Origin of the sequence: Guyparkeria sp. SCN-R1 (genome assembly GCF_003932495.1) — a bacterium.
In the GTDB taxonomy this organism is placed as follows: Bacteria; Pseudomonadota; Gammaproteobacteria; order Halothiobacillales; family Halothiobacillaceae; genus Guyparkeria.
In genome coordinates, this window is sequence record NZ_QZMT01000014.1 from 1 (window position 1) to 56,928 (window position 56,928).

Consider the following 56,928-nt stretch of genomic DNA (forward strand, 5'->3'; position numbering starts at 1 on the left):
TGGTATCAGATTGATGGGGTGAAGGTGCCCCATCAACCATTAAATCCGTATACCCAGTTGATGAAGGATGGAGTGGCTCGGCCGAATTAGGCGCCTCGATGACCACCGGTAACACCGAATCGTCCATAGTCAACGGCAAGTTCGAGATGGGCTACGTGACCGGCCCCTGGACCCACGACCTCCGCCTCGAGGCCATGCAGGCAAGCGAAGACGGCGAGGACACGGCGAACCGGGCACTGGGCGAGTTCGAGAGCAATTACGCCCTGACCGAGCGCGACTACCTGTTCGGCGTGCTGCGCGGCACCCACGACGAGTTCTCGGGCTACAAATACCAGTCCAGTGTCGCCGCCGGTTACGGCCGTAAGCTCTGGGTCTCGGAACGCGGCTACTGGGACGCCGAGATCGGTCCGGGTCTCCGGGTCTCTGAAACCGAGGACGGCGTGCGCGAGACCAACCCCATCGCGCGTGTCGCCAGCAGTTTCGAGTACCGCCTTTCTGATTTCGCCGAATTCAACCAGGACGTGACCGTGCTTGCCGGAGAGGACAACACCGAGATCGAATCGGTTACTGGGTTGTCCACCTCCCTGACCGAGACGCTGGCAATGAAGCTCGCCTATACCGTCCAGCACAACACCGACGTGCCGGCCGGTACCGAAAACACGGACACCTATACCTCGGTCAATCTGGTCTACAACTTCGACTGATCGAGGCATTCGCCCGGATGGGCGAACCCGATTGGAGACGACGACAAGCAAAAGGCCCGGTGGCAGATGCCAACCGGGCCTTTTCTCGTCCGGGTTGCACAAACGGGCCGATCAGTCCGGCAGGACCATCACCCCGTCGATCTCCACCTCGGCGCCCTTGGGGAGGGCGCGCACACCGAGGGCCGCGCGGGCCGGGAACGGCTCGGCGAGATATTCCTTCATGATCGCGTTGACGGTCTCGAAGTGCGACAGATCCGGCAGGTAGATCTGCAGCTTGACCACGTCGGCCAGCTCGCCACCGGCGGCGCGGCAGACGGCGGTGAGGTTGTCGAACACGCGTCGGGTCTGCGCCTCGATGCCACCCTCGACCAGCGTCATGGTCGCCGGGTCGAGCGCGATCTGCCCGGACAGGTAAACGGTGTCGCCGGCGCGCACGGCCTGGGAATAAGGGCCGATGGCGGCCGGGGCGTCGTTGCTCTGAATGATTTCGCGTCGGCTCATGGTCTCTCCGTGAAAGGTCAGTGGCGCGAGACGCGCACCACGTCACGCAATTGCTTGATCGAGCGCATCACGCGGGCCAGGTGGATCCGGTCGGTGACGCGCACGGTGATGTCGATGATGGTGAGGTTCACGTCGCGATCGTCGAAGCGCACGTCGTCGATGTCGGAGCCGGCGTCAGACACCGCCGCGGCGATGCGCGCCAGGCCGCCACGTACGTTGTTGGCCTGGATGCTGATCTGCGACTGGTATTCGCCGGTGGGTTGGGTCTCCCATTCCACCGCCAGCCAGCGCTCGGGGTGTTCACCGGCATCGCTGGCATTGGGGCATCCCTGGCGATGGACGACGATCCCGCGACCGGTCGACAGAAAGCCGACCACCGAATCGCCGGGCACCGGGTGACAACAGCCGGCGAAGCTGACCACCAATCCCTCGGTGCCGCTGATGATCACCGGCGCCTGCTTGGCGCTACCGTCACGCAGGATCTCGTCGGGGTCTAGCTTGCCGGCTTCGGCCTTGAGCAGGCGCACGACCAGTGGGGCCATGCGATTGCCCAGACCGATTTCGCGCAAGAGGTCGTTGAAGCTCTCCTGGTGGTACTCGCGCAGGATCTTGTCGATGCGCGTCTCGTCGAGCTCCTCGATGTCGCAGCCCTCGGCCGTCATCGCCTTTGCCAGAAGACGGTGGCCCAGGCGGATGGCCTCGGCATCCTGCAGATGCTTGAGGTAGGCGCGGATGTTGGCCCGTGCCCGAGCGGTGACCACGAACGACAGCCAGCTGGGATTGGGCACCGCGCCCGGGGCGGTGATCACCTCGACGGTCTGACCGGACTCGAGCGGGGTCGACAGTGGCGCGAAACGCCGATCGATCTTGCAGGCCACGCAGGTATTGCCCACGTCGGTGTGGATCGCGTAGGCGAAATCCACCGCGGTGGCACGACGTGGCAGTTCGATGATCTCGCCCATCGGCGTGAAGACGTAGACCTCGTCGGGGAATAGGTCGACCTTGACCGACTCGAGGAATTCCTGCGGGTTGCCGGCCTTCTGCTGGATCTCCAACAGGTCGCGCAGCCATTCGCGCGCCCGGGTCTGGGTGACCGACCCGCGGTCGCCCTGGGTCTTGTAGAGCCAGTGGGCGGCGATACCGGACTCGGCGAACTGGTGCATCTCGTGGGTGCGGATCTGCACCTCGAGCGGAATGCCGTGCGGGCCGAACAGGATGGTGTGCAGCGACTGGTAGCCGTTCGCCTTGGGGATCGCGATGTAATCCTTGAAGCGCCCCGGCAGCGGCTTGTAGAGATTGTGGACGATGCCGAGCGCCCGGTAGCAGTCGTCAACCGAGTCCACCAGCACGCGCACCGCGAACACGTCGAACACCTCCTTGAAGGAGAGGTGCTTGGACTGCATCTTGCGGTAGATGGAATAGGGGCGCTTCTCGCGCGCCAGGCTATCGGCGGTCAGGCCCTCGTGGGAGAAGCGCTGCTCGAAACGCTCCTGGATGCCGGCGACGATCTCCTTGCGGTTGCCGCGCGCGCGGCGCACCGCCTCGCTGAGGATGCGGTGGCGCAACGGGTGGAGCGAGGCGAAGCCCAGGTCCTCGAGCTCGTGCCGGATGGCGTTGAGGCCCAGCCGGTTGGCGATCGGCGTGTAGATGTCGAGCGTCTCGCGCGCGATGCGCCGACGCTTGTCCGGGCGCATCACGCCGAGCGTGCGCATGTTGTGCAGGCGGTCGGCGAGCTTGATCAGGATGACGCGCACATCCTCGACCATCGCCATCATCATCTTACGGAAGTTCGCCGCCTGCGCCTCGGCCTTCGACTTGAAGCGGATCTGGGCGAGCTTGGAGACGCCATCGACCAGGTGGGCGACTTCCTCGCCGAACTCGGCGACGATCTCGTCGTGGACGATGTCGGTGTCCTCGACGACGTCATGCAGGATGGCCGCGACCAGGGTGGCCTCGTCCATGCGCAGGTCCGCGAGGATGTGCGCCACCGCGATCGGGTGACTGATGTAGGGTTCGCCGCTCTTGCGGGTCTGACCGGCGTGCGCCTGGGCACCGAATTCGAACGCGGTGCGAATCCGGGCAATGTCCGCCTGGTCGAGATACTCGGCGAGGTGCTGGGCCAGCGGGGCGAAGAAGACGTCGGTCAGGTGCGACTCGGCCGTCGCGGCGACGACCGGTGTCCCTGTCTGCCCGCTCTCCATCGGTGCCCCGACCCGGCCCTTGGGCTCAGGCCTCGTCGCTGGTGGCCGGCGTGGCCGGGCGGGCCGGTTCGGCGCTTTCGTCGGCAAACTGGGCCAGCTCGGCGCGGATCTCCTGCTCGGTGATCTCGGAGCGAGACAGGGTGATCTGCTTCTCGATCTCGTCGATGCGTGCGCGATCGATCTTGCCCTCACCCAGCTCGCGCAGGGCGATCACCACCGGCTTTTCCTTGCCCATCGGCACCAGCGGCTCGGCGCCGTGCTCGATCTGGCGGGCGCGCTTGGCCGCGGTCAGTACCAGCTCGAAGCGGTTGGGGATCTTTTCCAGGCAATCTTCTACGGTTACGCGTGCCATCGGTGTCTTAGCCTCGGTATACAGGTTGGACGGCCCGGCCGTCAGGGGACGACCGGGCCGTATCGCGGTTGGGTGTCTTCTCGACCGAAAAGACGTTTCTGAGCACTAGTTTACGGTCAGTCGGCCTCGCCCAGCAAATCGGCGATCAGCTCGGGCTGCCGTTCGCGCTGCCGATCGGTCTCAAGCCGGGCGGCGATGAACAGCGCGTCGAGCTCATCCAGCGCCTGCTCGAAGTTATCGTTGATCACGAGATAGTCGTACCAGTGGCACTCGCTCATCTCGCGGCGGGCTTCCGCCAAACGCCGCGCGATCACCTCGTCGTCGTCCGAGGCGCGATTGCGCAGGCGGCTTTCGAGTTCGGCGCTGCTGGGCGGGAGAATGAAAATGAAGATCGCCTCGGGAAACAGCTTCTTCACCTGCGCCGCGCCCTGCCAGTCGATCTCGAGGATCAGGTCGCGGCCACGCTCGAGCTCCTCACTGATCGCCGCCTTGCTGGTGCCGTAGTAGTTGTCGAACACCTTGGCATGCTCGACGAAGGCCTCCTGGGCCAACATCACCTCGAACTGCGAGATATCGACGAAGTGGTAGTGCTCGCCGTTGATCTCGCCGTCCCGCCGCGGGCGGGTGGTGTGCGAGACCGACAACGCCAGCTCCGGCCGACGTTCACGCAGCGCCTTGATCAGGCTGGTCTTGCCCGCCCCGGAGGGCGCCGAAATCACGAATAGCTGTCCACGCGGCGTTGCCGTCATCGTCTCTCCGTCTGTTTCTTGTCGGTCCCAGGGAACCTCTGTTCAGAGGTTCCCCAGCTCAGCGAGTCACGCGGGTGGTGCCGTCACGCGCCTCGATCACCCGTACGCGCTCGCCGGGCTGGAAGGATACATCGGTGGCCTGCACGATGCTGACGGTCCGACCGTTGTCGAGTCGGACGGTGATCTCGTAACCCGCCTGTCGGGTAATGCCTTCCTCGGCCGCCGAACCGGCCACGCCACCCAGCAGCGCGCCACCAACGGTCGCCAGCGCGCGACCCGTGCCGCCACCGACCTGGTTGCCCAGGATGCCGCCGGTAATCGCGCCCGCGCCAGTGCCGATCGGGGTCTTGGTGCCCTCGATCTGTACCGTGCGGATGTTCTGGACCGTGCCGTAGTAGACGGTCTGCATCTGGCGGGCCGAATCGCGCGAATAGGCGCCACTCGAAAGACTGCTGGCACAGCCGGAGAGAAAGGCCAGGCCGGCGACAGCCAGCACCAGGGTCATCCAGTGTTTCATGTGGAACCTCCGCACGAGTTAACGAACATTTGAAAGTATAAGTCAGATACCCGGCGTGCCGCAGGGTTCTCTTGGGAACCTCTGCACGATTCGATAGTGCCTCTGCGGGACCGCCAAGGGCCCAGTTGCAAGGCGCAGTCCGCCGTGAATGGCGGGGTCCTTCGCAAGGGCTGCAACACCGCTAATGGGTCCTTGGCGGCACGCCCGAAGGGGCTGGCGGGTTTGCCCGCACTCGGCGTTGCCGTCCCTCGCCGGGCAATGAGCCCGCCTTCGGCACGGCGCCTTGATTGCGAACAAACCCGCGAGCCGGAGACACCATCGAATCGTGCAGAGGTTCCGTTGGATCAGCGATAGTCGATGATCAGGGGCGCGTGGTCGGAGAACTTCTCCTCGCGGTAGACCTGCACGTCCGCCAGCCGCTCGCTCAGATCCGGAGTGACGATCTGGTAGTCGATCCGCCAGCCGACGTTGTTGTTCCAGGCATTCGCCCGATTCGACCACCAGGTGTACTCCGCGACGTCCGGCTTGAGGGTCCGGTGGGCGTCGACGAAACCCAGGTCATCGAACACCCGGTCGAGCCAGGCGCGCTCGTAGGGCAGGAATCCGGACTTGTTGCGATTGGCACGCCAGTTCTTCAGGTCGATCTCGCGGTGGGCAATATTCCAGTCACCGCAGAGGATCAGCGAACGTTCCTCGTCACGGACCCGCTGCAGCATGGGCAGGAAGGCCTCCAGGAAGCGATCCTTGGAGGCCTGGCGGTGATCCCCGGCCGACCCCGAGGGCAGGTAGAGCGAGGCGACGGTGAGATCGCCCACGTCGAAGGCACAGTAGCGGCCCTCAGCGTCGAACTCCCCCAGCCCCATTTGCGTGGTCACGGCCTCTGGCTGGATCCGGCTGTAGATGGCCACCCCGCTGTAGCCCTTGCGCTCGGCGTCGACGTAGCGGCAGTGGTAGCCCTCGGGCCAGAAGGTCGGGTCCTTCTCCAGCTGCCAGGCCTGGGCCTTGGTCTCCTGGATGCAAACGAGATCGGCATCCGCCGTGGCCAGCCAGTCGAAGAACCCCTTGCGCGCTGCGGCGCGGATGCCGTTGGCGTTAAAACTGATTACCCGCATGTGTTCGTCCAAATGGATGGATTCTAGCAAGGTAAATTCGAATCAAATCGGCCATCCGAGCAGCCGCCGAGAACAAAAGTGCAAAAAAAACCCCGACCATCGGGTCGGGGCAGCGGTTCTTCCATGAGGAGCCATTCAATGAGAGTGGTTAGTCGGTTAAAAGTTCCTCGAGCGGCGGTCTCGTTCGTCAGTCCAGATCGACCGCCAGGAACAACGGTTGACCGCGGCGCAACAGGCGAATGGCAACCGGGCGGTTTTCCGGTGCAGAGGACAGCGCCTCGATAAGATCCTGCTCGCTGCGCATCGGGCGACGATTGACCTCCAGCAACACGTCGCCCGGCTCGAACGCCCCGGCAAACGGCGAATCTCCGGCAACCGATTCGATCTCGATGCCGTAGCGCACGCCGAGGCTGCCACGATCGCCCTTTTCCAGCGGCGCGACGGACAGCCCGTACGACGACAGGGCGCCGCCACCAGCGGCCGCCGAGGCATCCAGCTCGGAAAGCACGACCTCGAACTGCATTTCTTCGCCATCACGGATCACGGTCACCTCGGCCGGCTCGCCCACCGGGGCGGCGCCCACCAGCCGCGGCAGCTGGCCGGAACGCCGGACCGGCTTGCCGTTGAACTCGGTGATGATGTCACCGGACTCGAGACCCGCCTCGGCCGCCGGGGTATCCGGTTGGACCTGGGCGACCAAGGCGCCCTGCGTGTCGTCCAGACCGAACGAGCGGGCCAGTTCGTCGGTCACCGGCTGGATGATCACGCCGAGATAGCCGCGGCGCACCTCGCCGGTGTCCTTGAGCTGCTCGGCGACGTTCATGGCCACGTTTACCGGGATCGCGAACGAGATGCCCATGTAGCCGCCGGAGTTGGTGTAGATCTGAGAATTGACGCCGATCACCTCGCCATCGGCGTTGATCAGCGGGCCGCCGGAGTTGCCCGGGTTGACCGGTGCATCCGTCTGGATGAAGGGCACGTAGGTCTCGTTGGGCAGGTCACGGCCGATGGCCGAGACGATGCCGTGGGTGGCCGAATGATCCAGCCCGAACGGCGCGCCGATGGCCAGCACCCATTCGCCCACGTCGACCTCGTCGGAGTCGCCGATGGTCACGGCGGGCAGGTCCTCGGCATCGATCTTCAGCAGGGCAATGTCGGTACGGCGATCCTCGCCTATCAGCTCGGCGGGGTACTCCTTCTGATTGTTCAGGCGAACACTGATTTCGTCCGCGCCACGGACCACGTGGGCGTTGGTGATGACGTAGCCATCGTCACTGATGATGAAACCCGACCCCAGCGACTGGGCCGGACGCGAGCGCGGCATCGGCTGCTGCGGCATCTGCTCGAAGAAATCGCGCAGCATGTCGCCCATCGGGCCCGGCGGGAGGTTCGGCATCTGCGGCAGTTGCCCCGATTGGCTCGACTGCTGCCCCTTGGTGACGGTGTTGATGTTGACCACCGCCGGGGCGTTGTCCTTCGCCAGCTTGGCGAAATCCGGGTACTGCGCCTGGGCAGGCGACCCCAACAGCAGCATCGTCGCGGCGAGTGCGACCGCAAGAAGCGCGGCGGCTCGGCGGGTTGTCACGAATGCCATCATCGACCAACTCCTATTCCGGTTCGGAATCATGCGAAAGGTAACAGCCAAGCCCCGGATCAAGGCTAAAGGGACCAAACGAGAAGGGGCCAGATCGATGAGATAGGGCTTCCCGCATGAAGTTCAAGTTCAATCCCCCCGGCGGGACGGATCCGCCTCACGCGGGGCGCTGCGAATGCACCGTGATCTCGCGTTCATGCAAGGCGGCGACCAGCGCGGTCATGGCCCGCTCGACCTCCGCACGTTCCCCCTTGAAGCCCAGTTCCAGCAGCCGTCGTTCGGTCGAGAGCACCGGCAGGCTGAACAGCCGCAAGGCCGGGTGGGCCGCACAGAACGCCTCCATCAGGTCGACCAGCTCGCTCTCCGGGGTGTCGATCAGCCAAAGCGATCGCTCCACGTAGCCCGCATCCCCGAGTCCGGCCAGCGGGCCGGCAAGGATGTTATCGAGCATCGCGTGCGCCATCTCGGGGAAGCCGGGCAGGAAGAAATGCCGTTCAAGGGCAAAGCCCGGCACGCGGTTGAACGGGTTGGGTACCAGTTCCGCGCCCTCCGGCAGGTCGGCCATCAGGATGCGCTTGGGGTGGGCGCCCTCGCCGAACTGCGACTCGATCAGTGCGGCGGCCTCGGGGTGGCGCACCAAAGGTCGCCCGAAGGCCTTGGCGGCACAGGCCCGAGTGAGATCGTCGGGCGTCGCGCCGATGCCGCCGAAGCAGAACACCGTCGCGCCGTCGGCTCGGCTGCGACGCAGCAGATCGATGATGGTGATCTCGCGATCAGGCAGGAACTGCGCCCAGTCGACCACCAGCCCGCGGTCCGCAAGGCGCTCGGTGACCGCCGCGAGATGCCGGTCCTGCCGGCGACCGGAAAGTATCTCGTCGCCGATCACCACCACGCCGATGCCGGCAAGCGCTCCGTTGCCAAGACCCTCGTTCATCCCGGACGCGCTCTACTGTTTCGCCCCGATCTTCAGGGCGTTCTCGCGCACCCGGTCGCGCTCGCGCTGGTCCTCGACGGCATCGAACTCGCTGTGCTCGACCCAGCCCTGGGTGTGCTGACGGACCAGACGGGCCAGCGCATCGAGGTGATCGCCCCGGTCGTTGAGCGCCGGGATGTAGTGGTAGGTCTCGCCGCCAGCCTCCTCGAAGTACTCGCGGTTCTCGTCTCCGATCTCCTCGATGGTCTCGAGGCAGTCGGCCGAAAAGCCCGGGCAGATCACGGCGATGTGCTTGACGCCCTGGCCGGGCAGGGCCTTCAAGGTCTCGTCGGTGTAGGGCTTGAGCCACTCCTCGGGGCCGAAGCGTGACTGGAAGGTGACCATGTAGTCGTCCTCGGACAGGCCCAGGCGTTCGGCGACCAGCCGCGAGGTGACGTAGCAGTGGCAGTGGTACGGGTCGCCGTTGAGCAGGTAGCGCTTGGGCTCGCCGTGGTAGCTCATGATCAGCTTGTCGGGCTTGCCGTGCTCGTCGAAATGCTCCTGGATGCTCGCCGCCAGGGCATCGAGGTAGCCCGGGTCACGGTGATACTGGTTGATGGTGCGCAGCTCGGGCACCCAGCGCCAGTGCATGAATTCGTCGAAGACCGCGTCCAGCGTCGAGGCGGTGGTCGCACCGGCGTACTGCGGGTAGAGCGGCAACACGACCACGCGCCGGCAGCCGGCCTCGCGCAGTTCGTGCAGGGCCGAGGGCACCGACGGGTTGCCGTAGCGCATGCCGAGTGCCACGGTCACCGGGCCGGCCATCTGCTCGCTCAACCGCTCCTGCAGGCCCTGCTGCTGCTGCCGCGCGATGGTCAGCAGCGGCGAGCCCTCGCCGTGGTGATCCCAGACCGAGCGGTAGGCCTCGGCGGATTTCGCCGGGCGGGTGCGCAGCACGATGCCGTGCAGGATCGGCCACCACTTCCACTTCGGCAGCTCGATCACGCGCGGATCGGAGAGGAACTGCGCGAGGTAACGGCGCAGCGCCGGCGCCTCCGGCGCGTCCGGCGTACCGAGATTCAGCAGCAGTACTCCCAGTCCTTCCGCACTGCCGTGCTTGTAGTCCGGTTCACCTTGGTAATTCATTCGATGGCCTCAACATTTTTCGACGAGTATCCTACAGTCTGGACGTGCTCGGCCGACGCACCAACACGCGTCGCCGAACCCGAGACCGGGTCAATCCCGGGTCATTCTAGGCAAACCAGTCACACGTTGCCGGACCGGATGATTTCACGCCGATCCGGCGGTCGCCGTCACGCCGGTGACCCTTACACCGAATAATCACAGGAGTGCTCCCACACCATGGCCGACAGCAACACCCGCCACAGCAAACTGCTCATCCTCGGCTCCGGCCCCGCCGGCTACAGCGCCGCGGTCTACGCCGCACGGGCCAATCTGGACCCGGTCCTGATCACTGGCATGGAAATGGGCGGTCAGCTGACCACCACCACCGAGGTGGAGAACTGGCCGGGTGACCCGGACGACCTGACCGGCCCGGCGCTGATGGACCGCATGAAGGCGCACGCCGAGAAATTCGACACCGAGATCATCTTCGATCATATCCACACCACCAAGCTCGACGAGCGCCCGTTCACGCTTACCGGCGACCAGGGCACCTACACCTGCGATGCCCTGATCATCGCCACCGGCGCCTCGGCCCGCTATCTCGGCATCGAGTCCGAGCAGGCCTTCCGCGGCAAGGGCGTGTCGGCCTGCGCGACCTGCGACGGCTTCTTCTACAAGAACCAGACGGTCGCCGTGGTCGGCGGGGGCAACACCGCGGTCGAGGAAGCGCTGTACCTTTCCAAAATCGCGGCCAAGGTGCACGTGGTGCACCGTCGCGACCGCTTCCGCGCCGAAGACATCCTGATCGATCGCCTGATGAAGAAGGCCGAGGACGGCAACGTCGAGATCCACTGGAACCACGAGGTCGACGAGGTGCTCGGCGACCAGATGGGCGTCAACGGCCTGCGCATCAAGGACAAGGAGGGCGAGACCTCCGATCTCGAGCTCTCCGGCGTGTTCATCGCCATCGGCCACTCGCCCAACACCGGCATCTTCGAGGGCCAACTCGACATGCCCGGCGGCTACATCAGCGTCAAGAGCGGCACCAACGGCAACGCCACCGCGACCTCGGTCGACGGCGTGTTCGCGGCCGGCGACGTCATGGACCACGTCTATCGCCAGGCGATCACCTCGGCGGGCACCGGCTGCATGGCCGCGCTGGATGCCAAGGCGTTCCTGGAAAAGCTGGACGACTGATCCCGACTGACCATCGCTTCATCCGGCCGATCGGACGATCGGCCATCACGACTGAAGGAACACCGACATGGATCCAACCATCGCCGCCTACGTGGTGCTACTGGCACTGGCGCTCGGCCTGACCGGCGCGCTGCGTGCCGAACGGGAACACTGCGGCCGGGGCCTGTTGATCGTCACCACCCTGGCCGGTTTCCTGGTGGTCGCGGCCGTCAGCGCGCTGCTGACCTCGCAGAGTGCGCTCGAGCTCGTGCTGTCGACCATCGCCGTGTTCTTCGGCGCGCAGTCGGCGGCGACGGCCTTCCTGCTGCTGCGCCAGGAGATACATGCCGAACCGGCGGACGAGCCCGACGAGCAGGACCTGCTCGACGAGGAGGACCGCGAACAGCAGTTCGCCCATGAACGTGCCAGCAAGGAGGTGTCGTGATGGGCATCGGATTGATGATCGACAATGCCGGCTGGTTCGCCCTGGGGCTGGTACTGATTACCCTCTCGGCGCTGACCCACCCGGGGCGCCGCCGGGTCTGGATGTGGGCGCTGCCGCTGGCGATCCTGATCGTGCTCGCCGGCGCGCTCTTCCCCGGGGCGGCCGGCGATCTGCCGGGCATGGGCTGGAAGGCGTGGCTGGCGATCGCCGCGCTGGCCTTCGGCGTGGCCGCCGCGCCGTGGTATCGGGCCAATCGCAACCAGGATACCCGCCTGATCGACCTGGTGCGGGGTGCAGCGATCGTCCTGATCGGCAGCGGCATCACCATCACCCTGCTGGGCGTGATCGGCTGGGAGCAGACCACGCTCTACCTCGGTGCCTGGGATCTGCGCCTGGCCGCGGTGCTGGGCATCTTCATCGGTGTCTGGACCGGCGTCACCGGGCTGATCCACTGGCTACGCCTCAAGGGCACGTTGCTTGCCTCGAACCGGGGCTCGCGCAATCAGCAGATCGCTCAATGGGTGGTACTGGCGATCATCGGGGTACTCGGCGTGATCGCCGTCGCCTACCCGAAGGTCGCCGTGGCGCCATTGGTCCTCCTGATCGTGCTGGCAATCGAATGGGCGGCCCTGGCGGCCCTGTCCCAGAAGCACGAGGACCTGTTGCATATCCAGGCACGGCACGTCGGCCTGGTGGGCGTGGCCATCGTCACGCTCGGCTACGTGCAGAGCAGCCTGTTGCTGCTGGTGATCGGTGGGTTGGTGGTTGCCGGCTCGATCCACTTCGTCAAGCGCCAGGGCGCCTTCTGCCAGATCTCGCGGCGGACCTTCTACGACGACGAGACGGAGGATGCCACCGCCGAGACGGAGCCGAACGAATCGACCAGCTCGGCGAAGTGATCGCGCCCGGGGTTGCCGGGGCTCAGTCGTGACTCAGGTCGTCGAGGGTCAGCTCGAAGGCATCGACGAACTGCTGACGGAAGAAGGCCACCGCCGGCAGGTCGGTCATCTCGTCAAGCTTGCCGTACAGGAACTCCTCGGCACGGCGGAATTCCTGGTTGCCGGCGGCCCGCTCCTCGATGCACTTGAGGTAGGCGGACAGCGAATCGGCGGCCTTGACCAGCCGCAGCACCTCGGGCTCGATGCGTGCGCTCTCGATCACCTCGGCAAACGATTCCTGCAATGACTCGGGCAGCAAGCCGATGATCTTGCGTTCGGCGTGCGCCTCGAGTGCCTTGTAGGAATCGCGGATATCCTCGCGGAAGTACTTCACCGGTGTGGGCAGGTCGCCGGTGATGATCTCCGAGGCATCGTGGTAGAGCGCCACGCTGACCACCCGACCGACGTCGTTGTTCTCGCCGAATTCCTGGTTGCCGATCACCGCCAGGGCGTGGGCGATCATCGCCACCTGCAGGCTATGTTCCTGGACGTTCTCGCTGCGCGTGTTGCGCATCAGCCCCCAGCGGTAGATGTACTTCATCCGCGAGAGGTAGGCGAAGAAGTGGCTTTTTTCGGGGCTCTGGTCGGATTCGCTCATCGGGCTCCTGGCAATTTTCTGGCAATCATCAAAGGCTAAGCGGGTAGTCGCCACGCTCAGGCCTGCGTGGACGGGCGGAAACCCACCTCGCGGAACTCCTCGAACAGGCTGACGGCGAAGCTGTCGGTCATCCCGGAGATCATGTCGGTCAGCAGTTGCGCCTCGCGGTAGCGGATCGGCATCGGGTTGCCTGGTGACTCGAACACCCGCCGGTAATTCTCCGAGATGCGCTGGTAGATGTAACCGGCCAGCGGCGTGGACCGCGGGCTGGCCGGGTCATCCCGATCCTCGCGGCGCGTGATCGCGTACCAGAAGGCATCCATCAGGCCGTGGATCACCCTCAGGCCGGTCAGCTCGACGCGCAGCACCGACTTATGCCGGTAGGCGTGCTGCCAGTTGCAGGCCTTCAGGGCGGCCAGCAGGCGCCCGCCGCGCGAGGCATCCACGAGCTCCTGCTCGAAACGGCCCTCGGCCATGGCCGGCAAGGAGTCGATGAACACCTCGCCGATCGCCTCCATCAGCGCCCCGATCGCGCGGATGCGGAAGGTCTGCATGGAGATGTCGTTGAGCTCGTCCGGCGAGAGGCGCTCGCGCCGATAGGCCTTGTGCTCGGCGGCCGCCGCGTCGCAGACCGCCGTGACCACCGGGTCGTCCGGCGCCTCGTGGCGCAGGAAGGCGATGGTATCGGAAAACGACAGCAGCCCCTTCTTGACCGCGTCCTCGGCGTCCAGCACCGAGTAGGCGATGTCGTCGCAGGCCTCCATGATCCAGGTCAACGGGTGGCGCTGGCCGGGAGCGAGTCCCGTCCCGGCCCAGACCTCGTCCATCAGCGCCCGCTCGGACTGGAAATAGCCGTGCTTCTTGTGGGTAACCCGACCGCGGTCGATCTCGTCGCTGGCCGCGGGGTACTTCACCAGCGCGGCGAGGCTCGCGAGCGTCAGGTTCAGGCCGTAGTCGTCGTTGATCAGCTGGAGCTTGGTCAGCAGGCGCAAGGTCTGGGCGTTGCCCTCGAAGCGCAGGAAGTCCTGCTTCATCGCCGCGCTCAGGGCCGGTTCGGCATCCAGCACCTCGGCACGGTTGATCTCGAACCAGCGCGCGATCGCATCCTCGCCCTGATGACCGAACGGCGGGTTGCCCAGATCGTGGGCCAGGCCGATGGTGGCCAGCAGGGCGGGGACGTCGCGCAACGCCTCGGGCAAGCCCGCGGCCACGCCGTGGTGGAAGACCAGATCGATGCCCACCGAGCGGGCCAGGTTGGCCACCTCGTGCGAATGGGTCAGCCGGGTGCGCACGCTGTCCGAGCGATCCAGCGGGAAGACCTGCGTCTTGTCGGCCATCCGGCGCACCGGGGTGGAGAACAGCACCCGGTCGTAGTCGCGCTCGATGGCCGTGCGCGTCTGCGCCGGCACGGTCGCCAGGAGGTTGCCCTGCCCGCTGCGGGGGCGGCGGCGGTCGGAATTGAGCCAGCGGCGCCAGTGGCTGTCGAGATCCTGCCTCATCACGATTCCTTGAGGGGTGGCCAGGGAATAGTCGGAACACGGGGCCGTCGGAGCCGGAAATCACCACCGGGTTCTGCTAGCCTCCTTAGGCCGAAACGGGCCGGTAACGACACGAAAGTAAGGCCCGAAGGTTCGCGATTCCACCAGTGGCGACAGGGAAACGAACGACCGCTGGCGCAAGCATAACCCTATACCCGCCGCAATCCACCAGACGACGGAGCGTGCCCCGCGCGATTGTGGCGAGAGAACGACCGCAGCACAGAACATCGAAGAGGGCACCGTCATGAACACCACGATCGGAATGATCGGCCTGGGGCTGATGGGAACCGCCATGGCCCGCCGTCTCGCAGAAGCTGGCTGGGCGGTGACCGGCTTTAACCGCCACCCACGCGAGATCGAGAACATCCCCGTCGCCGCCAGCCTGGCCGATCTTGCCGATCGCGCCGAGACCCTCTGGATGATGGTCAGCGACTACACTGCCTGCCGCGAGGTAATCGACCGACTGGGCGAGGCCGGCATCCGCGATCACGTGGTGATCAACAGCTCGACCATCGCCCCGTCGGAATCCGCCGAAATCGCACGCCGGGTCGAGGCGCTCGGCGGCGACTACCTCGAGGCCCCCGTCCTCGGTTCCATCCCGCAGGCGCAAAGTGGCACGCTGCAGTTGCTGCTGGGCGGTTCCGAGGCGCTGATCGAACGCCTCGACCCGCTGCTGCAAGCGCTGGGCACGCCGACCCATTTCGGGGCGGTACGCAGCGGCGCCGCCGCCAAACTCGCCTTCAATCAGCTGATCGGCTCGCTGACCGCGGCCTTCTCCATGAGCCTCGGGCTGGTCCAGCGCGAGGGGGTCGATGTCGACCGCTTCATGGAAACCCTGCGCGCATCGGCCCTCTACGCGCCGACCTTCGACAAGAAGCTGGGCAACATGCTCGACCACTCGTTCGAGAAGGCCAATTTCCCGCTCAAGCACCTGCTCAAGGACATCCGTCTGTTCACGCGCAGTGCCGCCGGACAGGACATCGACACCCACCTGTTGATTGGCCTGCAGCACGTGCTCGAGGAAGGGATCTACGCCGGCCACGGCAATCACGATTATTCGTCCCTCTACGAGAATATCGTCCGCCACGGCACCACGCACTGATCTCTCGGGAGACCGGCGAACGAGCGGGTCGTGAGTTGCGGCAAGGGAGCCTAAACACCTCCGGGCCAAGCGGGTACAATGCGCGGTTTGCGCACCGCTCCCGTCGTGCGGCTGGTGCGTTCGAACCCATCGCTGAAAACACGGATATCCCCATGAGCCATCATGCCGTCAAGCCGCGCCGCGCCCTGCTGAGCGTTTCCGACAAGACCGGGATCCTGGGCCTGGCCCAGGGTCTGCACGCCGCCGGCGTGGAACTGCTGTCCACCGGCGGCACCGCCCGTCTGCTGCGCGAGAACGACGTGCCGGTGCGCGAGGTCAGTGACGTCACGGGTTTCCCGGAGATCATGGCCGGGCGGGTCAAGACGCTCAACCCGCTGATCCACGGCGGCATCCTCGGCCGTCGCGGCACCGACGACGAGGTGATGGTCACCCACGGCATCACGCCGATCGATCTGGTGGTGGTCAACCTCTATCCGTTCGCCCGCACGGTGGCCGACCCCGACTGCGACCTGCCAACGGCGATCGAGAACATCGACATCGGCGGCCCGGCGATGGTGCGCGCGGCGGCCAAGAACCACAACGACGTGGCGATCGTGGTCAACCCGGCCGACTACGAGGTCGTGCTCGGGGAGATCAACGGCGAGGGCATCTCCATGGCCACGCGCCAGCGTCTGGCCGGGGCGGCCTTCAGCCACACCGCCCAGTACGACGGCATGATCGCCGACTACCTGGGCCGCCAGTTCGAGGAAAGCGCGTTCGCGCCGACCTGGCATCTTCCGCTGAACAAGTCGATGGATCTGCGCTACGGCGAGAACCCGCACCAGAACGCGGCCTTCTACGTCGAGCCGGACGCCGCACCGGGCACGCTGGCCCGCGCGCGCATCGTCCAGGGCAAGCCGTTGTCCTTCAACAACCTCGCCGACGCCGATGCCGCACTCGAATGCGTCAAGCAGTTCGACCGCCCGGCCTGCGTGATCGTCAAGCACGCCAACCCCTGCGGCGTGGCCACCGGTGACGACATCACCACCGCCTACGACCGTGCCTTCGCCACCGACCCGACCTCGGCCTTCGGCGGCATCATCGCCTTCAATCGGCCGCTGGACGCCCACACGGCACGCAGCATCGTCGATCGCCAGTTCGTCGAGGTGATCATTGCCCCCGAGATCGGGGCCGAGGCGGCATCCGAGCTGGCCGCCAAGCCGAACGTGCGGGCACTCGCGATCGACGATTGGTCGGTCAAGCCGGCCCCGGGCATGGACTTCAAGCGCATCGGCGGCGGGCTGCTGGTCCAGGACTTCGACCACGGCGTGGTCGGCGCCGATGACCTGAAGATCGTCACCAAGCGTGCGCCGGACGAGGCGGAGATCCAGGATCTGCTGTTCGCTTGGCAGGTGGCCAAGTTCGTCAAGTCCAACGCCATCGTCTACGCCAGCGGCCAGCAGACCATCGGCGTCGGCGCCGGCCAGATGAGCCGGGTCTACTCCGCGCGCATCGCCGGCATCAAGGCGGCCGATGCCGGCCTGCCTGTCGAAGGTTCGGTAATGGCCTCGGATGCCTTCTTCCCGTTCCGCGACGGCATCGACGCCGCGGCGACGGCGGGCATCAAGGCCGTGATCCAGCCGGGCGGCTCGATGCGCGACCAGGAAGTCATCAACGCGGCCGACGAGCACGGCATCGCAATGGTATTCACCGGGATGCGCCACTTCCGCCACTGAGCGCCGCTTGTCGATCCGCACACGAGAAGGCCCCTCGAACGAGGGGCCTTTTTTAATGGGGCGCCGGCCGCGCCGGATCAGGCAAAGGGATCGAAGGGCTCCTGATCCTTGCGCCGATGATGACGCTTTAGGTCCAGCTCCAGTGATTTGATTAGGGTATGTTCGTCGACTGGCTCGCGGTCGCGACGCTGCAGTTCGGCACGCGCCATCTCGATCAGGCGCCGCAGTTCCGTCAGAGAGAGACGATTGAAATCGAACATCGGATCAGCCGGTCGCATCGATCACGGAATGGAAGTGGTGCCCGCGGCGCACGAACCGGTGGGTCCGCACACTGGGGTCGTGGTAGTGAGCGCTCACGGCGAGGGTGTCGCCCACCTCGACCAGCGCCAGCCCACGGCCGGGCCGTTCGTCCCAGGCGCCGCAGTCGATCCAGAGCCGGTTGCCATCACGCACGGGCTGGCCGGTAATCGTGTGACCCGCGATGACCCAGTCGATGCCCCGCACACTGCGTTCCGGTCGACGGCCATCGAGCACCTCGTGGACCTGTGAGCGCCCCCACAGCATGGTGTCGAGCTGCGGGTCGGCCTTGGTCGCGGCCCAGTAGCTCAGCTTCTTGACCCGCTCGAGTCGGGCGATGTTCTGGTCCCAGTCCCACAGCGGCAATTCGGCATGCACCACGCCGACGGCCGCCGGTCCGTTGCCGACCTGGATCATCAGCGGCATCTGGCTGATCAGGTTCATCACCTCGGTGATCAGGTCGTCCCACTTGTCGTCGTTTAGCTTGTCGTAGGGCTCCAGCAGCCAGGCCGAGCCCATCGCCTCGAGGTCGGCGCGCTGGCGAGCGGTCAGGCAACGTTCGGCGAGCGCGTCGCGATGATTCGCGATCACCCGCTCGTGATTGCCGGCCACGGAAAAGAACCAGGGCTCACCCAAGAGACGCAGGGTGCCCAGTGAATCCTCGCCGTAGTCGATCAGATCCCCTACGGCAATGACACGATCCCGCTCCGGGGAAAAATCGTGCTTGTCGAGGATCTTTTCCAGCAGCGGCCGACTGCCATGCAGATCGCCGACGATGAAATCCCGACCCCGCGGGTTCTTCAAAAGCTGTTTGAATAACGTCATGTAATCTAAGCAACAACGCCTGCGCCACGGCATGCGACGGGCCGTCTGACATGCCATGAGGATTGGATTGGGTCGACGGTCCGTCCGGGACTCAAATAGGCAACGAGCTGGGCGACATCGCTGCCACGCGGGGACGGGGCGGGCAGATAGCCGCCGATCGCATGATCGATATGTTCGCTAAAAAATAGCGTCAGGTCAACAGCTTGGCCAACGGCTCCTCCGGTTGCGCGCGAGGTCGCAAAAGCTCGCATCGTCGCCATCGATTTTGCCCAACATTCGCTGATACCCCATTCGATAATTAACCGACTAAAGGGCTGCGATTCCATTCGCTCGAGCGTATGCTGTTCGACGGGATGCAATTCACACCCGTGACAATAAAACCGACGAAAACCACTCAAGGAGGATTTTCATGAAAACCCGTTCCCTTTTCCCGGCCGCCTGGCTGATGCTGCTTGCCGCGTTCTCCTTCGCCAATGCAGCGCATGCCGCCGATGCCGACAAGATCGAGAAGGTCGGCGGCAATACCCTGGCCAAGGAACACCTGGTGCTGCAAATCACAGAAAGTGACATGCAGCGCCAGAACCTGGTGCTCAATGTTGCCAACAACGTCCTCAAGGCACGTGGTGGCCCGGATCAGATCGACGTCGAAGTCGTTGCCTTCGGTCCGGGCATCAGCATGCTGTTTGCCAACAACCATCACGCCGAGCGCATCCAGTCGCTGGCCGATCAGGGCGTGCGCTTCTCCGCCTGCGAGAACTCGATTGCCGGCGCGACGCGCAAGCTGGGCAAGGAACCAGAGATGAATTCCGCCGCCGTACCGGTCGAAGCCGGTATTGCCCGCATCCTCGACCTGGTCGACGCCGGTTACGTGCTGGTTCGCCCGTAACGCCAGAACCCCGCACGCAAGCCGCCCCGGTTCCCTTATCAAAGGCCCGGGGCTTTTTTGTGGCCGATCGAACGTCACCCGAATCACGGCACTGCAACCCTGCACCCACCTACCGGCAAGGCGTATGATCGAGGCATCCCTCATCAACCGACAGGCCGATCCCCGTGTCCGACCTCGACGAAATCACCCCCGCACAGACGCTGCTTGATCAACTGAGCCAGTCCTCCTCACTGGAGCCCTCGCAACGCGCCCAGCTCGAACACGTGATGCGCTGCAGCCCGTTCATCCAGCAAAGTCTGGCGGCCGAGGCCGACATCCTCGATTACGTGCTCGATGGATGCGCCGACGACTTTCTCGGCGACGGGCTCGAGGCGCGCTTCGCCCGGCTGAACGGCTCGGTCGACGAGCGCCGAGCGCTGGAAACGGCGGCCTTCGGTCGGGAGCTACGACGCCTGCGTCGGCGCGAGATGATCCTGATCGCCTGGCGAGATCTCAACGGCATCGATGACACCGATGCCACCCTGCGCTCGCTGTCGAAACTGGCCGACTACTGCGTCGCCGAGGCGCTTGCCTACCACGAGCATCACCTGCAGTCGCGCTTTGGTCAGCCGCGCGGGCCGAACGGCGAGCCGATCGGCCTGGTCGTGATTGGCATGGGCAAGCTCGGCGGCGACGAGCTCAATTACTCCTCGGACATCGACCTGATCTTCGCCTACGCCGAGGAAGGGGAGACCGATGGCAACAAGACAATCAGCAACGCGGAGTACTTCATCCGGCTCGGCCAGCGGCTGATCCGCTCGCTCGACGAGAAGACCGGTCACGGCTTCGTCTTCCGCGTCGACATGCGCCTGCGCCCCAACGGCGACGAAGGCCCCCTGGCGATGAGCTTCGACGGGCTGGAGCTCTACTACGCCACGCGCGGACGCGAATGGGAACGCTATGCGTGGATCAAGGCACGCGTGATTGCGGGCGACCAGGAGGCCGGGCGCGAGCTGATGGACATGCTCCGGCCGTTCGTCTTCCGTCGCTACCTCGACTTCGGTGCGTTCAGCCAATTGCGCGAGATGAAGCGCATGATCGAACGGGAGATGACCGATGCCGCCATGCACAACAACATCAAGCTGGGCCCCGGCGGCATCCGCGAGATCGAATTCATCGGCCAGCTGTTCCAGCTACTGCGCGGCGGGCGCGAACCCGAGCTGCAGGCGCGACGACTGATCCCGGTGCTCGCCATCCTCGAGGAAATGGGCGAGCTGGACGAACACACCGTCGCCGATCTCACCGCCGGTTACGACTTCCTGCGCCGGTCCGAGAACCGTCTGCAGATGCTCTACGACCACCAGACGCAGACCCTGCCGGACAACAGGTTCGATCAACTGCGCCTGGCGATCGCGATGGGATTCGAGGACTGGGGTCATTTCCTTTATGCCCTCGACCAGCACCGCGACCGCATCCACGGGCATTTCTCCGAGGTACTGCGGCTGCCCAGCGACAACGATGAGAGCGAGGAACCGTTGGAACAGGTCTGGAACGGCCTGGGCAATGTCACGGATCGCGTCGCCATCCTCGAACGCCACGGCTTCGAGCAGGCCTCGGTGCTGGAGCGCCACCTCTCGTCGTGGCGCGATACCCAGGCGCCGGCGATCAGCGGTACCGTGGCGCAGCGACTCGACGAGCTGATGCCCGATCTGCTGCGTGACATCAGTGCCTATCAGGGCCAGGTGGCTATCCTCGATCGCATGCTCGACCTGCTGACGGCCATCCTGCGCCGCTCGGTCTACGTCGCATTGCTGATCGAACAGCCCCAGGCCCGTCGCCAACTGGTCCGGCTGGTCCACGGCAGCCCGTGGATTGCCTCGTTGCTGACGCAGCACCCGATTCTCCTCGACGAGCTGATCGACCCCGAAACCCTGTATGCCCCGCCCAACAAGACGGAACTGGCACAGGAACTGGGGGAACTGCTGGGCAAATGTCCGCACGACGAGGAACGCAGCCTCGACGAACTGCGCCGCTTCAAGCAACTTGCGACCCTGCGGGTGGCCGCTGCCGACGTGGTGGGCGCATTGCCGGTGATGCGGGTATCCGACCAGCTCACCTGGATCGCCGAGGTGATCCTCGAGGCGGTTCACCAGCGTGCCCGCGAGCAAATCGAGGCGCGCCACGGCAAGCCCCGCGCCGTCAACGAGGCCGGCGAGACCTTCACGCCGGGGCTGGCCATCATCGGTTACGGCAAGCTCGGCGGGATCGAGCTCGGCTACGGCTCGGACCTCGACGTGGTCTTCCTGCACGATTCCACCGATCGGGAAGCGGTCACCGACGGTGATCGATCGATAGACAACAGCCTCTACTTCGCGCGGCTGGCCCAGAAGATCATTCACACCCTGAGCATCCGCACGCCGGCCGGCGTGCTCTACGAGGTCGACACGCGCCTGCGGCCGGACGGCGTCGGGGGGTTGCTGGTCTCGTCGGTGAACGCCTTCGCGCAATACCAGGCGGAACACGCCTGGGTCTGGGAGGTACAGGCAATGTGCCGGGCGCGTTTCGTGGGCGGATCCAACTCGGTGGGCGATACCTTCGCCGAGATCCGGCGCCAGACGCTGACCCAGGAAAGGGACCCGATCGAGCTGCGCGAGGCCGTGGTGGGCATGCGCCGCAAAATGAGGGCAAACCAAACCGAGACACCGGCCGGGCTATTCCACCTTAAGCGCGACGTCGGCGGCATCACTGACATCGAATTCCTGGTGCAGTACCTCTTGCTGCGCCATGCCGCCGAGCACCCGGAGATCCTCGAGTTCACGGATAACATCCGTCAGCTCGATTCGCTCAGGGATGCCGGGTTGATCGACGCCGAGGCCAGCGACTCGCTGATCCAGGCCTACCGGACTCTGCGGGACGCGGGCCATCATCAGGCCCTGCTGGGCAGCCGCTCGGTGGTCGAGGCCCAGGCGTACGAGGCCGAGAGACAAATCGTGATCGATCAATGGCGGGCGTTGGTCGGTTGCCTGCCACCGGGGTCAGACGGCGATAGCACCGATTAGCGGTCGGGCTGCGGCGCCCGTTAGCTGCCGGGCGCACCGTGATCGAGTTCGAGCACCACGGGGGCATGATCGGACGGACGCTCCCAGCGACGGGGCTCCACGTCGATCCGGCAGGCCCGGGCTTGATCGCGCAGGGCCTCACTGATCAGGATCAGGTCGATCCGCAGGCCGCGATTGCGACGGAAATTGGCCTGCCGATAATCCCACCAGGAAAAGGCGTTCTCCGGCTGATCGAACAGGCGGAAGGCGTCGATCAATCCGGTCTCGAGGATCCGGTCGAGCGCATCGCGCTCGGGGGTGCTGCACAGGATACGATCCCGCCAGGCTTCCGGGTCATGGACATCGGCGTCCGTGGGGGCGATGTTGAAATCGCCGACCACCACGCGCTTGGCGTACCGGCCTGCCTCCTCGGCCAACCACCGGGTCAGGGCTTCCAGCCAGGAAAGCTTGTAGGCGTATTTTTCCGAACCGACCGCCTCGCCATTGACCACGTAGAGGTTGATCACCCGCAAATCGCCGAACGTCGCGGCAATCACCCGTCGCTGAGGGTCCTCGAAACCGGGGATATCGGTGACCACGTCGGTCGGTTCCGGCCAGTGGGCGGGATAGACCCACGCCACCCCGTTGTAAGTCTTCTGGCCGTTGGCGATCACGCGGTAGCCGGCCGCCTCGATCGTCTCGCGATCGATGGCCTCGTCGAGCTGCTTTAGCTCTTGCAAGCCGAGCAGGGTGGCGGGCTGGTCGGCCAGCCATTCCAGTACCTGCGATTGGCGGACCTTGAGCGAATTGACGTTCCAGCTAACGATGTTCATGCGCGTCTGCCTCGGGCGAAATCCGTGAGCGAAATCATGGGACCATTCTCGCAGAATCCGGGCAACCTGCGGGTCGTCAGAACGGCGCGCGAATCCCCTGGGCGATCAGCCAGATCACGAACAACAGCAACGCGGCGCTGATGAACGCGCCAGCCTTGCGGGTCTTGCGGCGTATCAGGCTTTCCTGGGGCAGCCCGGAGATGATGAACGGCTCACCACCCGTCGGCCGGTGCAGGAGATGAACGGTGTTGCTGCCCGAGACCCGTGGGTCATCGACCTCGCTGAGCTCCTTTCTCGCCTGCGCCCGAGCCAGGCGCATGGCCCAGTCCCATTCACGCGGCGAGATCTCGCCATCGCCATCCAGATCGAAACGTTCACGGGCCGCCGCGTCGTGTTTCCACTCCTGCAGCAGTGCACGACGACGCCTTTCGATCACGTCCTTCTCCGAGACACCACCATTGCGGTGGCCACGGGTTTCCAACCAGCCGAGCACGTAAAGGGGCTGTTCGGGGAGAAGCAGGCGTTCGGTGTAGCGATACGGCTTGCCGCCGAAACCGAGCGAGGACGTCGACGACCAGTCGGAGTCCGAGGCACGCTCGCGCCAGCGTCGACTGGAATGCGGGATTACCCGGGCGTGATCCGGATCGACGAACGCCTCGTCGGTGCCATCGTCGATCCGCAGCAGGGCATCGCTGGTCCGCCGCTCGACGGTGACCCAGTTCCGATTCTTGCCGCTGGACTCAAGCCGCTCGATCTTCATGTCGAACCACAGACACGGGGTGAAGGTCAGCGGCGAGTAGAGAGGGTGCTCGTCGATCACCCGTCCGGTGCCCTCAATCTCGTTGAAGCCCTGGGCGGCCGAGCGCAGCTTGGCGGTGGGGGTATGGGCGATGATTCGCGCGCGGGCAAGGGTGCGAAACCCGACGAACAGGCAGACCAGCAGCAGGATCAGCAACCCCGTCCAGAGCACCAGGTAGAAACCCGGTTCGAGACCGATCAACCAGTCGGATAGGGCGTCCTGCATCGGTCGTCAACCAGACTGCGAACAGCCGGGATCAGCTGAACAGGGCCTTCACGTCGACGTCTTCGGTGGTCTTGCGATCGAACTCCAGCAACCGGAAGGCACGGAAGCGGAACAACTGGGCGATCAGGACATCCGGGAACTGTTCGATGCGGATGTTATTGGTGTTGACCGCCGCGTTGTAGAACTCGCGCCGATCGGCAATCTCGTTCTCCAGCCCGCTGATGCGCTGCTGCAGGTGCTGGAAGGTCTCGTTGGCCTTGAGCTCGGGGTAGGCCTCGGCCACCGCGAACAGGTTACCCAGACCGAGGCGCAGGCTCTGCTCGGCCCCGCCCAGCGCCCCGACGTCGCCGCGCTGCTGCGCGTCATTGACCGCCGCGCGCGCCTCCATCACTCGTTCGAGCGTATCGCGCTCGTAGTGCATGTACTGCCGGGCGGTTTCGACCAGCTTGGGCAACTCGTCGTGACGCTGACGAAGCAGCACGTCGATGTTCGACCAGGCCTGCGAGACGTTGTGCTTCAGCTGCACCAGACCGTTGTAGACGATGATCCCCCAGATCAGGATCAGCACCAGCAGGAAAACGATGATCGACAGCGCGATGCCCATGGTTTGCTCGCCTCCGTGGCTACCCCGCCGTAACGGGGTTCAGTTGCTTCAATGACTGCGGGTTACACGTCGATATTGGATGCCGACAGCGCGAATTTCTCGATGAAATCGCGACGCGGCTCGACCAGGTCACCCATCAGCACGGTGAATACCGAGTCGGCCGCGACGGCATCCTCGATCCGCACCTGCAACAGGCGACGGGTGTCCGGGTTCATCGTGGTTTCCCACAGCTGATCCGGGTTCATCTCACCCAGACCCTTGTAGCGCTGTACCGCCAGGCCACGTCGGCCCTCGCTCATCAACCAGTCGATTGCCTGTTCGAACCGCTCGATCGGCTGGCGACGCTCGCCGCGGACCACCTCGGCTCCTTCGGCAATCAGCCCGTCGAGCCGCTCACCCAGATCGGCCAGTAGCCGGTATTCGTTGCCACTGAAGAAGGCAGCTGGGATGGTGGTTTCATGTGAAACACCATGCTGGCTACGCTCGATGCGGAACACGTGGCCGTGCTCGCCTTCCTCCATCGCCACACCGTATTCCACCCCGGCGTCGGCGATGGCATTAAGCATGCCGTTAAAGTGCCCCAGCCAGCCGGCCAGGCGCGACTCGTCGTCCATCATGGCCGGATCAAGGCGCCCGATCTGCATCAGGGCCTTGAGCGCGTTGAGGTCGAACCGGTTGGCCATGCGCTCGATCATCGCCTGGGCCGACAGGTATTCACGCGCCAGCGACTCGAGGCCCGGCCCGGAGATCGGCGGGGTGTTCTCGCCCAGCTCCAGGCGCGCGCCGTCGACCGCCTGCTGCAGCAGGTACTGGTTCAGGGCCAGGTCGTCCTTGAGGTACTGCTCCTGCTTGCCCTTCTTGACCTTGTACAGCGGCGGCTGGGCGATGTAGACGTGACCGCGCTCGACCAGCTCGCGCATCTGGCGATAGAAGAAGGTCAGCAGCAGGGTACGGATGTGACTGCCATCGACGTCCGCGTCGGTCATGATGATGATGCGGTGATAGCGCAGCTTGTCCGGGTTGAAGTCCTCCCGACCGATGCCGCAACCCAGCGCGGTGATCAGCGTGCCCACCTCGACCGAGGAAAGCATCTTGTCGAAACGGGCCTTCTCGACGTTGAGGATCTTGCCCTTGAGCGGCAGGATCGCCTGCGTGCGCCGGTCACGGCCCTGCTTGGCCGAACCGCCGGCGGAGTCGCCCTCCACCAGGTACAGCTCGGAGAGCGCCGGGTCCTTCTCCTGGCAGTCGGCCAGCTTGCCGGGCAGGCCGGCGATGTCGAGAGCGCCCTTGCGACGGGTCATCTCGCGGGCGCGACGCGCCGCCTCGCGGGCACGGGCCGCCTCGATGATCTTCGATGTGATCGCCTCGGCATCGGCCGGGTTTTCCTCGAGGAAGTAGGCCAGGTGCTCGGCGGTCATCGACTCGACCGCGGTCTTCACCTCGGAGGAGACCAGCTTTTCCTTGGTCTGCGAGGAGAATTTCGGATCGGGGACCTTGACCGAGATCACCGCCACCAGACCCTCGCGCCAGTCCTCGCCGGTGGTGCTGACCTTGGCCTTCTTGAGGATCCCGTTGCGATCCATGTAGTCGTTGAGCGTACGCGTCAGTGCGGTGCGGAAACCGGTCAGGTGCGTGCCGCCGTCGCGCTGCGGGATGTTGTTCGTGTAGCAGAACAGGTTTTCCTGGTAGGAATCGTTCCACTGCAAGGCGAGCTCGATGCCGACATCGTCACGATCGCCGGTGAGGTAGATCACGTTCTTGTGGATCGGTGTCTTGCCCGTGTTCAGGTGCTCGACGAACGCGCGGATACCGCCTTCGTAGTAGAACGTGTCCGAGCGGCCGCTCTGCTCTTCGGAGAGCGAGATGTGCACCCCGGAGTTGAGGAACGACAGCTCGCGCAGGCGCTTGGCCAGGATGTCGTAGTGGAAGGTGACGTCGGTGAAGATCGTCTGGCTGGGCAGGAAACGGATCTGGGTGCCGGAGCGCTCGGTGGGGCCCGCATCCTTGAGCGGATACTGCGGCTCGCCCAGGTGGTATTCCTGCACCCAGCGACGCCCATTGCGCCAGATGGTCAGGTCCAGACGGTCGGAGAGTGCATTGACCACAGAGACGCCCACGCCGTGCAGGCCACCGGAGACCTTGTAGCTGTTCTGGTCGAACTTACCGCCGGCGTGCAGCACGGTCAGGATGACCTCGGCGGCCGAGCGGCCCTCTTCCTCGTGCAGGTCCGTGGGGATGCCGCGACCGTCGTCGGTGACCGACACGGACCCATCGGCATGGATGGTCACGTCGATCTTGGAGCAATGGCCGGCCAGCGATTCGTCGACCGCGTTGTCGACTACCTCGAACACCATGTGGTGCAGACCGGTGCCGTCGTCGGTATCGCCGATGTACATCCCGGGGCGCTTGCGCACCGCGTCGAGTCCCTTGAGGACCTTGATGCTGCTGGAGTCGTAAATGTTATCGGCGCTCATGTAGCTCTTGTCCCTTCCTGTCGCAGCGGTCCTGTCGGCGGCGCTTGCCGAACCGGACCGGTCCACCGGGAGATCGGCCGGCTGGCCAATCCGTCCCGATCGTTCCGACGGTGTTTCAAAACTTAGGGAAGGTCTGCACGAATAACCAACCCCTCTGGCTTACCGGCTTGTTCGCCATCAAGGCGGCGATCCGAAGGCGGGCTCATTGCCCGTCGAGGATCGGTAACACCGAGGGCGGGCAAGCCGGCAAGCCCCGCCGGGCGGGCCGCCAGGCGCCCATCTGCGGTGTTGCAGCGCTTGCCAATGGCGACGGCCATTGGCCGGCGCACTGTGCCTTGCATCTGGACGCCTGGCGACCCGCAGAGGCGTTGGTTATTCGTGCAGACCTTCCCTAGCGATCATACCATTTTCCCGCCCAACCTCGGACCGGAGTGGTGATCGGCCTGCCAACCCGGGGCCGACGGCACTCAACGCGGCGTGATCTGGCCTGCCGAGACCGCAAAGCGTGCCTGGATATCGCCCTCGCCATCGATGGCATCGGCGGCGATCACGCTGACGAACGCCTGGTGGCCGCTCGTGCCGAGATAGTCCAGCACCCGGCGGCGATTGTCCGCATCGAGCTCCGAGGCCAGATCGTCGAACAGCACCACCGCGGGTTCACCACGCACCTCGGCCCAGAGGTCGAGCACCGCCAGGTGCAACAGCACCACCAGCATCTTGATCTGCCCGCGGGAGGCGACCTGCCGGGCCTCGTGATCGTCGAGCGCGATCTTGAGATCCGCGCGGTGGGGACCGAACAGGCTTGCCTGCTGGTCGCGTTCGCGCTCGGCACCCTGGCGAAGGGCTTGTTCGAGATCGAGATCCTGGCGGTAGCCGGGCAGGTAACGCAAGGCGAGCGCGCTACCCGGCAGCATCCGCTCCAACAGGGCGGTGATCCGCTGGTTGAGATCCGCGAGCACGTCGCATCGGGCCGTCTCGAGTCGGCCAGCGGTTTCGAGATAGAGCTGATCCCATGCCGGTTCACGGCGGCCCCGGCGCAGCAGGGCATTGCGCTGCTTGAGCGCGCGCTGGAAATCGCGATGGATGCCGTGGAAATACGGCCGGGCATAGAACCCGACGCGGTCGAGGAAACGGCGCCGGTAATCGGGCGAACCGAGCACCAGGTCGTCGGATTGCGGGTGCAGGGCAAGCACCGGCAGCAGCCGGGCCAGTTCACTCAACCGGGCGACGTTTTCCTGATCGACCCTCAGGGTCATGCTGCGTCGGTCGCGCTGCAACGCGAGCCGATGCGCGGTGTGACCGGTCTGGGTCTTCACCTCGGCACGCAACAGGAGATCGTTGGCACCGTGTCGAATCAGTTCGCTGGCGTTGTTGCCGCGAAAGGAGCGACCGAGGCTCAAGGTGTGAATCGCCTCGAGCAGGCTGGTCTTGCCGGCGCCGTTGGCCCCGCTGATCAGGTTGATGCCGGCCGCCGGTTCGAGATCGAGCGGTTCGAGGTTGCGGAACCGCTCGACGTGCAGTGTCGCCAGTCGCGTCACGTCAAGCCGCTTAGATCTTCATCGGCATGAGGACGTAGCGGGTCCGGATGGCGTCTTCGTCGGTCGGCAGAATCAGGGCACTGGATTCGGGGGTCTCGAAATCCATGCGGACCTGCATGTCGTCGACGTGCGAGAGGATTGCCAGCATGTAACTGATATTGAAGGCAATTTTCAGGTCATCGCCCTGGTAGTGTACCGGGATCTCCTCGCGGGAGGATTCCTGGTCGCTGTTGATCGCCTCGATCGCGAGCCGGTCGGATTGCAGGTGGTAGTGCGCGCCGGCGAAGCGGTCGGTATTGAGCACGGACGCACGTTGCAGGACCTGCTTGAGCGTTTCGCGATCTACGTGGACCTGCTTGCTGTTGTTCTTCGGAATGACCCGCTCGTAGTCCGGGAATCGGCCGTCGATGAGCTTGCTGACCATGCGCTGGTGGGCAAGTTTGAGTTCGATCTGCTGGGTACTGACCAGCAATTCGACCGGGGAATTGTCGTCGCGGTCCAGCGCCCGCATCAGTTCCATCACCATCTTGCGCGGCACGATGATGCGCAGGGTCTCCTCGATCGATTGCTGACTGTCGGTCTCGGCGAGCGCCAGTCGATGGCCGTCGGTGGCCACGCAACGAATGCGTTCCGGGCTGACTTCGAACAGCAGGCCGTTGAGGAAATAGCGGACATCCTGCTGGGCCATCGAAAACTGTGTCTTGTCCAGCATGGCGCGAAGCCGATCCTGTCCGAGAACCAGGCGATGTTCCTCGGTGGTCGCCTCCATGCGCGGGTATTCGTCAGCAGGCAGGCAGGCGAGTCGAAACACGCTGTGGCCGGCCTGGACGATGACGAAGCCTTCTTCCTGGCGAATGACGATCTGCGATTCGGCGGGGATTGCTCGAATGATGTCGTGCAACTTGCGTGCGTTGACCGTGGTTCGACCCGGCTGTGGGGCGTCGACGGGACACTCGCTTTCCAGTTGGATCTCGAGATCGGTGCCGGTGAGCTTGAGCTGATCGGCATCCACTTCAAGTAGCAGGTTGCCCAGGATCGGCATCGTCTGGCGTTTCTCGACGCCTCCGATTACCCGGTTGATGGCATCGAGCAGGTCCGGTCGACTGACGGTCAGTTGCATGGTGGGCGGTTCCTCTGAATCAGTAACAGATGTTTTTATTCTGTTGATGATGATGAATGTGATGTAGCCGTTTTCCTTGGGATAAGTGCGAAAAGCCGAGTTCGATCAGTAGCTTCTCGCACTTAACAGGTTGGCTCAATGCCATGGGACGGCCTGTGTATGAAATGGGACGGTTTGTGGAAAACTCGTTATTCGCGGATTCATCCACACGTTCCCCAGTGCCTGTCCCCGTGATGTGCGTGGCTTGTCCCCAGGACCGGCTGTGTTTACACATTCAGCGTGTGTCGCAGCAGGTTGTAGTCGTCATTGATCTTGCTGTCGATCTCGCGAAGCTCTTCGATCTTGCGCACCGCGTGCAGCACTGTGGTGTGATCGCGGCCGCCGAACGATTCGCCGATTTCGGGCAGGGAGTGGTTGGTCAACTCCTTGGCCAGTGCCATCGCGAGCTGGCGCGGTCGGGCGATCGAACGAGTGCGTCGGGCGCCGGTGAGCTCCTGGATCTTGACGTTGTAGTACTTGGCGACCGTGCGCTGGATGTTGTCCAGGGTGATCATCTTGGCGTGCGCCGAGATCATGTCCTTTAGCGCATCCTTGGTCGACTCGATGGTGATCGGCCGCTTGGAGAACTGCGTGGTGACGATCACCCGTCGCAGGGCACCCTCGAGTTCGCGGATGTTGGCCTGGATGCGCCGGGCGATGAAGAAGGCGACGTCCGAATCGAGATCGATGCCCGACTGCTCGGCCTTGCTGTGCAGGATGGCGACCCGGGTTTCCATGTCGGGCGGCTCGACCGCCACGGTCAGACCCCAGCCGAAGCGCGACTTCAAGCGTTCCTCCAGCCCCTCGATCTCCTTGGGGTAGCGATCGCAGGTCATCACGATCTGCTTGCCCTGCTCGATCAGCGCGTTGAAGGTGTGGAAAAACTCCTCCTGGCTGCGCGGCTTGGTGGCGAAGAACTGGATGTCGTCGATCAGCAGCGCGTCGATGCCGCGGTAGAAGTTCTTGAACTGCTCGGTGTTGTTGTTGCGAATCGCGGTGATCATTTCCTGCACGTACCGCTCGCTGTGCAGGTAGATCACGCGCCGGTCGCCTTGCTGCTCGATGATCTGATTGCCCACCGCGTGCATCAGATGGGTCTTGCCCAGGCCCACGCCACCGTAGATCAGCAACGGGTTGTAGCTGGCCCCGGCATTGGCGGCGACCTGCTGGGAGGCCGCACACGCCAGTTGGTTCGACTTGCCCTGGACGAACGTCTCGAAGGTAAAGCCGCGATTGAGATTGTGCGAGAAGCCTTCGTCGGCGGTGTCACCCGGCTCGACCGGCTCGGGTTCGATCGGACTGGGCGTGGTCGGTCGAGGGGCCGCAGGCGCCGGCCGGGTGCTCGGCGGCGTGCTCGGGGTCGTCGATGACTTGGTATGGCTGCGTCCTGCCTCGCCGATGCGCAACGAGACGTCGAGCTCGGGTTGGCCGGAAATCTCGCGGGCGTGGATGCGAATCTGTTCGAGCAGTTTCTGGTTGACCCAGTCGAAGGCGAAGCGGTTGGGGGCCCACAGCAGCCATTGCTCGTCGCTGACCTGTTCGGCCTGCAACGGGAATATCCACATGGTCAGCTGATCGTTCGGCAACTCCTGGGCCAGACGATCGATGCATTGTTGCCACATCGGGAAATGCTGCATGACGACGGTCGTTCTCCACCGGTTCGGGGTCGGCTGGGGGTCTTTACACGAATCGAGACCGCCGCTGACGCAGTCTGGCGGGCTTTCTGGCCTGCTCGCCCTGGTTCGTCACGGGGTGTTCCGCTTCTTGACGGGCAATCAGCCCGCGGTTGAATCGGTGCCGTGACGGCCAAAACGCCGGCAAGCCGGGGCCGCGGAGATTCGTGTATCGATACCTCGGACAAGGGGCGGATGATAACATCCACCCCCGGCCGATCGACATCTTATCCACAAGATATGAGACGGTCGCGAATCCGCCGGTACGCAGACCAGCGGCGGGTGGTTCCTGACCGGGTTTCGAGGTACCGGGGCAGTCTTTCCGGGGCCCGTGCCACGTCGCCCTTGACAGCGGCCCCCGGTCTGTCAGAGTATTCGGCCCCTTTTTCAAGCGGATACGGTCGATCAATTCGACCCGAACGGACCGGCGAGGCCGGTCTTTCCGACCACATCATCGACCTGATCAATACTGGGACGTCGTCATGAAAAGAACCTTTCAGCCGAGCAACCTGCGCCGCAAGCGGACCCACGGCTTTCGTGCCCGCATGAAGACCCGTGGCGGCCGCGCCATCATCAACGCCCGTCGCGCCAAGGGCCGCAAGCGTCTGTCTGCCTGAGGCAGATGACCTCTGCACCGCCCGAGGCCCTGAGCTCCGGGGCCGACAGCACGGAACCGGCCGTCATTCGTGGCGGCCGGTTTCCGCGTTCGGCGCGCCTGCTTTCCGGGCGGGACTACCAGCGCGTGATGCGCGGTGGTAACCGGGTGCATACCGCCAACCTGATGCTGGCATTGCACGCCAATCCCGGCGGCGAGCCGCGCCTGGGCCTGGCCGTCAGCCGCAAGCGGGTACGGCTTGCGCATGAGCGCAATCGGGTCAAGCGCGTTGCCCGCGAACATTTTCGTCTGAGCCGCGCCGAGCTGCCCGGCATGGATGTGGTCGTGCTGGCCAAGTCGGGGGTGGACGAGTTGTCCATGTCCGACTTGCACCAACAGATGCGCCAGGCACTGAACAAGGCGAGCCGGAAATGCGCCGCGTCCTGATCGGTCTGGTCAAGGGCTATCGCCTGCTGATCAGCCCCATGCTGCCGCCATCCTGTCGGTTCTACCCGACCTGTTCGGAGTACGCGGTCGACGCCCTTTCACAACACGGCGCGCTCAAGGGTGGCTGGCTGACCCTGCGTCGACTGGGTCGCTGCCATCCCTTTTGCGCCGGCGGTGTCGATCCGGTGCCTGGCACCTCCTCGGCACCCGGCTGCTCCCGCTGCCACCCCGAATCCGACGCTTCCCGAGCCGATGCCCATCACGGGCCCCATGCCGTTCAATCGCGAGACTGAAAGATTCCCATGGAACAACGCCGCCTGATCTTGATCATCGCCCTGGGCTTCGTCCTGATCCTGCTCTGGCAGGCCTGGCTGGAAGACAATACGTCATCGGCCGAGCGCAGCAACGTTACCCAGACGACCGAACAGGCGGCGGCCGGAAATGACCGCCCGGCCGACGATCTGCCTACCTCCGGCGGGCCGTCCACGGGGGGCGACGTGCCTTCCGCGGCTGGCGACGAGGCCGGCGCCGGGGCGGGTGACGCGTCGGATCGGGTGCGGATCGAGACCGACGTGCTGTCGTTGGAGATCGATCCGAACGGCGGCGTGATCCGCCAGGCGGACCTGCTGGAGTACCCCGTCGAGCTCGATCAGCCGGACGAGCCGGTGCGCCTGCTCCAGGACAGCAGCGGCTTTACCTACATTGCCCAGTCCGGCCTGATCGGCGCGAAGAATGCGCCGGCGCCGGATCACCATGCCACCTTCCAGGTAGAGGAGCCCGAGTACCGGCTCGCCGACGGCGAGTCCGTGCTCGAGGTGCCGATGACCTGGGAAGAGGACGGCATCCGGGTAACCAAGACCTACCTGTTCAAGCGCGGCTCGTATGCGATCGACCTACGCTACACGGTGGAGAACACCACCGACGCCGAATGGCGGGGTCAGCAATATCGTCAGCTGACCCGCTCGGGCTCCACCCCCGGCATGCAGCTGATGTACACCTACACCGGCGGCGTCTATGCGGGCACGCCTCCCGGCGGCGGCGATCGACTCAACTACGAGAAGATCGAATTCGACGAGATGGGCAAGATCAAGCTGCAGAAGGATCTGCAGGATGGTTGGGCCGCCATCATCCAGCACTACTTCATGAGTGCCTGGGTGCCGTCGAACCCCGAACAGGTGAACCAGTACTACACCCTGCGCAGCCAGAACGACGGTTTTACCGTCTACAGCCTGGGCCTGATGTCGCCGGTCACCGCAGTGGCGCCGCAGTCGACCCAGACGCTCGAATCGATCCTCTACGTCGGGCCGAAGATCCAGTCGAACCTCGATCCGCTCGCCACGGGCCTGCATCTGGCGGTCGACTTCGGCATCCTGACCGTCATTTCCGAGCCGATCTTCTGGCTGCTCGACTTCTTCCATAGTTGGGTCGGCAACTGGGGCTGGGCGATCGTGCTGGTCACCCTGGTGATCAAGCTGCTCTTCCTGTGGCCCTCGGCGATCAGCTATCGATCGATGGCGCGCATGCGGGCCGTCACGCCGAAGATGCAGGCCTTGAAGGAGCGCTTCGGCGACGACAAGCAGCGTCTTTCCCAGGAAATGATGAAGCTCTACCAGAAGGAGAAGATCAATCCGCTGGGTGGCTGCCTGCCGATCCTGATCCAGATCCCGGTGTTCATCGCGCTCTACTGGGTGCTGGTGGAGTCGGTCGAGCTGCGCCAGGCGCCGTGGATCCTGTGGATCGAGGACCTTACCCAGAAGGATCCGTACTTCATCCTGCCGTTGCTGATGGGCGCCTCGATGTTCCTGCAGCAGAAGCTCAACCCGGCGCCGGTCGATCCGATGCAGAAAAAGATCTTCCAGTGGCTGCCGGTGATCTTCACGGTCTTCTTCGCCTTCTTCCCGGCGGGTCTGGTGCTCTACTGGTTCGTCAACAACCTGCTTTCGATCGTCCAGCAGGCGATCATCACCCGCCGGGTGGAAAAGCAGATGGCGGCCCAGAAGGGATCGAGCTGATCGGCGGCGATGTTTCCCGTGAAACATCGCTCCCTTGCCGGGCGTAATCGGACGTTCTCATGAGCGCGATACCGGTCGACACGATCTGCGCGGTGGCGACCGCCGCCGGGCGGGCCGGTGTCGGCGTCGTCCGACTGTCCGGGCCGGAGGCGCTCGCCATCGTCCGACGCCTGAGCGGCATCGAGCCCCGTCCTCGCTACGCCCACTACGTCACGCTGAACCGACCGGAAAGCGACGAGGTGCTGGACGACGGCATCCTGCTGTATTTCCCGGGGCCGCATTCCTACACCGGCGAGGACGTGGTCGAATGGCAGGGGCACGGCAACCCGGTGCTGCTGGATGCCGCCGTCGCGGCGATGATCGCCTGTGGTGCGCGCATGGCCCGTCCCGGTGAATTTACCGAGCGGGCCTTCCTCAATGGCCGCATGGATCTGGCACAGGCCGAGGCGGTCGCCGATCTGATCGAGGCCGGTTCCACGCAGGCGGCCACCGCCGCGCGCCGGTCGTTGACCGGGGCGTTCTCGCGACGTGTGGATGCGTTCGTTGAACACCTGATCCACCTGCGGATGTACATCGAGGCCGCCCTCGATTTCCCCGAAGAAGAGATCGATTTCCTTTCCGACACGCGGCTGCGTGACCAACTCGCCGCCTTGCGTGAGGAGTTGGCCGACCTGCTGGGCCGCACCGGTGAAGGCGTGCGGCTGCGCGAAGGATTGCAACTCGTGATCGTCGGCCAGCCCAATGCCGGCAAGTCGAGTCTGCTCAACCAGCTGGCCGGCGAGTCGCGCGCGATCGTCACCGAGATTGCCGGCACCACCCGCGACGTGCTGCGCGCCGAGATCATGCTCGACGGCCTGCCGCTGCACGTGATCGATACCGCCGGCCTGCGCCAGAGCGATGACCCGATCGAGCAGGAAGGTATCCGCCGCGCCTGGGAGGAGATCGAGCGCGCCGATCTGATCCTGCACCTGATCGACGGCGCACACGGCCGATCGGCCGAGGACGAGGCCACGCTCGCGCGCCTCCCCGACAAGCCGCTGCTGACCGTGATCAACAAGGTCGACCTGACCGACCAGTCGCCCTCCGAGGCGGTCGAGGACGGCATACTGCGGTTGAGCGCCCGAACCGGGGCGGGCGTGGATGCGTTGCGCCGCGAACTGCGGCACCTTGCCGGCGTGTCCGATCGGACCGAGGATCCCTTTATCGCGCGTCGGCGGCATCTCGAGGCACTCGAGCGCGCCCGGGAAAGCCTGGCCGAGGCCTCCGACTCGCTGGCGTTGGGGGCGGGCGAGCTGGCGGCCGAGTCGTTGCGCCGCGCGCAGTCCGCGATGGAGGCCATCACCGGTCGCTATACCGCCGATGACCTGCTGGGCGAGATCTTCGGCAGTTTCTGCATCGGCAAGTGAGCCGTACCGGATTCGTGCCGGTCTACCCGAGCGCCCTGCTTGGTTGAAGGCCCCGGCCTCTCGCGCTTAAATACCCGATCGATTTTTCTTGGGACCGTCGGGCCACGTCCGGCTTGCCCTTTCGGGTAGAGGAGCGCCGCCATGCTGTCGATGGAGTACCAGCCGCCGATTGACATTCGACAGGTCACCGGTCGAGTGGTCGGGTTGGGAACCCACCGGGCCTTGCAGTCAAAGACCGACTGCAATGGCATCATCACCCAGGCCAGCCGATCGCTGGCCGAGATTTCCGGGTTCGCTGTCGACGAGCTGATCGGCCAGCCGCACAACATCCTGCGCCATCCGGATATGCCCGATACCGTCTATTACCTGATGTGGCAGACCATTCAGGCCGGCGAGGAATTCTTCGGCATCGTCAAGAATCGCTGCAAGAACGGTGATCATTACTGGGTGCTGACCCGCGTCGCGCCGATCGTCCGTGATGGCCAGACGCAGGGTTACACCTCGGCTCGCTTTCTGCCGCGCGCCGACGTGGTGCCGGAATGGGAGCAGCTGTTTGCCGACATGCGCGCCGCCGAGCAGCGCAGTAGTCAGACCGACGAGCGGCGTTTTACGCCCGCGATCGAGGTAATGAATCGCTTCGTCCGTCGGCACGGTTATGCCAGCCTGCCGCAGATGGTGCTGTCCTCCCGGGCCTGAGTTGGCGTAGAACAGAATGTCGTTGCCCGCCTGCCAATCCGCTGAGCCCAATCGGCTGTCGCTCGATCCGGCGGAACCTGACGATCTGCCCGGTATCGCGGCCCTGGCCGAAAGCATCTGGTGGCGGTGTTATCCGCCCATCATTGGCAGTGCCCAGGTGCATTACATGCTCGGGCGCGGCTACGCCTTGCCCGCGTTGCGCGAGGCCCAGCAGAACGGCACCCGCTTTTCGCTGCTGCGGATTGTCGGCGTGCCGATCGGCTTTTCGGCCTGGCGCCACGAATCGGATATGGCCTTCCTCGACAAGCTCTACCTGGATCCGAGCTTTCACGGCAAGGGGCTGGGTCACTGGTTGATCGATGCCAGTTGCCGGCAGATGGCCGTTGAGGGTCTCGACCAGGTCCGACTGCGGGTCAATCGACACAATCACCCGGCCATCAGGGCCTACGAACGGGCCGGGTTTTTTGTCTCGGGCAGTGATTGCCAGCCGATCGGCAAAGGCTTCGTCATGGACGATTACCTTATGTATCGCACGGGAATTCTCGGGCTTTTGCTAGACTGACCCACTGGCGCCGCCGCCTCGGTGGGCCATTGCTTGTCAGTGCCCCGGGAGGTTGTCGATGCCGCAAGTGACCGAACTCAACGATCTGCAGGTGTTCCCCGACGGGGTGCGGCAGGTCACCTGCCGCGATTGCCTGGCCGAGGCCTCGGACAAACTGGGTTTCTCGTTTTCCATGGCGTTCCAGCCGATCGTCGATATCGATCGCAACGAGATCTACGCCTACGAGGCGCTGGTGCGCGGTCCCAACGGGGAGTCGGCCGGCAGTGTGCTCGGCCAGGTCACCGACCAGAATCGCTACTACTTCGATCAGGCCGCGCGCGTGACCGCGATTCGCCTCGCCTCCGAGCTCGGGATCGAGGCGCATCTGAGCATCAACTTCATGCCCAATGCCGTCTACAAGCCGCAGGCCTGCATTCGCGCGACCATGGAGGCGGCTGCCATCTACGGCTTCGACCCGAAGCGGTTGATCTTCGAGGTCACCGAGGCCGAGCGCATCACCGATCGCGGCCACCTGCGCTCGATCTTCGACGAGTACCGCGAGCGCGGGCTGATGCGGGCGATCGATGACTACGGCGAGGGGTTCGCTGGACTGAATCACCTGATCGAGCTCGAGCCCGACCTGGTCAAGATCGATCTCAACCTGATACGCGGTGTCGATGAACACCGCAGCAAGCAGGCGGTGATCCGTTCGACCGCGATGATGTGCGAGGAAATGGGGATCGAGCTGATCGCCGAAGGGGTCGAGACGCGCGAGGAATACGAGACGCTACGTTCGCTCGGACTCAACCGCTTCCAGGGATACTGGTTCGCCCGGCCCGGGTTCGAGACACTCCCGATCCCCGAGATGCCCTGAATTCGCCCACGCCCGCCTCTCCGGCTGCACGCCGCCGCGAGGTGTCGAGCAGACGGACCGGCGAGGCCCCCGGCTCGATAACGGCCCAATTCATTCCACCGAAGATTCCATGCCCTCAGAAAAAGACCCCGTCATTCGACTGACCCAGTACAGCCATGGTGCCGGTTGTGGCTGCAAGATCGCCCCGGCCCTGCTCGACGACATGCTGGTCTCGAGCCTGACCCCGATCCAGCCCGACGCCCGGCTGCTCGTGGGCAACGACTCGCGTGACGATGCGGCCGTCTTCGATCTGGGCGACGGCAGCGCCGTGATCTCGACTACCGACTTCTTCATGCCGATCGTCGACGACCCGTTCACCTTCGGCCGGATCGCGGCGACCAACGCGATCAGCGATGTCTACGCCATGGGCGGTCAACCGTTGCTGGCCATCGCGATCCTCGGCTGGCCGATCGACAAGCTGGGCCCGGAGATCGCCGCGGCGGTGATCGACGGCGGGCGCAGTGCCTGCTTTGATGCCGGCATCACGCTGGCTGGCGGGCACTCGATCGATGCCCCCGAACCCATTTTCGGCCTGGCCGTGACCGGCCGCGTCGAGCTCGACCGGCTCAAGCGCAACGACACCGCTCGTGCCGGCGATCATCTCTTTCTCACCAAGCCGCTCGGCGTTGGCGTATTGACCACCGCACAAAAGAACGGCGTGCTCGACGCCGCCCACGCCGATTTCGCCCCGCAGAGCATGACGCGCCTGAACCTTATCGGCCGTGAGTTGGCGGCGCTCGAGGCGGTCACCGCCATGACCGATGTCACCGGCTTCGGGCTGGGCGGTCATTTGCTCGAGTTGGTGCGCGGCAGCCGGCTGCGCGCCGAGATCGACGTGGCATCGTTGCCGCTGATCGAGGCGGTCGCCGACTACATCGCCGCCGGCCAGATGCCGGGCGGTACCGGGCGGAACTTCGCCAGCTACGGACGTGATCTCGGCCAGATGAGCGAGTTCGCCCGCGCGATCGTCTGTGATCCGCAGACCTCCGGTGGGTTGCTGGTATCGGTGCGTCCCGAGGCAGCCGACGCCGTCGCCTCGTTGCTGGCCGAGGCCGGACTGCACGCGGCTCCCATCGGACGCCTGCACGAGGAGAACGAGGGCCCGCGCGTGGTCTTCCATGAGGGCGGCTCGGCGTGAGCGGGCGTGCCGATCTGCCGTTGGTGACCGATATCGCCTCGATTTTCCTCGACGAGCGGCCGATGCTGGACGTCCGCGCACCGGTGGAGTTCGAGCAGGGGGCGTTTCCCGGGGCAGAGAATCGGCCGCTGCTCACCGACGAGGAGCGCCACCAGGTCGGCATTCGTTACAAGGAAGCCGGCCAGGATGCCGCGATCGCGCTGGGCTACGAGTTGGTCGACGCACAGGAAAAGGCCCGCCGGGTGGCGAAATGGCAGGCGTTCACCGAGGCCCATCCCGACGGCCTGCTCTACTGTTTCCGTGGTGGGCTGCGCTCACGATTGACCCAGCAGATGCTGTTCGAGGAGGCGGGTATCACCTATCCGCGCGTCGCCGGCGGCTACAAGGCCATGCGCCGCTTTCTGCTCGATGCCCTGGAAACCCAGGCGGCCGACGCCCCCCTGATCATGCTGGGTGGGCGCACCGGCGTGGGCAAAACGCCGTTTCTGTACCACTTCGAGCGCTACCTGGATCTCGAGGGGCGGGCGCGGCACAAGGGCTCGGCCTTCGGTCGCGAGCCGGAACCGCAACCCATGCCGATCGACTTCGAGAACCAGGTCGCGATTGACCTGTTGCGCCTGCGGCATCGTGCCCCGGACGAGCCGATCCTGGTGGAGGACGAGGGCAAGATGGTCGGCGCGCGGCTGGTGCCGCCGGCCCTGTTCGAGCGCATGCGCACCTCGCCGCTGGTGGTGATCGAACGTCCGCTGGACGAGCGGGTCGAGCAGAGCCTCAAGGACTACATCATCGATCTCGAGGCCGGTTACCGCGGCGTGCTGGCCACCGACGCCGCCGGGGCGAGCGCGCGGGTGCGCGAGCACATCCTCGGGGCGATCAACCGGGTGGCCAAGCGCCTCGGCGGCGCGCGCCACGCCAAGGTGCGCGGCATGGCCGAGGAGGCCCTCGATGCCTGGTACGGCCAGGATGATGTCCAGGGCCTGCGCGATCTGATCCGGGTGATGCTGGTCGAGTACTACGACCCCATGTACGATTACCAGCTGGCCAACAAGCGCGACCGCATCGTCTTCAGCGGTCCGCCCGAGGCGGTGGCCGAAGAGCTGGCCTCGCGAGGACTGCGGCCGCAACGGCCGATCTGACGCCCTCGCTGACCTGCCCCGGCCCGGTGAGCCTGTTCGTCGCCCTCTCGCCGCGGTAGACTTCCCGCCCCCTCGGAAGGTCGAGCCCGTCATGCCGGAATCACCTCAACAACCCGTCCCGAGCGGTCGAGACGATCTCTACCGCGACCCGCAGCCACCGGCGGCGTTCCGTTTCGACGCCTCGGTGGCGGCGGTGTTCCCGGACATGATCTCGCGCTCCGTGCCGGGCTATCGTTTCAACCTCGAGCTGGTGGCGGCGATTGCCCGGCGCCACGTGCAGGCTCACTCCCGGGTCTACGACCTGGGCTGTTCGCTGGGCGCGATGACGCTCTCGATCCGCTCGGCACTCGCCGGCATGGATGCGCCGCCGGCGGGGGTCGAGCTGATCGGCGTGGACAACTCGCAGGCCATGCTCGAGCGCGCCCGGGCGCAGCTGGCCGCGTTCCACTCGCCCTATCGCACCGATCTGGTCTGTGCCGACCTTGCCGAGGTGCTGCCCGAACGCGCCTCGATGGTGGTGCTCGCCTACACGCTGCAGTTCGTCGAGCCGGCGCGGCGCGATGCCGTGATCGCCCGCCTTTACGACGGCCTGTTGCCGGATGGCGTGCTGGTGCTGGCGGAAAAGGTCAACGAACCCGAACCCGGCGCCGAGGCGCTGATGACCGAGCTTCACCATGACTTCAAGCGCGCCAATGGCTACTCCGAGCTGGAGATTGCCGGCAAGCGACAGGCATTGGAAAACGTGCTGCTCACCGAGACGGTCACCAACCACGAGGACCGCCTGCGGCAAGCGGGCTTCGACGAGGTGGTGATGCTCTCGCGCCATTACGGGTTCTGCCTCTGGCTGGCGCGGCGATGCAAAAAAACAACGGATCAGACCGACTGATTGCCCCGTCCAGGGAACCGCTCATGGCGGGAAGAGACATACCTCTTATGCTGTGCGACCCATAACGGACGGTCGCGATTTTGTCGTGTGTGAACAACAGGAATGGAACCGATGAACGCCTTTGAAAATCTCGTGTCCCGGGCCGTGGCGCAGGCCATTGCCTTGGCCATCCTGCCGCTGAGCCTGCTCCTTGCAACGGGGGCGCAGGCCTCGCCGATCGCCGACGAGACCGGTTTCTCCGGCGAGATTCAGCCGCTGATCGGTGTCATGTCGAGCCGGTCCAATCTGGCCGTGTCCGGCGATCAGAAGCGGATTGATTCCCTCTACAGTCTGTCCTCACGCGAGACACGCCCGATCGGTGGGGTGTTGGGGCAGATCGACTACACCGTCGTGCCGCGCGAGTTGTCGCTCTATGCCGGCACCCCTCGGTCCGCCCTGGCCGATGGGGAGCTCGGCGTCGAGGTCGGTGCGCGCTACCTGGTGGGCGGTGTCGGGCTGCTGACCGCGGGCGTGATCCCGGTCACCGTCAATGACAGCGAGGTCTGGTCGGACCCGTTCGTGGTCGGAGAGCGTCGTGACGCCACCGATACCGATCGCCGCGGCCTGCACCTGGGGCTGGCGGGCATTGCCGGCACCGGGTTGTCGGTGGATTACCGCCTGTACCGTCGCGACATCGACGATGAACGTTCTGGCCAGGCGCTGGAGTTGTCGCCCGCCGAGCGTCGACTGCTGGAACGGGAAGGCACCGAGCACCGCTTCGATCTCAATTACCGGCTCGCCCTCACCGATCGCTTTAGTCTGACGCCCGGCGTGCAATACCGCCGCCTGGATGCCGATGGCGCCGCGAACCGGGGCTGGCTGCTGCGCCCGCAGCTGACAGCCCGCTACGAGATGGATCGCTGGTCGCTCTCGATGACCGGTTACTACGGCGTGGACCGCTACGACGCGCGTCAGCCGATCTATGACGAGTACCGCGACGGCAAGGAAATGGGTGTGGTTGCCGGCGTGCGCTACGCCGAGCCGTTCGGTTGGTCGAACTGGTCGGTCAACGCCTACGGTGTCTGGTCCGAGCGCGATTCCGACATCCGCTTCTACGATCAGGAAACCGGCCTGTTCGCCGTCGGGCTCGGTTACCGGTTCTGATCAACCGATGAGGGATGCCGCCACCGAGCGGTCGGTCGCGCTCGGCATCGAGCGCATCGCCCGCCAGACCCGTGCCGCGCTCGGTCACCTTCCCCGGCGCATGCCGATGGAGGGGTGGCGTACGTTCGACTGGGCCGCGGTCAATCACGGCGACTGGTCGCGATGGCTGGCCGCCGTCGGCGATCTCCCCGAGCGCCCTGCCGGGGCCGTCAATCATCTCGACCGACCCGCTATCACCGCGCGTGCCGACGAGGCCCTGCCCGGGCTCGAGTATGTGCTCCGTGACCTGATCCCCTGGCGCAAGGGGCCCTTCGACCTGTTCGGGGTGTCGATCGATACCGAGTGGCGCTCGGACCTCAAATGGGACCGACTGGTCGACCACATCCAGCCGCTGGCCGGTCGGCGGGTACTCGATATCGGCAGCGGCAACGGCTATCACCTCTGGCGCATGCTCGGCGCGGGGGCGGATTTCGCCCTCGGCGTAGACCCCACCTGGGTGTTCGCGGCCCAGTTTCATGCCGTCGCCCACCTGCTGGGCGAAACGCGCGCCGGCATCGTGCCCACCACGCTGGAAGGCTTTCCGCAGCGGCCGCGATTCGACACGGTCTTCTCGATGGGCGTGCTCTATCACCGCCGTGATCCGTTCACGCACCTCGGCGAACTCAAGGCCTGTCTGCGTCCGGGCGGCGAGCTGGTCCTCGAGACCCTGGTGGTCGAGGGCGATGCCACCACGATCCTCACGCCGGCCGATCGCTACGCCGGCATGCGCAATGTCTGGTTCCTGCCCAGCCCGGCCGCTGTGATCGGCTGGCTCAAGCGCATGGGCTTCGTCGATTCCGAAGTGGTCGACGTGACGGCGACCACCGCGGAGGAGCAACACCGCACCGACTGGTTCGGCGACCGGCAATCGCTGGTCGACTTCCTCGATCCCGACGACCCCTCCAGCACCCGCGAAGGCCTGCCCGCACCGCGGCGCGCCATCATCACCGCTCGTCGCCCCGGCTAGCGTTACGACATTCCCCCGCTGAACAGCCGATCGAGGTTGCGGTAGCCGATCGCCTCGGCCAGGGCGGCCGAATCGATGGCGTCGCGATCCTCGTAGTCGGCGATGCTGCGGGCGAGCTTGAGGATCCGCTCGCGCGCCCGCCCCGAGAGATTCAGTTGCTCGATCGCCCGGTTGAGCATGTGGCGCTCGGGTTGCGCGAGCACGATGTGTTCGGCCACCCCGGCGGCGTCCAGCCGCGCGTTGACCACCCCCTGCCGTGCCCGCATGCGTTGACGTGCCGCGATCACCCGCTCGCGCACGGTCTGGCTGTCTTCGCCGTCGGGCTGTGCCTGATCGAGGTCGGTGGCCGGCACGCGCGGGACTTCCAGGTGGATGTCGATCCGATCGAGCAATGGGCCGGAGACCTTGGCGCGGTAACGCTGGGCGGCGCGCGAGTGGATCTCGCTGCCCTGCGGTGAAGGGTTCATCGCCGCGATCAGCTGAAAGTCGGCCGGGAAGCGGGCGTGGCGCGCGGCCCGCGAGATCATCACCGAACCGGCCTCGAGTGGTTCGCGCAGGGCCTCGAGCACGCGGCGATCGAATTCTGGCAGCTCGTCGAGGAACAGCGTGCCGTGGTGGGCGAGCGAGATCTCGCCCGGTGCCGGGTGAGAGCCGCTGTCATATACTGAAATAAGTGCGACAGTGGGGTCGTTGAAACAGGGAGTTAGCATGCATCTTATGGAAATTGCTGCGACAGGATTGTCGAAATTGCTGCGACGAGGTGGCGAATGACTCGAAATAGCTGCGACAGCATTGAACGCCGCCGCTCGGTACGCACGATTGGCCGTACGCGGAGGAGTGTCTCGGGCACATACATGTTCCGTGGGGAGACACCGATTCCATTCGAGTCCACGCTCGAGCGCGACTTCTTGATCCGCAAAGCGTTCTCGAGAGATGTGCTGGATGTGATTTCACAGCCTGTGGAGATCCCATTCGAAACATCGGACGGTCGTCGGTTCACCTACACGCCAGATTTCCTCGTTTACTACCGCCTCGGATCCCGTGACTATCTCGACTACCCAAAGCCCCTTCTCGTTGAGGTGAAGCCGGAGGAGCAATGGCGCGCAAACTGGCGCAAATGGTTGGCCAAGTGGAAGGCGGCGTATCGCTATGCTCGCGAGCAAGGGTGGTCCTTCACAATTCAGGATGAGTCCCGGATACGTGACCAGGCACTCACGAATATCCGGTTTCTTGATCGTTTCAAACGCGGTGCCTTTTCAGAAAGGGAGAGTCGAGCCATTGTCGAGACCCTAGCGACAATGGGCAGTGCACCGTTTCATTACCTGCTGAGCCGCCATTTCATGGGGATCTACGAGGCCGAGGGGATTGCCCACATTTGGCATCTGCTCGCCACTCGTCGGCTTGAGTGCGACATCAGCTCGCCGCTCAATCAACAGACGACTTTATGGGTGCCCACTGATGAATGAAGAAGGCGATTTCGAGTTGCCGAATGAGTCGCTGGAGCCCGTTCGTCAACGGGTCGATGTGCAAGTTGGCAACTACCTCCGTCAGGGCGAATCGGTCTACCGGATCACAGAAGTCCTAGACTTCGACACCGCCATTGGGGTCAACATGGACGACGGCCGAAGCCGCCCACTCCGGATAAAGGAGTTGCGGCCGGTTTCCTCGGCAGACTCCGATTTCGCTCATGCGCACGATGATCTGGAGGAAATTGCTGACGAGGATTGGCGTACTGCGGAGCAGAGATACGCTGCCATCAGACCTTTGCTGAGTGCGGTGAATCCGGGGAGGCCGGCTGTTGAAGAGCGCGCCAAGGAAGTTGGCGTCAGCCCGTCGACTATTTATCGCTGGTTAGACCGCTACAAATCGCTTGGTGTGGTCTCCGCCCTGATTCCAAGGCAACGGGGTTGGAAGGTGGGTAGAAGCCGGATTTCCGGTATGGCCGAAGCGGTGATTCAGGAGGTCATCGACGACGTTTATCTAACTCCTCAAAGACCAAACGATCAGGCCGTGGTGATGGAGGTTAAACGGCGCTGTCACAAGCGAGGAATCAATCCTCCCAGCGAGAGCACTGTTAGATCAAGGATTGCGAAGGTTCCCGAACGCACGAGGATGCGAAAGCGCGGCTACAGAGAGAAGGCGAGGAATCATTTCCAGCCAACGCCTGGGCGTTTCCCGAATGCGGATTACCCGCTTGCCTACGTACAGATCGATCACACGCCTGTCGACGTGATCCTGGTGGACGATGAGCATCGGCTCCCCATCGGAAGGCCTTGGATTAGCGTTGCGATCGACGTGTACAGCCGTACCGTCACCGGCTATTACCTCTCCTTCGATGCGCCCTCGGCAACGTCCGTGGCCATGTGCATCGCCCACTCGATCCTGCCAAAGGACGATTGGATGACCCTTCATGGCGTCCAAGCGGATTGGCCGGTGTGGGGTCTCCCTGCAACCGTGCATGTCGATAACGGACCTGATTTCCGCTCGGATACCTTTCGACGGTCATGCGAAATGTACGGCATCAACTTGGAGTTCCGGCCGGTCAAAGCCCCTCGGTACGGCGGGCACATAGAACGCCTCCTGGGCACCTTTATGAAGAAGGTCCACTCGGTTCCCGGCACGACGTTCTCTTCGGTGCCTGATCGAGACGGATACGATTCAGAGAAGCATGCGTCGATGACGAAGACGGAGTTCGAGCGGTGGCTGGTTACGTTGATCACCCGTCACTATCACTATGACCGCCATAGCTCGCTGGGCGTGCCTCCGCTCAAGCAATGGGAAACAGGGATCTTCGGCAACGCCAAAGACCCGGGGACGGGGATACCCCCTCGCCCGGACAATCCAGCTCGGCTTCTCCTGGATTTCCTTCCATCCTTTCGCCGTACCGTTCAGAAATTCGGCGTCACGATCGACGGGATGCTTTATTACGATGAGGCGCTTCGTCCCTGGATCAACGCCAAGGAACCGCACGACTCGAAACGCAAGCGCCAACTCATCTTTCGGCGGGACCCACGGGATATCAGCCATGTCTGGTTCTTCGATCCCGATTTGAAGCACTACTTCAAGATTCCCTTCGCGGACCTTTCCTTGCCCGCCATGAGTATCTGGGAGCTTAACCAGGCCAAGGACAAGCTGAAGAGGGAAGGTCAACAAGCGTTCAGTGAGCATTTGATTCTCGAGGCGCTTACTGACCTGCGGGATCAGGTCGAGGCGTCAAAGGCTGCAACCAAGAAGGCTCGCCGTCAGGCCCAGCGACGCAAGGAGCATGAGCGCCGGGTTACGCCCGCTGACCCCGTTAAGCGCAAAGCGGACGCACCCAAGGATTTTGGTGACAAATTGGATGACTCTTTGCTGGACGATATCGAAATCGGCGGGTTGGGAGACATTTCATGACCAAGGAACCTTATTCCCATATCCACCCTGAATTTCGGCACATCATGGGGTTGTCTGACGAAGAGCGTCTGGAGTTCTTGGACCAGCCGCGGTGGATCGGTTACGAAGCCGCCCATCGCATTTTGGATACGCTTCAGGGCCTGATGCACAAACCGAAGCGCCCCCGAATGCCGAACCTGCTTATCGTGGGTGACTCGAATCAGGGGAAGACGACGCTCCTCCAGCGTTTCTACGACTTGTGCGGCGAGGGTTACGTCAACGAGGACGCCGAACCAGTCAAGCCCGTGATCTTGGCTGAGGCGCCAAGCAGTGCCGACGAGAAAGCTCTCTACTGTTCCATCCTGGAACGGTTTCATGCTCCGTATCGGTCGACCGACCCCAAGACGAAGCTTCGCTACCAGATCATCCACCTGTTTCGGGAGTGCCACGTTCAGATTCTGGGCATCGACGAGTTCCATTCTCTGCTGACAGGGTCAGCCATCAAACAACGGGAGGTGATGAACGCCATCAAGTTGCTCTGCAATGAGTTGGCCATCCCTATCGTGGGAGTCGGAACGCGTGATGCGGTGCGTGTACTTCACACTGACCCACAACACGCCAGCCGATTCGACGTAATCGAGCTTCCACGGTGGGAGCTCAACAAGTCTTTTCAGCGCTTGTTGGTGGATTTCGAATCGGTACTGCCTCTGAAAAACCCCTCCCGTTTACATCAGCCCGAACTCGCCAAGCTGGTTTTCGCCATATCGGAGGGAAACTTGGGCAATCTTCACCGGCTTCTTGCCAAATGCGCGATGGATGCGGTCCGAAGCGGCAAGGAACAGATCGACAAGGAGATCATCGAGGGGAACAAATGGCTTCGACCCACACGTGGCATCCGGGAAGTGATGCTCTAGAACCAGGATGGCCGGTTCCGACGGATCTCCTCCCGGACGAAATCCTGTCCTCATGGCTCGTTCGCAGTGCATTACGGCAAGGATGTGATCCACTAGCGCTGACTTGCGATCTCTGGCCGGGGTGGCGTCCTTGGACGGTGGACGTTGATCGCATGCTTCCGCCCGAGCGACTGAATGGCCTTTCCCGGCGTGCCGGCATGGATACAAAAGCAATCCAATCCGCCACGCTCCTTCCGGTCACTACTCAAATTCGTGATCACAAACCTCCAGGCCGCTCAATTTGGCCGTGGATGCTCGCTCTCGGCGCTCGGAATACCAAACGACGAAGCGGTCTTCAGTATTGTCCCGAGTGCCTAGCCGAAGGCAAAGCACCGTATTTCAGAATCCAGTGGCGATTCGCGTGGCATACATGCTGCACAATGCATGGTTGCTCGCTGCATGACCGTTGTTGGCAATGTCATGCCTCCATCGAACCCCACCGGCTCGACGCCGACGCACCGCACCTAGCGCGTTGTGCAAGTTGCGACGAGAACTTGTGCGCTGCTCCTAGAATGAATTGCTCGGGTAACGCCCTCGCCTTTCAATCGGCCGCTGACAATGTCCTCTTGGGTGTTCAATCTTCGCTGTTCGGACACGCCCAAACGGTAAGTGCGTGGTTTGAGGTTGTCGATTTCTTCATTTCTTTGGTTCGCCGCAGCGGCCGGAGCCGAACAAAGGCCCAGCTCGCTTTATTTGACCTGATGGGACTCGAGGCCCCTTCAGGGGCGCCGGCTTTTCCAGGCGCGAGTATTGAATATCTGTCTGTCGCGGATCGGCAGGAAATACTAGGACTCGCATGGGGGTTTCTTGGGGCGGAAGAAGCTGACGTGCTCGCCGCGGTTCTCGACTCGGGGATCTCTCAACAAGGCCTTGCGGACAAGAGACAGCGAATACCGCCTCTCCTCGAAGGGCTGATCTCGCTAGCCCCCGATGCCGCCAAGGCTACCCCTCGCCTAAAACGGCGAGCTCGAACAGGACTAAGACCTCGTCATGAGGTCGAACGGATGATGGCCAGACTGGTCCGCAAACTGGATATGAAGCGGCGATGAGCGCTCAACCGGGCCGAATTCGGCAGACCGAGTGCGATGAGTGCGGGAATGGCGATCTCTGTATCCATCGGGTCGACAAAGGCCACCGGTACTGCGGCACTTGCTACAAGCGAGTATTCGTTCGGAAACCTTGTTCAAGCTGCGGGCAGGAGGCCCGACTGCCGAAGACGAATCCAAGGGCCATCTGCCGGAACTGCGAGAAGAACAAACCGTGTGTCCGGTGTGGCAGAACAGGCTTTCGGTTGGGAAAGGTCACGGAGTTCGGGCCGGTCTGCAATGCCTGCTCCGTGTATTTCCGCTCCGCGGAGCCCTGCGAGGTCTGCGGAACCCTGTCAAAGAGACTCACACGTGTGTCACGTTTACCCCACTACGGGCGGGTCTGTCCAAAGTGCGCAAGAACAGCGCATGGGACTTGTAACGCTTGTCGACGTCATCGAAAACTCGATATTGCCCCCGATGGGCAACAACTTTGCCGCAAGTGTCTGGAGCATGGCGAAGTCAGGTGTCCTGAGTGCAGTGAATCCATGCCTGCGGGCTACGGGTGTCGTTGCGAAATCTGCTACTGGCGTGGCTTGTACAAGAAGCGGACCGAGATCAACGCCAAGTTATTCCGAACATGCGAACTGTCAGATCGATTTCGGGAGTTCGCCGCCTGGCTAGTAGCGAGACAGGGGCCTAAGCGGGCTGTGCGCACGATTCAGCGATACGTCGACTTTTTTAAAGGCATGGATGGCCAGTGGGGTGGGATTCCGAACCATAACGAATTGGTACGGCAACTCGGTCCCGAGGGCCTCAGGCGATACCGACTTGTTACCCAGTGGTTGAGCGAAGTCGCCCATATCGTCGTGGACCAGGTGGTTGGCAGGGAAGAATCCGAGCGGCGTCAGATCGAAACTCTCATCCAGAGGTTGCCGAAAGATTCCGGCTGCCGGGCTTTGGGAGAAAGTTACCTGGAATATCTAACCGACCGCCGGAGTCACAGAGCCACCTCGTTGCGTTCCGTCCGGTGTGCTCTGGGTCCGGCTCTTGCTCTTCTCGTTGCGTCACGCGGGAATCCGACTCAAGCGGGTCTCGAAAAATTTCTGCGTGACAAGCCGGGACAACGTGCTGCATTGGCCGGTTTTGTGAATTATCTAAGAAGAGAATTGGGCCTCAACCTGAGTCTGCCGCTAGGGCCAGGTACCCTTGGAAAGCGAGCGAAGCTAGAGAAGCGAATGCTAGCGTTGCTTGCTAACGAAGACCGATCAAACGAAATCCAAGCCCAATGGGTGCTACTTGGGCTTGAGTATTTTCATCGTGTCAGCGTCGCCAGGGCAGGTGGGCGTGATGGTCTTGCCATTGGGCTATGTGAAGACGGTAGTCAAAATGTGAGCCTGAGAGGTGTTGACTACTGGATCCCCGCTCTTCCAACGCCCCCGGTAGACACACGGTGAGAACTCACCCTGCTCAGCAGACCGCTGAGTACCATGACCGGCAGTACCTCGGCGACCGTAGCAGGAAGCGGCAATGATGAGGTGATCTCACGAGGTAATCACAAAATTCCACCTCGGATGCTCTTCCGAATCCCCGAACCGCGTAGCGCCAACGGCCTCGCAGCGTGGTTTTGGCGTAGTCCGATCATATGAAGAAGACCAGTATGGCCTGTATTCGTACTGGCACTAGCAAGTTGCGAGATCGAAGCGCTCACGCTTCCTGATTCCTCTACACATGCAGCCAGAGCACTCCAAGGGTCTCCGCGCTACGAGATTCCGTGTCGACGCGATTTGTTGATCACTATGGCCCAATGCCATGAATCGCCCCGACTTTCCTAGACACCTCAAGAGCCTCACAATGAGGGTTCCGAGGAGGTGCCATGAGCAGTCGACGTTATCCAGACGAATTCAAGGTTGAGGCGGTCAAGCAGGTGACAGAGCGAGGCCGCCGAGTGAAGGAGGTGGCCGAGCATCTTGGCGTCTCCCAGCACAGCCTTTACGCGTGGATCCGGCGTTATCAGCAGCCGGATGAAGAAAAGCAGAAGCAGCAGGCTCAAGCCGATGAGATCCGCCGCCTGAATGCGCAACTCCGGGAAGTCACCGAGGAGCGCGACATATTAAAAAAGGCGGCCGCGTACTTCGCCAAGCAGTCCGGGTGAGGTACGCGTTCATCAAGGACCACGAACGCGCCCATCCGGTGCGCCGCCTTTGCCGCTTGATGAATGTCCACCCGAGTGGCTACTACGCCTGGAAGCGTCAGCCGGACTCCCGGCGACAGCGGGAAGATCGACGGCTGCTGGGCGTGATCAAGCAATCCTGGCTGGAGAGCGGTGGCGTCTACGGCTATCGCAAGATCCATCACGATCTGCGGGATCTGGGCGAGCGTTGCGGCAAGCACCGTGTGGCCCGCCTGATGCGTGGAGAGGGATTGAAGTCACAGACCGGCTACCGGCGTCGCCCCGGCTTTCGTGGTGGACGCCCGGCCGTCGTGGCGCCGAATCACTTGCAGCAGCAATTTGACGTGTCCGCTCCCAACCAGGCCTGGGTCACGGACATTACCTACATCCGGACTCACGAGGGATGGCTGTACCTGTCGGTGGTTCTGGATCTGTTCTCCCGGCAAGTCGTCGGCTGGTCCATGCGTCCACGCATGGATCGGGAGCTGGCCATGAATGCCTTGATGATGGCCGTGTGGCGACGCCAGCCTGACGGCCCGGTCGTCGTCCATTCCGATCAGGGAAGCCAGTTCAGCAGCCACGACTGGCAGGACTTTCTCAAGGCCCACGGCCTCGTGGGCAGCATGAGCCGGAGGGGGAACTGCCACGACAACGCCGTGGCGGAGAGCTTCTTCCAGTTGCTCAAACGTGAGCGAATCCGCCGTCGGATCTATCCGGACCGGGAAGAAGCCCGCCGAGACGTGTTCGATTACATCGAGCTCTTCTACAACGTCCGCCGCCGTCATGGCTACATCGGCGGGCTCTCTCCGGTAGAGTTCGAGAAGCGCTATTTCAACCGGCTCGCGAGTGTCTAGAAAACCGGGGGCGATTCAGGATGTTTTTACGAATGCACGTCCAAATTTCCTCGTTGAGGAGCATATCTGGGTAGGGAGGCCTACATAAGACGGCCCCCGCTATCCCACACCAAAGGAGGCTTATATATGCCAATCGAACGACGAATTGTTCAGACCGGAAAAGATCGCGACGGGGACATCACCGCCCTTTGCAACTCTGGTGAGCACTGGTCCCCACGTTCCAAGTCTAAAGCCATTCAGGACATCGAGAGTGGTATCTACCAGTACTACGTTCTTCTCAAGAACGGTGAGCGTGCCATTGTTGGCGTCGTGAACGGTTCCTCAGGCAAGTACCTCAGGACCAATTGGGATGGAACAAAACGAAACAATCTTGATGATCTTCCGGACTGCACGAGCTAAGACGTAGGGGGCGAAATGAGTAACAAGCGAGATATTCACGTAGTACCCCATAAGGAGGGGTGGGCGACTCGGCGTGAAGGGAGTTCCCGGGCATTGGGGATCCATCGGACGCAGACCGATGCGATCGATTCAGGGAGGAGTCAGGCTCGGAAGGATCGCGTGGAGCTCGTGACGCACCGCAAAGATGGTCGCATCCGTGACTCAGACAGTTACGGGAACGACCCGCATCCACCTAAGGATAGAAAGCATTGAAACGCAGTACCTGATGACGGCGGGCAGCCTCAGCTAAGGTTGTTCATGTCCCTGAGCCCGGCGTTGACCCCGGGCCTTTATTTTTTGGTGCCGCCTCTTTGCCTCTAGGTATTTTGGAGATGGCGGACGGGGATTGTCGATTAGATCGACGATGAGTTCAGCCTCTCGCTCGGTGAGCACGATGGTGGTTCTGTCTCGCAGGGAGGCGATTCCGGCACTCAAGGCTCGGCTCGCAACTTCGCTTGTCGGGACTTTTGCCGCTGCGGCGAGCTCATCTAGGGCGGCGAGATGATCTGCGGACACGGGAATTAGTGGCGTTGCGTGGTCTTTTTGGGGGTGTTGACTTAACCGTTCGCGTCGCTGGACATGGTTCGCGAAGGCGAAGAGCCCCGTAATGAAGGCGATAAGCCAGCCAGCCCCAGCGAGAAATGCGATCCATGTTTCGTTCATGTGTTCTCACCGTTGTGATTGCTTGCCAAGTGGATTGCCGTAGCAGCGAGGTTAGACGAACTGCTTGGATCAAGAAGCTTCAGGGGTTGGGCGGGAGGCCTTGGCGCCGCATTGATCTCGCTGGTCAGGTTCCGTGGGATTACAACTTCACTCCCATCTTCCTGAGGGCGTTCCGAGCTGCCGCTTCACATGGCACGGTGTCATTTTTCGATTTGCTATGGGCGAACGTATCTGCATCTCCTGGGCATGAGCCAACCAACCCTTTAAACACCCCTTCGGAGTAACGAATTCTCGAAAGGAGGATCCGTAGCCACTCTTCTAGGTCTGTTTCACTGTCAAGATGGAAGCAAAGCCCACTCATTGACTCTTCACTAAATTCCCCTGAGCCATCAGCTTTGGGGCGTGTCCTGCGTTGAATCTCCACGACATAGAGGTCTTGCTCATCGACCTGAATTCGCATAACGAGAGCCCCACGGGGCTGGGTAGCCTCTTTGTCTAGGAAAGGCCATTTACGCGTGCTGCCAGAAACCTTTGCACTTTGGCTAAACGGCGCGATCTGAATGAGCTTTGGGTGCCCGATTCGTTGGAATCCGCCTTCAAACGCAAACCAGGCAACGCTTTGGATCCGCTCCGGGAAAGCGTGTTGGAGATGTTGGGCCGCCTCCCACATGTCTCTCAATTTGCCCTGCGACTCCATTTCTACTGGTGCGTGAAACAAAGCCAAGCCGACTCCTTTACCTTCTCCGTGGGGAGCTCCGCTGGAGAAGATTTCTGCATCAGTCGCTTGATCGCCAGCAGCAATCGGTGACCCAGCATGCTCTCGTTTAATCCTTTGTGAGACCACTTGCTGCCGATTCCCGGACGGCGGTAGCAGTTCCTCGAACTCCGGATCATCAATTGAGGCGCGTGGTCCGGAATGATCCGGCTCATCATCTTTTGTCAGAGGCAAGTCCATCTCACCCTTTAGCGAGGTTCGGTATGGCTGCCGTCCAAGGCCTTCCTCGGTAGGCGGACCCATTTCGTCGATCGTCGGGTATTCTCGTGTGCCCCGGGAAAGGATAATTGGCGGACCCTCTGGCTCGCTGCAGCCAATGACTTCCAGGGCGAGGAAGGATCTACCGTTATCGAAGGGGATGCCTCGAACCCTTAGTTTGGCGGGCTGCCTGAACCATGGTCCAATTTTTGGGTGTGCTAGTCGTGATCCGTGCCCTTGCCGTGGACTGGCCGAGTGCGCCTGCTCGAGTTGCGAATAAATGCCCTTGAGGCATTTTGTTGTGGGAGGGAGATATTTAGCGGAGGCGAGGATCTTTGCATCCCCCGTCGCAAGCCTCCCGTTGTCTCTCAAGGCGACCTGCCACTTACCGCTTATTTCCTGCTGGTTAAGGGGGGCGTAAAGATGGCTGTGCGGGTCATCGAAGCCCCGCCATGGATAAGTAGCTAAAACGCGTTTCAGCTCTTGCGACCGGCCATAGCATCGGGAAAAAAACTCCAATGACGGGATTACCAGCTTTCCGCCCGTTCCGAGATTTAGCTCGATCAAGGGATTTTTGTCCCGACCGTACTTTAAGGGGTGGAGTGACCGCGGGTACGGGGGTTCTGTGCCTGCCTGGGCGGCTTGTGCAAATGAGTTGAAGGACCAGCCTCCTTCGCGGAAGTCAACTGAGAACTCTTTCGTCTGAAAGGTGATCCGCTCTCGGCACCGATTGTTGGCCCAGATTGTCCCGATCCTCATTTGTCCCAATGCAGTTAGTGGGACGTCTCGGAGTTCGTAATCGCCGAAGGAGCGGCCGTCGGGGCTCAGTTGACGGAAGACAACAACAACCAGGGGTTGGCTGCTCGCTCGATAGTTTTTCTTCAGTCCGCCATACCACCAGGCCACCCAGCGCTGCCCGTCGTTCAGTCCCAGCGAGTCCAAAGGCATCGCAGGGGCAATCCTCTGGGTTCGGATCTTGTGGGTGTTGCTCATCCTGTGGCCGTCCAGTAAGCCAAACTGGTGTTTTGGGCGGAATTAAGTAGACAAGGTAGTAACTCCTGAATTTTGTCGCAGCTATTTCCAAAATGTCGCAGCAATTTCGACAACTGACAGCCGCCACCGATCAGCGCGACGGCCGAGGCCGAGTGGTGCGGGGCGCGAAACGGGCGCTCGCCGAAGCGGGAGGGGTCGAATCCACCGGGCGTGACCGTGGCCACCTCGGCCGCGGCTAGGGCCTCTTCCTCGGTCATCGGCGGCAGGATGCCGGCGAGTCGCTGGGCCAGCATGCTCTTGCCGGCACCCGGTGGACCGATCAGCAGCAGATTGTGTTTTCCAGCCGCGGCGATCGCCAGCGCGCGCTTGGCCCGCGGTTGGCCGCGGACGTCGGCGAGATCGCCATTGATGGCCGGGTCGACCGGCGGGGGTGGACGGTGTTCCAGTCGCACGGGATCGGCCTCGCCCGCCAGGTAGGCCACCAGATCGCGCAGATGATGTAGCCCTCGGCCGGCAACCCCCGGGATGAGCTCCGCCTCCGCCTGGCCGTCGGCTGGCAGGAGCAATTCCCGCCCGGCATCGCGCGCCGCCCGGGCGGCGGACAGATTGCCGCGCACCGAGCGCAAGCTGCCATCCAGGGACAGCTCACCCAGGCATTCGATATGTGCCAATCGTTCACGGGCGGGCGCCGGTAGCTGACCGGTGGCGGCGAGGATGGCCAGGGCGATGGCGAGATCGAAGCGCGCGCTTTCCTTGGGCAGGTCGGCCGGGGCGAGATTGACGGTCAGCCGACGTGGCGGGAACTCGAAGCCCGAGGAAAGGATCGCCGCACGGACCCGGTCGCGGGATTCGCGCACGGCGGTCTCGGGTAGCCCGACCAGGGTGAATGCCGGCAGTCCCGGGGCGACATGGGCCTCGACGGTGACCGCGGGGGCGTGAATGCCGAGCAGGGCCCGGCTGTGAATCTTGGCGATGGGCATGTCCGTATGCCTCGTGTCGTGGGTAGGTCGGCCGGCGGGCCTTGCGGAAAACGCGGCGCCGGCGAGGGGATTGTCGGTCTGAGGCCGCTGCTGGCCGGGCATCCATGCCCGCCGGCAACGGCTTGTTCAACGAACCGGCGCGGAAACCGGTTCGCCGGGCCCGGGTTCAGCTGGCCATGTCGCCTTCTTCATTCTCGGGCTGGCCGCGGTGGTGTTTTTCCATCTCGGCGACGCGCTGCTCCAACGCCTCGAGCTTGGCGCGGGTGCGGGCGAGCACCTGGGTCTGCACGTCGAATTCCTCGCGCGTGACCAGATCCATACGGGAAAAGCCGTTGCTGACGGCCTGGCGAACCGCCTTGTCGAACTCCTGCTTGCCCTCGCGCAGGCTCTCGGGCATGGCCTGCTCGATGCGCTGGGAGATCTCTTCGATCGTGTGGGTGATGGACATCTCGGTACCTCGGTGTGGTTCGTCGTCGACGGCATCCCGATTGTTGGGTATACCCCTAGCAGATGCAAGGCAAAGCGACCCGGCATGACCACACCCGATCATCACCCGCCCCCGGGCTGATCTCCGGGCGATGCCGGGGCAATTACGGGGCAATCACGGGGCGCGGGGCGCACCATAAAGAGGCAGCAGCGAAAATCGCCGTCCCCAAATTGGGGAGCCGGTGCGCGGAGCGGCGAGAGCGATTCCGATGGTGTTGATTATAAGTGTCTATAAATAAAGGAAAACCACAACTGGCACGGGCGGTGCAATGACCTGGGCGAACCCGAACGTTCACCTGATGGAGCACAGACATGAAAAAGACACTTATCGCCACCAGCCTTGCCACCGCCATGGCTTCCGCCGTCAGCCTGTCGGCCCTCACCCTGCCCTCCGTGGCTGCGGCCGAGGTCTCCGCCAATGTCGGTGTGGTTTCCAACTACTTCTTCCGTGGTGTGACCCAGACCGACGACGGCGCGGCCGTCCAGGGT

The 56,928-nt window shown here is 63.6% G+C and carries 53 protein-coding genes (1 of these 53 only partly in view); 29 read left to right on the forward strand and 24 right to left on the reverse strand.

Translation table 11 applies throughout. The features are described 5' to 3' along the window. Nucleotides 1-38: 38 nt before the first annotated feature. Complete coding sequence (locus tag D5687_RS08480) at nucleotides 39-704, forward strand: YdiY family protein (RefSeq protein ID WP_125199346.1); 666 nt, start codon at nucleotides 39-41, stop codon at nucleotides 702-704. A 111-nt stretch (nucleotides 705-815) separates the two neighbouring features. Here the strand turns inward: D5687_RS08480 and D5687_RS08485 are convergent, their stop codons facing one another. From D5687_RS08485 to hemH, 9 genes are all read right to left on the reverse strand, one after another. Next, nucleotides 816-1,205, reverse strand: coding sequence for a RidA family protein (locus D5687_RS08485; protein WP_125199347.1), 390 nt, complete (start codon nucleotides 1,203-1,205; stop codon nucleotides 816-818). A gap of 17 nt (nucleotides 1,206-1,222) precedes the next feature. Beyond that, complete coding sequence (locus tag D5687_RS08490) at nucleotides 1,223-3,406, reverse strand: bifunctional (p)ppGpp synthetase/guanosine-3',5'-bis(diphosphate) 3'-pyrophosphohydrolase (protein ID WP_125199348.1); 2,184 nt, start codon at nucleotides 3,404-3,406, stop codon at nucleotides 1,223-1,225. A gap of 25 nt (nucleotides 3,407-3,431) precedes the next feature. After that, nucleotides 3,432-3,758 carry a DNA-directed RNA polymerase subunit omega gene (gene rpoZ / locus D5687_RS11540; RefSeq protein ID WP_125199349.1) on the reverse strand — a complete coding sequence of 109 codons (327 nt, stop codon included), beginning with the start codon at nucleotides 3,756-3,758 and terminating at the stop codon, nucleotides 3,432-3,434. Nucleotides 3,759-3,874: 116 nt separating this feature from the next. Next, nucleotides 3,875-4,507: a guanylate kinase gene (gmk, locus tag D5687_RS08500; protein WP_125199350.1), complete on the reverse strand. Its 633-nt coding sequence runs from the start codon at nucleotides 4,505-4,507 to the stop codon at nucleotides 3,875-3,877. A gap of 58 nt (nucleotides 4,508-4,565) precedes the next feature. Then, nucleotides 4,566-5,024 (reverse strand): glycine zipper 2TM domain-containing protein, encoded by a 459-nt coding sequence (locus D5687_RS08505; protein WP_125199351.1) that lies wholly within the window; start codon nucleotides 5,022-5,024, stop codon nucleotides 4,566-4,568. Between the two features lie 344 nt (nucleotides 5,025-5,368). After that, nucleotides 5,369-6,136 (reverse strand): exodeoxyribonuclease III, encoded by a 768-nt coding sequence (locus D5687_RS08510; protein WP_125199352.1) that lies wholly within the window; start codon nucleotides 6,134-6,136, stop codon nucleotides 5,369-5,371. Nucleotides 6,137-6,323: 187 nt separating this feature from the next. Then, complete coding sequence (locus tag D5687_RS08515; protein ID WP_192894163.1) at nucleotides 6,324-7,730, reverse strand: DegQ family serine endoprotease; 1,407 nt, start codon at nucleotides 7,728-7,730, stop codon at nucleotides 6,324-6,326. Between the two features lie 157 nt (nucleotides 7,731-7,887). Then, complete coding sequence (locus D5687_RS08520) at nucleotides 7,888-8,664, reverse strand: molybdopterin-binding protein (RefSeq protein WP_125199353.1); 777 nt, start codon at nucleotides 8,662-8,664, stop codon at nucleotides 7,888-7,890. A gap of 12 nt (nucleotides 8,665-8,676) precedes the next feature. Continuing rightward, nucleotides 8,677-9,789, reverse strand: coding sequence for a ferrochelatase (gene hemH / locus D5687_RS08525; protein ID WP_125199354.1), 1,113 nt, complete (start codon nucleotides 9,787-9,789; stop codon nucleotides 8,677-8,679). Nucleotides 9,790-10,005: 216 nt separating this feature from the next. Here hemH and trxB point away from each other — a divergent pair, with 216 nt between their 5' ends. From trxB to D5687_RS08540, 3 genes are all read left to right on the forward strand, one after another. Beyond that, nucleotides 10,006-10,965: a thioredoxin-disulfide reductase gene (trxB, locus tag D5687_RS08530; protein ID WP_125199355.1), complete on the forward strand. Its 960-nt coding sequence runs from the start codon at nucleotides 10,006-10,008 to the stop codon at nucleotides 10,963-10,965. 67 nt (nucleotides 10,966-11,032) lie between these two features. Continuing rightward, the gene (locus D5687_RS08535; RefSeq protein ID WP_125199356.1) at nucleotides 11,033-11,389 is read left to right on the forward strand and encodes a hypothetical protein; all 357 of its coding nucleotides are present in this window, start codon (nucleotides 11,033-11,035) and stop codon (nucleotides 11,387-11,389) included. Beyond that, complete coding sequence (locus tag D5687_RS08540) at nucleotides 11,389-12,288, forward strand: hypothetical protein (protein WP_125199357.1); 900 nt, start codon at nucleotides 11,389-11,391, stop codon at nucleotides 12,286-12,288. The genes D5687_RS08535 and D5687_RS08540 overlap by 1 nt, the downstream gene beginning before the upstream one ends. 22 nt (nucleotides 12,289-12,310) lie before the next feature. Here the strand turns inward: D5687_RS08540 and yfbR are convergent, their stop codons facing one another. Together yfbR and dgt are read right to left on the reverse strand one after the other, a co-directional pair. Further along, nucleotides 12,311-12,925 (reverse strand): 5'-deoxynucleotidase, encoded by a 615-nt coding sequence (gene yfbR, locus D5687_RS08545; RefSeq protein ID WP_125199358.1) that lies wholly within the window; start codon nucleotides 12,923-12,925, stop codon nucleotides 12,311-12,313. A gap of 56 nt (nucleotides 12,926-12,981) precedes the next feature. After that, on the reverse strand, nucleotides 12,982-14,424 hold the full coding sequence (dgt, locus tag D5687_RS08550) for a dGTP triphosphohydrolase (RefSeq protein ID WP_125199359.1): 1,443 nt from the start codon (nucleotides 14,422-14,424) through the stop codon (nucleotides 12,982-12,984). Between the two features lie 265 nt (nucleotides 14,425-14,689). Between dgt and D5687_RS08555 the strand changes: the two genes are divergently transcribed. Both D5687_RS08555 and purH read left to right on the forward strand, forming a co-directional pair. Continuing rightward, entirely contained in the window at nucleotides 14,690-15,565 is an 876-nt protein-coding gene (locus tag D5687_RS08555; RefSeq protein ID WP_255410307.1) for an NAD(P)-dependent oxidoreductase, read from the forward strand. Nucleotides 15,566-15,717: 152 nt separating this feature from the next. Further along, nucleotides 15,718-17,280, forward strand: coding sequence for a bifunctional phosphoribosylaminoimidazolecarboxamide formyltransferase/IMP cyclohydrolase (gene purH, locus D5687_RS08560; protein WP_125199361.1), 1,563 nt, complete (start codon nucleotides 15,718-15,720; stop codon nucleotides 17,278-17,280). A 77-nt stretch (nucleotides 17,281-17,357) separates the two neighbouring features. Here purH and D5687_RS08565 read toward each other — a convergent pair whose 3' ends face one another. Beyond that, nucleotides 17,358-17,540 (reverse strand): hypothetical protein, encoded by a 183-nt coding sequence (locus tag D5687_RS08565; protein ID WP_125199362.1) that lies wholly within the window; start codon nucleotides 17,538-17,540, stop codon nucleotides 17,358-17,360. Between the two features lie 4 nt (nucleotides 17,541-17,544). After that, nucleotides 17,545-18,402, reverse strand: a complete 858-nt coding sequence (locus D5687_RS08570; protein ID WP_158611823.1) for a metallophosphoesterase — start codon at nucleotides 18,400-18,402, stop codon at nucleotides 17,545-17,547. A 409-nt stretch (nucleotides 18,403-18,811) separates the two neighbouring features. On the opposite strand from D5687_RS08570, the gene D5687_RS08575 reads away from it, so the two are divergent. Both D5687_RS08575 and glnE read left to right on the forward strand, forming a co-directional pair. Next, a complete protein-coding gene (locus tag D5687_RS08575) occupies nucleotides 18,812-19,288 on the forward strand; it encodes a DsrE family protein (RefSeq protein ID WP_125199364.1) in 477 nt (158 codons plus the stop codon). Nucleotides 19,289-19,452: 164 nt separating this feature from the next. Further along, nucleotides 19,453-22,326: a bifunctional [glutamate--ammonia ligase]-adenylyl-L-tyrosine phosphorylase/[glutamate--ammonia-ligase] adenylyltransferase gene (glnE, locus tag D5687_RS08580; RefSeq protein WP_158611824.1), complete on the forward strand. Its 2,874-nt coding sequence runs from the start codon at nucleotides 19,453-19,455 to the stop codon at nucleotides 22,324-22,326. 20 nt (nucleotides 22,327-22,346) lie between these two features. Here glnE and xth read toward each other — a convergent pair whose 3' ends face one another. From xth to dnaA, 7 genes are all read right to left on the reverse strand, one after another. Then, on the reverse strand, nucleotides 22,347-23,138 hold the full coding sequence (gene xth, locus D5687_RS08585; protein WP_125199366.1) for an exodeoxyribonuclease III: 792 nt from the start codon (nucleotides 23,136-23,138) through the stop codon (nucleotides 22,347-22,349). A 76-nt stretch (nucleotides 23,139-23,214) separates the two neighbouring features. Beyond that, entirely contained in the window at nucleotides 23,215-24,162 is a 948-nt protein-coding gene (locus D5687_RS08590) for a GIDE domain-containing protein (RefSeq protein WP_125199367.1), read from the reverse strand. A 31-nt stretch (nucleotides 24,163-24,193) separates the two neighbouring features. Then, nucleotides 24,194-24,766: a LemA family protein gene (locus D5687_RS08595; protein ID WP_125199368.1), complete on the reverse strand. Its 573-nt coding sequence runs from the start codon at nucleotides 24,764-24,766 to the stop codon at nucleotides 24,194-24,196. Nucleotides 24,767-24,828: 62 nt separating this feature from the next. Continuing rightward, on the reverse strand, nucleotides 24,829-27,240 hold the full coding sequence (gene gyrB, locus D5687_RS08600) for a DNA topoisomerase (ATP-hydrolyzing) subunit B (RefSeq protein ID WP_125199369.1): 2,412 nt from the start codon (nucleotides 27,238-27,240) through the stop codon (nucleotides 24,829-24,831). A 467-nt stretch (nucleotides 27,241-27,707) separates the two neighbouring features. Next, entirely contained in the window at nucleotides 27,708-28,778 is a 1,071-nt protein-coding gene (locus D5687_RS08605) for a DNA replication/repair protein RecF (RefSeq protein ID WP_125199370.1), read from the reverse strand. A 10-nt stretch (nucleotides 28,779-28,788) separates the two neighbouring features. Further along, a complete protein-coding gene (gene dnaN / locus D5687_RS08610; RefSeq protein ID WP_125199371.1) occupies nucleotides 28,789-29,898 on the reverse strand; it encodes a DNA polymerase III subunit beta in 1,110 nt (369 codons plus the stop codon). Nucleotides 29,899-30,164: 266 nt separating this feature from the next. Further along, nucleotides 30,165-31,574 carry a chromosomal replication initiator protein DnaA gene (gene dnaA / locus D5687_RS08615; protein ID WP_125199372.1) on the reverse strand — a complete coding sequence of 470 codons (1,410 nt, stop codon included), beginning with the start codon at nucleotides 31,572-31,574 and terminating at the stop codon, nucleotides 30,165-30,167. A gap of 518 nt (nucleotides 31,575-32,092) precedes the next feature. On the opposite strand from dnaA, the gene rpmH reads away from it, so the two are divergent. From rpmH to cmoB, 13 genes are all read left to right on the forward strand, one after another. Continuing rightward, on the forward strand, nucleotides 32,093-32,227 hold the full coding sequence (gene rpmH, locus D5687_RS08620) for a 50S ribosomal protein L34 (RefSeq protein WP_058574926.1): 135 nt from the start codon (nucleotides 32,093-32,095) through the stop codon (nucleotides 32,225-32,227). 5 nt (nucleotides 32,228-32,232) lie between these two features. Further along, nucleotides 32,233-32,652, forward strand: a complete 420-nt coding sequence (gene rnpA, locus D5687_RS08625) for a ribonuclease P protein component (protein WP_125199373.1) — start codon at nucleotides 32,233-32,235, stop codon at nucleotides 32,650-32,652. Continuing rightward, entirely contained in the window at nucleotides 32,637-32,945 is a 309-nt protein-coding gene (gene yidD / locus D5687_RS08630; RefSeq protein ID WP_125199374.1) for a membrane protein insertion efficiency factor YidD, read from the forward strand. The genes rnpA and yidD overlap by 16 nt, the downstream gene beginning before the upstream one ends. 9 nt (nucleotides 32,946-32,954) lie before the next feature. Further along, entirely contained in the window at nucleotides 32,955-34,664 is a 1,710-nt protein-coding gene (yidC, locus tag D5687_RS08635; protein ID WP_125199375.1) for a membrane protein insertase YidC, read from the forward strand. 59 nt (nucleotides 34,665-34,723) lie between these two features. Further along, nucleotides 34,724-36,070: a tRNA uridine-5-carboxymethylaminomethyl(34) synthesis GTPase MnmE gene (gene mnmE / locus D5687_RS08640; RefSeq protein ID WP_125199376.1), complete on the forward strand. Its 1,347-nt coding sequence runs from the start codon at nucleotides 34,724-34,726 to the stop codon at nucleotides 36,068-36,070. 141 nt (nucleotides 36,071-36,211) lie between these two features. Then, nucleotides 36,212-36,766: a PAS domain-containing protein gene (locus tag D5687_RS08645; protein ID WP_240031466.1), complete on the forward strand. Its 555-nt coding sequence runs from the start codon at nucleotides 36,212-36,214 to the stop codon at nucleotides 36,764-36,766. A 16-nt stretch (nucleotides 36,767-36,782) separates the two neighbouring features. Next, nucleotides 36,783-37,328 carry a GNAT family N-acetyltransferase gene (locus tag D5687_RS08650; RefSeq protein ID WP_125199377.1) on the forward strand — a complete coding sequence of 182 codons (546 nt, stop codon included), beginning with the start codon at nucleotides 36,783-36,785 and terminating at the stop codon, nucleotides 37,326-37,328. Nucleotides 37,329-37,386: 58 nt separating this feature from the next. After that, the gene (locus D5687_RS08655) at nucleotides 37,387-38,181 is read left to right on the forward strand and encodes an EAL domain-containing protein (protein ID WP_125199378.1); all 795 of its coding nucleotides are present in this window, start codon (nucleotides 37,387-37,389) and stop codon (nucleotides 38,179-38,181) included. 109 nt (nucleotides 38,182-38,290) lie between these two features. Next, complete coding sequence (gene selD, locus D5687_RS08660; RefSeq protein WP_125199379.1) at nucleotides 38,291-39,358, forward strand: selenide, water dikinase SelD; 1,068 nt, start codon at nucleotides 38,291-38,293, stop codon at nucleotides 39,356-39,358. Then, the gene (gene mnmH / locus D5687_RS08665) at nucleotides 39,355-40,494 is read left to right on the forward strand and encodes a tRNA 2-selenouridine(34) synthase MnmH (protein WP_204742172.1); all 1,140 of its coding nucleotides are present in this window, start codon (nucleotides 39,355-39,357) and stop codon (nucleotides 40,492-40,494) included. Before selD ends, mnmH begins: the two co-directional genes overlap by 4 nt. Nucleotides 40,495-40,585: 91 nt before the next feature. After that, complete coding sequence (cmoA, locus tag D5687_RS08670; protein ID WP_125199380.1) at nucleotides 40,586-41,380, forward strand: carboxy-S-adenosyl-L-methionine synthase CmoA; 795 nt, start codon at nucleotides 40,586-40,588, stop codon at nucleotides 41,378-41,380. A 111-nt stretch (nucleotides 41,381-41,491) separates the two neighbouring features. Continuing rightward, the gene (locus D5687_RS08675; RefSeq protein ID WP_158611825.1) at nucleotides 41,492-42,523 is read left to right on the forward strand and encodes a DUF2860 family protein; all 1,032 of its coding nucleotides are present in this window, start codon (nucleotides 41,492-41,494) and stop codon (nucleotides 42,521-42,523) included. A gap of 7 nt (nucleotides 42,524-42,530) precedes the next feature. Continuing rightward, nucleotides 42,531-43,529, forward strand: a complete 999-nt coding sequence (gene cmoB / locus D5687_RS08680) for a tRNA 5-methoxyuridine(34)/uridine 5-oxyacetic acid(34) synthase CmoB (RefSeq protein ID WP_125199382.1) — start codon at nucleotides 42,531-42,533, stop codon at nucleotides 43,527-43,529. Between the two features lie 2 nt (nucleotides 43,530-43,531). Here the strand turns inward: cmoB and D5687_RS08685 are convergent, their stop codons facing one another. Further along, nucleotides 43,532-44,239, reverse strand: coding sequence for an ATP-binding protein (locus D5687_RS08685; protein ID WP_125199383.1), 708 nt, complete (start codon nucleotides 44,237-44,239; stop codon nucleotides 43,532-43,534). Between the two features lie 57 nt (nucleotides 44,240-44,296). Here D5687_RS08685 and D5687_RS08690 point away from each other — a divergent pair, with 57 nt between their 5' ends. The 7 genes from D5687_RS08690 to D5687_RS08720 all read left to right on the forward strand — a co-directional run bounded on the left by D5687_RS08690 (nucleotide 44,297) and on the right by D5687_RS08720 (nucleotide 52,557). Next, complete coding sequence (locus D5687_RS08690) at nucleotides 44,297-44,995, forward strand: TnsA endonuclease N-terminal domain-containing protein (protein ID WP_125199384.1); 699 nt, start codon at nucleotides 44,297-44,299, stop codon at nucleotides 44,993-44,995. Beyond that, nucleotides 44,988-46,922: a Mu transposase C-terminal domain-containing protein gene (locus tag D5687_RS08695; protein ID WP_125199385.1), complete on the forward strand. Its 1,935-nt coding sequence runs from the start codon at nucleotides 44,988-44,990 to the stop codon at nucleotides 46,920-46,922. Before D5687_RS08690 ends, D5687_RS08695 begins: the two co-directional genes overlap by 8 nt. Beyond that, the gene (locus D5687_RS08700) at nucleotides 46,919-47,815 is read left to right on the forward strand and encodes a TniB family NTP-binding protein (protein ID WP_125199386.1); all 897 of its coding nucleotides are present in this window, start codon (nucleotides 46,919-46,921) and stop codon (nucleotides 47,813-47,815) included. Before D5687_RS08695 ends, D5687_RS08700 begins: the two co-directional genes overlap by 4 nt. Continuing rightward, nucleotides 47,773-48,903 (forward strand): TniQ family protein, encoded by a 1,131-nt coding sequence (locus D5687_RS11545; protein WP_158611826.1) that lies wholly within the window; start codon nucleotides 47,773-47,775, stop codon nucleotides 48,901-48,903. Before D5687_RS08700 ends, D5687_RS11545 begins: the two co-directional genes overlap by 43 nt. Before the next feature lie 1,852 nt (nucleotides 48,904-50,755). Beyond that, nucleotides 50,756-51,906, forward strand: a protein-coding gene (locus D5687_RS08710; protein WP_125199388.1) for an IS3 family transposase whose coding sequence is annotated in 2 segments (ribosomal slippage) — nucleotides 50,756-51,005 and nucleotides 51,005-51,906 — 1,152 coding nt in all. Because the reading frame shifts where the segments join, the coding sequence is not laid out codon by codon here. Nucleotides 51,907-52,032: 126 nt separating this feature from the next. Then, nucleotides 52,033-52,305, forward strand: coding sequence for a DUF3892 domain-containing protein (locus D5687_RS08715; protein ID WP_125199389.1), 273 nt, complete (start codon nucleotides 52,033-52,035; stop codon nucleotides 52,303-52,305). Between the two features lie 15 nt (nucleotides 52,306-52,320). Continuing rightward, nucleotides 52,321-52,557, forward strand: a complete 237-nt coding sequence (locus D5687_RS08720) for a DUF2188 domain-containing protein (protein ID WP_125199390.1) — start codon at nucleotides 52,321-52,323, stop codon at nucleotides 52,555-52,557. A 589-nt stretch (nucleotides 52,558-53,146) separates the two neighbouring features. Here D5687_RS08720 and D5687_RS08725 read toward each other — a convergent pair. From D5687_RS08725 to D5687_RS08735, 3 genes are all read right to left on the reverse strand, one after another. Beyond that, on the reverse strand, nucleotides 53,147-54,973 hold the full coding sequence (locus tag D5687_RS08725; protein WP_125199391.1) for a hypothetical protein: 1,827 nt from the start codon (nucleotides 54,971-54,973) through the stop codon (nucleotides 53,147-53,149). Next, nucleotides 54,970-55,953, reverse strand: coding sequence for a magnesium chelatase domain-containing protein (locus D5687_RS08730; RefSeq protein WP_125199392.1), 984 nt, complete (start codon nucleotides 55,951-55,953; stop codon nucleotides 54,970-54,972). The genes D5687_RS08725 and D5687_RS08730 overlap by 4 nt, the downstream gene beginning before the upstream one ends. 166 nt (nucleotides 55,954-56,119) lie before the next feature. Then, nucleotides 56,120-56,401, reverse strand: coding sequence for an accessory factor UbiK family protein (locus tag D5687_RS08735; RefSeq protein ID WP_125199393.1), 282 nt, complete (start codon nucleotides 56,399-56,401; stop codon nucleotides 56,120-56,122). Nucleotides 56,402-56,751: 350 nt separating this feature from the next. Between D5687_RS08735 and D5687_RS08740 the strand changes: the two genes are divergently transcribed. Then, nucleotides 56,752-56,928, forward strand: partial view of a TorF family putative porin gene (locus D5687_RS08740; RefSeq protein ID WP_125199394.1) — the start only. Its footprint extends 555 nt past the window's final position; 177 of the gene's 732 nt are visible here — the first part of the coding sequence; it begins with the start codon at nucleotides 56,752-56,754; the stop codon falls past the right edge of the window.

Bases quoted from the DNA above. Each gene is read 5' to 3' on its own strand.
- D5687_RS08485 (WP_125199347.1), bottom strand. From the start codon at position 1,205: ATGAGCCGACGCGAAATCATTCAGAGCAACGACGCCCCGGCCGCCATC.
- D5687_RS08490 (WP_125199348.1), bottom strand. From the start codon at position 3,406: ATGGAGAGCGGGCAGACAGGGACACCGGTCGTCGCCGCGACGGCCGAG.
- rpoZ (WP_125199349.1), bottom strand. From the start codon at position 3,758: ATGGCACGCGTAACCGTAGAAGATTGCCTGGAAAAGATCCCCAACCGC.
- gmk (WP_125199350.1), bottom strand. From the start codon at position 4,507: ATGACGGCAACGCCGCGTGGACAGCTATTCGTGATTTCGGCGCCCTCC.
- D5687_RS08505 (WP_125199351.1), bottom strand. From the start codon at position 5,024: ATGAAACACTGGATGACCCTGGTGCTGGCTGTCGCCGGCCTGGCCTTT.
- D5687_RS08510 (WP_125199352.1), bottom strand. From the start codon at position 6,136: ATGCGGGTAATCAGTTTTAACGCCAACGGCATCCGCGCCGCAGCGCGC.
- D5687_RS08515 (WP_192894163.1), bottom strand. From the start codon at position 7,730: ATGGCATTCGTGACAACCCGCCGAGCCGCCGCGCTTCTTGCGGTCGCA.
- D5687_RS08520 (WP_125199353.1), bottom strand. From the start codon at position 8,664: ATGAACGAGGGTCTTGGCAACGGAGCGCTTGCCGGCATCGGCGTGGTG.
- hemH (WP_125199354.1), bottom strand. From the start codon at position 9,789: ATGAATTACCAAGGTGAACCGGACTACAAGCACGGCAGTGCGGAAGGA.
- trxB (WP_125199355.1), top strand. From the start codon at position 10,006: ATGGCCGACAGCAACACCCGCCACAGCAAACTGCTCATCCTCGGCTCC.
- D5687_RS08535 (WP_125199356.1), top strand. From the start codon at position 11,033: ATGGATCCAACCATCGCCGCCTACGTGGTGCTACTGGCACTGGCGCTC.
- D5687_RS08540 (WP_125199357.1), top strand. From the start codon at position 11,389: ATGGGCATCGGATTGATGATCGACAATGCCGGCTGGTTCGCCCTGGGG.
- yfbR (WP_125199358.1), bottom strand. From the start codon at position 12,925: ATGAGCGAATCCGACCAGAGCCCCGAAAAAAGCCACTTCTTCGCCTAC.
- dgt (WP_125199359.1), bottom strand. From the start codon at position 14,424: ATGAGGCAGGATCTCGACAGCCACTGGCGCCGCTGGCTCAATTCCGAC.
- purH (WP_125199361.1), top strand. From the start codon at position 15,718: ATGAGCCATCATGCCGTCAAGCCGCGCCGCGCCCTGCTGAGCGTTTCC.
- D5687_RS08565 (WP_125199362.1), bottom strand. From the start codon at position 17,540: ATGTTCGATTTCAATCGTCTCTCTCTGACGGAACTGCGGCGCCTGATC.
- D5687_RS08570 (WP_158611823.1), bottom strand. From the start codon at position 18,402: ATGACGTTATTCAAACAGCTTTTGAAGAACCCGCGGGGTCGGGATTTC.
- D5687_RS08575 (WP_125199364.1), top strand. From the start codon at position 18,812: ATGAAAACCCGTTCCCTTTTCCCGGCCGCCTGGCTGATGCTGCTTGCC.
- xth (WP_125199366.1), bottom strand. From the start codon at position 23,138: ATGAACATCGTTAGCTGGAACGTCAATTCGCTCAAGGTCCGCCAATCG.
- D5687_RS08590 (WP_125199367.1), bottom strand. From the start codon at position 24,162: ATGCAGGACGCCCTATCCGACTGGTTGATCGGTCTCGAACCGGGTTTC.
- D5687_RS08595 (WP_125199368.1), bottom strand. From the start codon at position 24,766: ATGGGCATCGCGCTGTCGATCATCGTTTTCCTGCTGGTGCTGATCCTG.
- gyrB (WP_125199369.1), bottom strand. From the start codon at position 27,240: ATGAGCGCCGATAACATTTACGACTCCAGCAGCATCAAGGTCCTCAAG.
- dnaN (WP_125199371.1), bottom strand. From the start codon at position 29,898: ATGCAACTGACCGTCAGTCGACCGGACCTGCTCGATGCCATCAACCGG.
- dnaA (WP_125199372.1), bottom strand. From the start codon at position 31,574: ATGCAGCATTTCCCGATGTGGCAACAATGCATCGATCGTCTGGCCCAG.
- rpmH (WP_058574926.1), top strand. From the start codon at position 32,093: ATGAAAAGAACCTTTCAGCCGAGCAACCTGCGCCGCAAGCGGACCCAC.
- rnpA (WP_125199373.1), top strand. From the start codon at position 32,233: ATGACCTCTGCACCGCCCGAGGCCCTGAGCTCCGGGGCCGACAGCACG.
- yidD (WP_125199374.1), top strand. From the start codon at position 32,637: ATGCGCCGCGTCCTGATCGGTCTGGTCAAGGGCTATCGCCTGCTGATC.
- yidC (WP_125199375.1), top strand. From the start codon at position 32,955: ATGGAACAACGCCGCCTGATCTTGATCATCGCCCTGGGCTTCGTCCTG.
- mnmE (WP_125199376.1), top strand. From the start codon at position 34,724: ATGAGCGCGATACCGGTCGACACGATCTGCGCGGTGGCGACCGCCGCC.
- D5687_RS08645 (WP_240031466.1), top strand. From the start codon at position 36,212: ATGCTGTCGATGGAGTACCAGCCGCCGATTGACATTCGACAGGTCACC.
- D5687_RS08650 (WP_125199377.1), top strand. From the start codon at position 36,783: ATGTCGTTGCCCGCCTGCCAATCCGCTGAGCCCAATCGGCTGTCGCTC.
- D5687_RS08655 (WP_125199378.1), top strand. From the start codon at position 37,387: ATGCCGCAAGTGACCGAACTCAACGATCTGCAGGTGTTCCCCGACGGG.
- selD (WP_125199379.1), top strand. From the start codon at position 38,291: ATGCCCTCAGAAAAAGACCCCGTCATTCGACTGACCCAGTACAGCCAT.
- cmoA (WP_125199380.1), top strand. From the start codon at position 40,586: ATGCCGGAATCACCTCAACAACCCGTCCCGAGCGGTCGAGACGATCTC.
- D5687_RS08675 (WP_158611825.1), top strand. From the start codon at position 41,492: ATGAACGCCTTTGAAAATCTCGTGTCCCGGGCCGTGGCGCAGGCCATT.
- cmoB (WP_125199382.1), top strand. From the start codon at position 42,531: ATGAGGGATGCCGCCACCGAGCGGTCGGTCGCGCTCGGCATCGAGCGC.
- D5687_RS08685 (WP_125199383.1), bottom strand. From the start codon at position 44,239: ATGCTAACTCCCTGTTTCAACGACCCCACTGTCGCACTTATTTCAGTA.
- D5687_RS08690 (WP_125199384.1), top strand. From the start codon at position 44,297: ATGACTCGAAATAGCTGCGACAGCATTGAACGCCGCCGCTCGGTACGC.
- D5687_RS08695 (WP_125199385.1), top strand. From the start codon at position 44,988: ATGAATGAAGAAGGCGATTTCGAGTTGCCGAATGAGTCGCTGGAGCCC.
- D5687_RS08700 (WP_125199386.1), top strand. From the start codon at position 46,919: ATGACCAAGGAACCTTATTCCCATATCCACCCTGAATTTCGGCACATC.
- D5687_RS11545 (WP_158611826.1), top strand. From the start codon at position 47,773: ATGGCTTCGACCCACACGTGGCATCCGGGAAGTGATGCTCTAGAACCA.
- D5687_RS08715 (WP_125199389.1), top strand. From the start codon at position 52,033: ATGCCAATCGAACGACGAATTGTTCAGACCGGAAAAGATCGCGACGGG.
- D5687_RS08720 (WP_125199390.1), top strand. From the start codon at position 52,321: ATGAGTAACAAGCGAGATATTCACGTAGTACCCCATAAGGAGGGGTGG.
- D5687_RS08725 (WP_125199391.1), bottom strand. From the start codon at position 54,973: ATGAGCAACACCCACAAGATCCGAACCCAGAGGATTGCCCCTGCGATG.
- D5687_RS08730 (WP_125199392.1), bottom strand. From the start codon at position 55,953: ATGCCCATCGCCAAGATTCACAGCCGGGCCCTGCTCGGCATTCACGCC.
- D5687_RS08735 (WP_125199393.1), bottom strand. From the start codon at position 56,401: ATGTCCATCACCCACACGATCGAAGAGATCTCCCAGCGCATCGAGCAG.